Here is a 56320-nt window from a genome sequence, read left to right as displayed (position 1 = left end):
GAAGCATCCGCTGGCGGATTTGGGTAAGCCCCGGTAATCCCGGCAACACAAAACAAAAAAGGCGCTTCGGCGCCTTTTTTGTTTAGGAAGGGGCCGGTTGGGGTAGGTCGAATTAGCCGAAGGCGTAATCCGACACATGGGTAGGCTCCATTGCCAGGTCGGCTGTCGGATTACGCCTTCGGCTAATTCGACCTACGAGAGCGTGTGCGCTCCGTGGGTCTTAATCTTTCCAGGGCAATGTATAGGGCAGGGTGCCGAGCTGGCTGTTTAGCGGTTGCTCGCCCTTGAACAGTACGCCGTCGGTGTCGCGACGCAGTACCACCAGTGCGCTGCGCCCGGCATGATTGCGGGCGCTGCTGACCACTTCACCGGCAGCCTTGCCGTCGCTGTTGCGAAGAGTCTCGCCGGGTGCCAGGTCCACCTCGGCGGTGTAGTCAATGCGCTGCATGCGCTGCTTGAGTTTGCCCTTGAAGTGCATGCGCGCGACGACTTCCTGGCCGGTGTAGCAGCCTTTCTTGAAATTCACCCCGGCGGTGACGTCGTAGTTCAGTACCTGGGGCAGAAACAGGTCTTCAGCGCCGGGATAGACCATGCCTTCACCCGCGTCGATGTCGGCTTGCCGCCAGCCGTTGGCATTGGTGGCGGTACGGTCCTGGGCAAGCACGGTCCAGACGGATTCAGCCTGCTCGGTGTCAGTGATCAGCAGGGCGTGATCCGTATTGGGGTAGCGCAACCAGAGGCCCTGGCCGTTACGTCCGCTCTGGCCGGATTCGGGCGAGGTGGCAGGCAAGGCACCGCTCAGTCCCATCAGCACCGCCTGCTCGTCGACCTGAAATTCCACCTTGGCGCGCAGACGGTACTTCATCAGTGACTTTATCACCGCCTCGCTTTGCCCGGCGGGGCAGAGCATCAGGTAGTCATCACCGTCTTGCACGATGCGTACGCTGACCAGCCCACGGCCTTTCAGGCTCAGGTGCATGCCGGTGAGGTGGCCTCCGTTGTCCACTTCATGGAGGTCACAGGAAAGCTGCCCTTGCAGGTAATGGCCCGCTTCCTCGCCGTAGGCGCGGATGACGGCCAGGTGATCGCAATGGCTTAATGCCGGTGCGGTGCTTGCCTCGGCATGGTCAGCGAGGGGTTGGGCGGCGATAAACTGGGACCAGCTCATGGTGCTCCTGTCGTTTGGGCATGTGTGTCTTGGCGTGTGACGCCGAAGAGTCGAGAAATCATCAGGCATGATAGATAATGCGCGCACAGCCTGAAAGCCATGGTTGGTAATTGGCGCAAGACGCCGGAGTTTCTGATCAGGATAGTGCAGAAATGAGTAATGAAGACCTGAAACGCAAATATCGCTGGCAGTGTCGCCGGGGCGCCTCTGAAGTGGAAGTGGTGCTGTACGGCTATCTGGATGACCATTTTGACGCGGAGCCGGCCGAGCGCCAGGCTCAGTTCGCCACCTTGCTTGCCTGTGAAGACGCCGACATGTTCGAGTGGTTTACCTATCGCAGCGAGCCTGCGGACCCGTTGTTGAACGAGTATGTGCGCCATGTCCTCGGCCTGGTCTCCGCGAAGAAGGGTTAAGCTCGGCGCCTCCCGCTATCCGATGCGCCTGCGCGGGCTGGCGATGTTGGTGGTGGGGCCGGTCATTGTGCTGTCGTCATTGCCGGGCTGGGCCATGCTGGTGTTGCTCGGGGGGTTGCCGGTGATGCTGTTGGGCTGGCGCCTGCCACAGCCGGAGTCGCTGGAATTGCACGCGCAGACGTTGACGGTGACGGGTAAGCATACCCAGGTGATGGAGCAGCCTCTGCGGGTTATCCGCCATGGTCCCTGGCTGGCCATGCAAACGCCAAAGGGCTGGCTGCATGTGTTTGCGGATCAGGCGCCGGTGGCAGAGTTGCAGCCGTTTTATCAGTGGTTATGGACCAACAGGAAGAGCAATTAATAGTTAATAATGACTAATTAATAATTGCGCGAGCAGCGTATGTAGGTTTCAACGCATAGAGACCGCGCCCAGCTCCAGGGCGCGGTCTCTTGCCTTTCAGAACAGAAAGGGGCAGTTCGCGACGTTATTAATTCTTAGCTACTAACTATTCATTGTGTCCGGCGTCAGGATCGTGTCCCTGGTTTCTTCGTTCACGCCGGGGAAGTCACGCATGAAATGCAGGCCACGGCTTTCCTTGCGTTGCATGGCGGAGCGGATGATCAGCTCGGCGATCACCACCAGGTTGCGCAGTTCCAGCAGGTCGTTGCTGATGTGGTAGTTGCTGTAATACTCGGCGATTTCGCTCTTCAGCAGTTCGGCCCGGTGCAGGGCTCGCTCCAGGCGTTTTTCTGTTCTCACAATGCCCACGTAATCCCACATGAAGCGGCGTAGTTCGTCCCAGTTATGGCTGATCACCACGTCCTCGTCTGAGTCGGTGACCTGGGAATCGTCCCATTCATTGTCGTCCCGGGGCGTGGGAAGGTTATGCAGGTGTGCGCCGATATGGTCGGCGGCGGCTTTGCCATAGACGAAGCACTCCAGCAGGGAGTTGCTGGCCATGCGGTTGGCGCCGTGCAGGCCGGTGAAGCTGGTTTCGCCGATGGCGTAGAGGCCGGGTACGTCGGTTTGTCCGTGTTCGTTGATCATCACGCCGCCGCAAGTGTAGTGGGCGGCAGGGACCACAGGAATCGGATCGCGGGTGATATCCAGCCCCAGCTGCAGGCACTTGGCGTACACGGTGGGGAAGTGCTCGATGATGAAGTCCGCTGGCTTGTGGCTGATGTCCAGGTACAAACAGTCCGCCCCCAGCCGCTTCATTTCATGGTCAATGGCGCGTGCTACCACATCCCGGGGCGCCAGCTCGCCGCGTTCATCAAAGCGGTTCATGAAGCGTTCGCCATTGGGTAGCAGCAGATGCCCGCCTTCGCCGCGAATGGCTTCGGTGATCAGGAAGCTTTTCGCCTTGGGGTGGTAGAGGCAGGTGGGGTGGAACTGCATGAATTCCATGTTCGCCACCCGGCAACCGGCTCGCCAGGCCATGGCAATGCCATCGCCGGTGGCCACATCCGGGTTGGAGGTATACAGGTACACCTTGGAGGCGCCGCCGGTGGCCAGTACCACGGAGCGGGCCAGGATAACGTCGGTTTCCCCGGTTTGAATATTGTGTACGTAGGCACCGCAACAGCGTTTTTCTTTGCCTTGTTCCCCGTTGGGGGCGTCGTGTTCCTGCACGATCAGGTCCACGGCCACCCGGTGTTCAAAGCGGGTCACGTTGTGTTTCTGGCAGACCTGTTCAATCAATGTGCCGGAAATGGCTTTGCCGGTGGCGTCGGCGGCATGAATGATGCGCCGGTGGCTGTGGCCGCCTTCGCGGGTCAGGTGGTAGGGCAGCTTGCTGCCGTCACCGCTGTCGAAGCGGGTGAAGTCCACTCCCAGATCAATCAGCCAGCGGATGGCGTCGGGACCGTTTTCCACGGTGAAGCGCACGGCATCGTCGTGGCACAGGCCGGCGCCGGCCACATGAGTATCGGCCACGTGGCTTTCCAGTGAATCTTCCTGATCCAGCACCGCGGCCACGCCACCCTGGGCGTAGTAGGTGCTGGCACTGGTGAGCTCTCCTTTGGAGAGCAGGGCAACCTGACACTCATCCGGCAGGCGCAATGCGGCGGTGAGGCCTGCAGCGCCGGAGCCGATAATGAGTACATCGTGTCGGTAGGTAGCCATGGAGAATCCTGTTGTGAAGAGCCCGGTTGGATGGGATATGCGGTGGCCAGTATAGCGGTGAATTCGGCTCTGGCTAAATGACCAATGCTGATCTATCCCCCAAATGGGGTATGCGGTTTTGTGACAGAGTTGTTATTTTCCTGTGACTTGGGACAGCGCTGCTTTCATTGGGGGGAGTGGCGTACGGAAAATCAGTATCGGGGAACACTATGAGAAGGGTACTAAAAGTGCTGGCAACCAGCGCGATAGCTGTGAGCTTGTTGAGTGGCTGTATGTCTGCAAATTACTACACCGAGCAAGGGACGCCAATCACGCAGGACACTATTGATCTTTTCAACACTAATCCGAATAACCCGATTATTCCCTACGCCAAGGGAAAAGCGACTTATAATGCCTATCCGTGGGCCAGTGAAAAGTTCCAAAAAAGCCTGAATGAGAAGCCCAGAAGTAGCGCCAATGATGAATTGGCCCTGGCAGCGGATTACTGGTTGCATGAGGGGGATATGCCGCCGCTGGATATCACTGTAACGCGCCAGCGTCCGAAAAATAGCATTGCTACGATTGCTACGGTGGTGGTGACTACGGTGGGGTGTTCATTCAGCCTTTGTCTGGTGCCCATGGTGGCACCGCAGCAATTCGATACGACCATTGAAATGCGTTCGGAAGGAGAGCTGGTGTACAGCGCCAACGCTCACTATCGCGGCACGATTTTCATGAGTTGGTTTCCGCTAGGGAAATTGCGAGGTACCCAGAAAGTCACCGATGCGGCCTGGTATGCCTCTTTCTTTTCCCATGAAGAAAAGCTGACGCGAAATATTGTTGCTGAAGAGCCTCTGTATGACTCGCTCAAGAAATCAAAGGATGTGGACAAGCTGGCCGCCGCGCTGGATAACCCGGATCTGAAGTTCTATCGCCCATTGGTGTCTACCCATTTGGCTGAGGTGTTGGCGGGGCGCAAACGTAACGAACGCCTCAAGGCCTATGCGGCGATCGTCGAAAAACACCCCGAATTTGCGGATGACATCCAAGGCAATGAACGCCTGCTGTTTGTGGGGCCGGCAGATTTGCGGGTGATGGATGTGCTGAAGAAGACCTACCGCAAGCGCTCGGCACCGGCCATGGCGGCGAGTATCAAGGCTGCGGGCCAGCCCTATGGCCTGTTTACCCCTGAAGAATCCAGTTGGTTGACCAGGGAGGGGCTGCCTGCTGACGTGGTGGCGGCCATGATCGAGGTCAGTGAACCGAAGGCGGCACCCGGGACCGGACCTGCTGGCTTGATGGCGGCCGCCGCCCCGGGCGGGCAGGCCGGGGCTCAACCGGTGGCCGGCAACACCCTGGAAGCCACAGCCACGGAATGTTCCAAGGCGTATGCGGCCAAGAAGGTCTGCGAAACCCTGCCCGGCGATCCGTTCGGTTTGCTGATGCGTGGCTGTATGGCCCAAGTGAAAAAGAAATTCGGCGGTAGTGGTTGCTCCATTTTCTAGTCTTGATGCCCCCCCCTCGCCAGATTCGTCCTGCCTTGCGAGGGGGCTCGGTTTGCCTGATCTTGAGAATGCGTCTGATTTTCAGCTTTATTGGAACCATCAGCGTTTCTGCCTGTCCGATTCTGTCCTATAAACACGCCATCGCATTGGCAAAGAAATGTTCAAGCAATGTGAAAAGGTGGCGAAATCGCGCTCATGGTGTAGCCGCCACGCCGGCAACTGCTACAATGGCGCGTTTTAGCGGGTCGTCATAATTCGGCCATGGTTACTTCACGCGTTTCGCGATAGATCCGGGGGATCGGTGTCAGACGAAGAGTTGGTCAAGAAAGCCAAAACCGGCGATCAACGTGCCTTTGAGGTGCTGGTGCACAAGTACCAGCAGCGCCTCTTTGCGTTGATTAGCCGTTATGTGCGTGACCAGGACGAGGTCCAGGATGTTGCCCAGGAAGCCTTTATTAAAGCCTGGCGCGCGCTGCCCCGATTCCGTGGAGACAGCGCCTTTTATACCTGGCTTTACCGTATCGCGGTCAATACTGCCAAGAATCACCTGGTGTCTGCCAGCCGGCGGCCGCCGGGCTCTGACCTGGATGCAGCCGAAGCCGAGCAGTACGCCGGTGCAGAAATGCTGCACGAAATTGGAACCCCGGAGTCCCTCGTGTTGTCAGAGGAACTGGAGGCGGTGATCCATGCAGCGATCAACGAGCTGCCTCAGGAGTTGAAGACTGCGGTGACCCTGCGTGAATTCGAGGGCCTCAGCTACGAGGACATTGCGGTCGTCATGGAATGCCCGGTGGGCACAGTTCGGTCCCGGATCTTCCGGGCCAGGGAAGCAATTGACACAGCTGTCCGCCCGCTATTGGGCTCACAGCGCGGCGATAAAGGGTGAGAGTATGAACAGGGATTTGGAAACGTTGTCCGCGTTCCTCGACGGTGAAACCAGCGAGCTGGAAACCCGCCGGGTGATGCGTGATATCGATGATAGCGAGCTGGATACGCTGGCGCGCTGGCAGCTGGCCAGCGACGTGATGCACGGCCAGGCTTCCATGGCGGTGCCGGCGGGTTTTAATGCCAGCCTGTCTGCTGCGTTGGCAGACGAAGCGCTGCCGGCGCGTCGTCCGGCATGGCTGGGTGGCATGGCGCGCCTGGCTGTGGCGGCTTCTGTGGCGGCGGCCACGGTGGTTGGCTGGCAGACCTGGGAAGGCAGCCAGGCGGTGAATGGTTCTGCAGCACCGGCTCTGGCCGCTGCGGCGCCGGATAACCGCATCAGCCGTCCGTTTGGTGAAACCTCCCTGGTTTCCCAGGCGTTCAAGACCAGCAATGTGACGGCGACCCCCGCTACTGCGGTGCCGGTCTCCCAGCCCCGTGTAAACAACATGCTGCTGCGTCATAGCGATTTCGCAGCGCGCCATAGCGGCCAGGGCATGATGCCCTTTGCGCGCCTGGTCAGCATGGATGCCCGTCACGGGGCCCGCTAACGGATGATGCTTCGAGCTCTTGCCTTCTCTCTGACCCTCTGCTCGCCAATGGTGGCGCTGTCTGAAGTGGCGCTGGCGAACCCCTCGCCGGCGCAGGATCAGCTCCAGTCCATGGCACAGGCCAATCGCTCCCTCGATTACACTGGCCGTTTCCTTTATCAATTTGGTGCCGAAGTCAGCACCATGGAAGTGAGCCATGCGGTGATAGGTGGCCGTGAGTTCCAGCGGCTGACCCATCTGGATGGCCGCCTGGTGGAGGTGCTGCGCCGGGGCGACGAGGTGGTGTGCCTGCACCCGAACGGCACCCTGACTCGCATTAACCGTGAGAAGGGCGGCCCCTTGGCCCTGGGCGACCGGATCGCCAATGATGTGCCGGAGCAGTACAACATTCTGGTGGATGGTGATGGCCGCGTTGCCGGCCGTGCGGCCACGCGTATGCGTGTGGCGCCCCTGGATAACCACCGTTACGGTTACCGCCTGTGGCTGGATAACGACAGTAATCTGCTGCTGAAATCGGAAGTGGTTGATGGCAGTGGTGTGGCGCTGGAGCGAGTGGAGTTTGTCACTCTGACGCTGGCGCCGCCGCTCACCGAGCAGGATTTCGCCATCCCGGAAACCGTGAAAGAAAGCGATCTGAAACAACTGGCGGATTCTCACCCGTCTCACCAGTTGTCGGTGGATGCGAAATGGATGCCGGCGGGGTTTACCTCCGTGGATAAAGACTGGCGCCAGGGCGGCTCCGACCGCGAGCCGGTGGCAGCACAAGGCTACAGTGACGGTCTGGCGGCCTTTACCGTGTTTGTGGAAGCGGTGGGTGACAGCACCGTGGAAGAAGGCGTGAGCCGCGTAGGCCCTACGGTCGCCGTTAGCCGCAGGCTCACGGCCCCCAGTGGAGCCTACCTGGTGACGCTGGTGGGCGAGGTGCCGCAAAACACCGCAGAGCGGGTGATTGAAGGCATCAGCGTGCGAGACAGCCAGCCCTAATGTTGCAGGAGCAGGGAGTCGTCGTGGCGGTAGAGCCCGGGGCTATCTGGGTAGAAACCGTGCGTGCGTCCACCTGTGGTGCCTGCAAGGCGAAAGCCGGTTGTGGGCATCACCTTATCAATGAACAGCAGTCCGGGCAGCGCGCCCGCCTGCGGGTTCCTTCTCAAGATTCTCACCAGGTTGGCGATACCGTTAATGTGGCCTTACCCGAAGGCGCGTTGATGCGTGGTGCCCTGTGGGTATATGGGTTGCCACTGGTGTTGCTGTTTACCGGTGCCTTGCTTGGCTCGGCGCTTCCCGTCGAAACCGTTGATACGTCTGCCTTGCTGGGTATGGCGGGGCTGTTTCTCGGTTTTGCGGTCAACCGTGTCATGAGCCGCCGTGCGGGGCATACTCTGGCTTATCAACCACGCTTGGTGCCATCCGGGGACGATAGTTGCCAGGCTGTGGTGATTAAGCCTGCATCGCAATAACAGGCCGCGGACAAGGCCTGACAAAAGGAGACTTCAATGCGACGAGAATTTCGTTTCGCAGCAGTGTGGCTTGTAATCCTGAGTACCGTACTGGCGGCATGCTCCGACCCTGCTTCTGAACCTTCCAGCGAACGCGGTGAACCCCTGGTGACCGGCCTGCCTGATTTTACCCGCCTGGTTGAAAAGGAAGGACCGGCGGTGGTGAATATCAGCACCGTGACGCACCGGGATGAGTCTTCTGCCGCGGATCAGCTCAAGCAGCTGCCGGAGTTTTTTCAGCACTTTTTTGAACAGTTCGGTGGCGAGGGTGACATGCCGTCGTTGCCGGAGCAGGACGATACCCGTTCGTTAGGGTCCGGGTTCATCATTTCCGCTGATGGTTACGTGCTGACCAACAACCATGTGGTGGCGGAAGCGGATGAAATCATGGTGCGCCTGCAGGACCGCCGTGAGTTGCCCGCCGAGTTGGTGGGAGCGGATGAGCAGAGCGATCTGGCTTTGCTGAAGGTGGATGCCGGTGATCTGCCGGTGGTGGACATCGGCTCCTCTGCGGATTTGAAAGTCGGCGAATGGGTATTGGCCATTGGCGCCCCGTTTGGCTTCGACAGCAGTGTGACGGCCGGTATTGTCAGCGCCAAAGGGCGCAGCCTGCCCAGCGACAGCTATGTACCCTTTATCCAGACCGATGTGGCGATCAACCCGGGTAACAGCGGTGGGCCGTTGTTCAATCTGAGCGGTGAAGTGGTCGGGATCAACTCACAGATTTTCAGTCGTTCCGGCGGCTATATGGGGGTGAGCTTTGCCATTCCCATGGACATGGCCATGGATGTGGTCAGTCAGCTCAAGGATGGCGGTAAAGTCAGCCGAGGATGGCTGGGCGTGCTGATTCAGGAGGTTGATCGGGATCTGGCCGAGTCCTTTGGCCTGGATTCGCCCCGCGGTGCGCTGGTTTCCCAGGTGCTGGCGGGCTCCCCAGCCGAGGCGGCCGGGGTGGAGCCGGGCGACGTGATTACCCGGTTCAACGATGAGACTATCTACCGCTCATCGGAGCTGCCGCGTTGGGTTGGCCTGGTGAAGCCCGAATCGGATGTGGACATGGTGGTGATCCGCGATGGCGAGAAAAAGACCTTGTCGGTGACCATCGGCCTGCTACCGGATAACCCGGAAATGGCCCTCAAGGGCGGGGCTGAAACCGATAAGGCGTCACCCGCGGTGAAGCTGGGTCTGGCCGTGCGGGAAGCATCAGCGTCGGAATTGAGCCGTCTGGACCTCAAAGCCGGTGTGGTGGTGACCCAGGTGAGCGAGGGCCCGGCACGCCAGGCGGGTATTCAGGCGGGGGATATTCTGGTGACCCTGCACAATACCCCGATCAACAGCGCGGCGGATCTGGCCGATGCGGCGGCGGCCTTGCCGGAAGACGGCACGGTGGCGGCACTGGTCAACCGTGATGGCACTCCCCGTTTTCTGGCACTGAAGCTGCCATAACCCCTTTTTCAGGGCCTGACACAGGGTTTTTCGGCGCACCGGACGGTGCGCCGTGCAACTCCCCCCCGATATCCGCTAGAATCGCGGCCCATTGTTTGTCGTTTTGAGTATCACGGTGTGTTGTCCGGCGCAGGGCTGGGCAGCAGGACGGTTCTTTCTGATCCTTGGGGTGTGACCACGGGGCGGGGAGTGCCGGTGCGGCAACGACTTTTTGTTCAACAGGCCTTATGACTGACATCAAGAATATTCGCAACTTTTCCATCATTGCCCATATCGACCATGGCAAATCCACGTTGGCAGACCGCTTTATCCAGGTTTGCGGCGGCCTTAGTGACCGTGAGCTGAAGTCTCAGGTGCTGGATTCCATGGAGCTGGAGCGGGAAAGAGGCATTACCATCAAGGCCCAGAGTGTGACCTTGTACTACAAGGCCCGTGATGGCGAAACCTACCAGTTGAATTTTATTGATACGCCGGGCCACGTGGATTTTTCCTACGAGGTCTCCCGCTCCCTGTCGGCCTGTGAAGGGGCGCTGCTGGTGGTGGATGCTGCCCAGGGTGTGGAAGCCCAGTCCGTGGCCAACTGCTACACCGCCATTGAACAGGACCTGGAAGTGCTGCCGGTTCTGAACAAGATCGACCTGCCCCAGGCCGAGCCGGAAATGGTGATCAACGAGATCGAGGAAATTATCGGCCTGGATGCCCATGATGCCTGCCGGGTGTCGGCCAAGACCGGCGTGGGTGTGGATGATCTGCTGGAGCAATTGGTCGAGCGCATTCCCTCCCCGGAAGGCAAACGCGAATCGGACCTGCAGGCTCTGATTATCGATTCCTGGTTCGATAATTACATGGGCGTGATCTCGCTGGTGCGGGTGAAAGAAGGCTGCCTGAAAAAAGGTGACAAGATTCTGGTGAAATCCACCGGGCAGACCCATGTGGTCGACAGCCTGGGGATCTTCACTCCCAAACGCACCGAGACCAAATTGCTGGAAGCCGGCGAAGTGGGCTGGGTGAGCGGCAGCATCAAGGATATTCACGGGGCACCGGTGGGGGACACCCTGACCCTGGCGAAAACCCCCAATGTACCGGCCTTGCCGGGCTTCAAGAACGTCAAGCCGCAGGTCTACGCGGGCATGTTCCCGGTGAGTGCGGATGACTATGAAGATTTCCGTGATGCGCTGGCCAAGCTGACCCTGAATGACGCCTCCCTGTTCTATGAGCCGGAGACGTCCGACGCGTTGGGCTTTGGTTTCCGGGTGGGTTTCCTTGGCATGCTGCACATGGAAATCATCCAGGAACGGCTGGAGCGCGAATACGACCTGGACTTGATTACCACGGCGCCCACCGTGGTGTACGAACTGGCGCTGGTCTCCGGCGACATCCTGCACGTGGATAACCCGTCCAAACTGCCTGAAGGCGGCAAGATCGAGGAGTTCCGTGAGCCTATTGCGCGGGTCAATATCCTGGTGCCACAGGAGTTTGTGGGTAATGTGATCACTCTTTGCGTGGAGCGCCGTGGTTCACAGATCAATATGCAGTATCTGGGTAAACAGGTTGCCCTGACCTACGATATTCCCATGGCGGAAGTGGTGCTGGATTTCTTCGATCGTATCAAGTCCGTGAGCCGGGGCTTTGCCTCCATGGATTATGCCTTCGAGCGATTCGAAGCCACCAAGCTGGTGCGCGTCGATGTGTTGATCAATGGCGATAAGGTGGATGCGCTGGCGATGATCTGTCACCTGGATCAGTCTGCCTACCGGGGCCGTGCCCTGTGTGAAAAAATGAAAGAGCTGGTGCCGCGCCAGATGTTTGATGTGGCCATCCAGGCGGCCATTGGCAGCAAGATTATTGCCCGCCAGACCGTAAAGGCTCTGCGCAAGAACGTGACCGCGAAATGTTATGGCGGTGACGTATCGCGTAAGAAAAAGCTGCTGCAGAAGCAGAAAGAAGGCAAGAAGCGCATGAAGCAGGTGGGGAATGTGGAAATCCCCCAGGAGGCCTTCCTGGCCGTGCTGAAGGTGGATGATTAAAGAGCCGCAGCAGGCCGCACGCATCACGCAACACGCGAGAACCTGCGGTTCTGCCTTTCGGGCTTTTATTGGATCTGGAGTTCTGGCACTTAACTTTTCACATTAGGTGTTTTTGCTTTTGACGTGATGCGTGGGGCGTGCAGCTTGTTGCGTCTTTTAATGGAGATTTCTGTTGGATATTGATATCGGTTTCTGGTTGACCCTGGCGCTGACGATTACGGTTGTCGTCTGGCTGATCGACAAGGCTCTGAAATTGAAGAGCAAGGGCGGCCCGGTGGCCAGTGTAGTGGAAACCTCCAACTCGCTGATTTCAGTGTTCTTCGTGGTGCTGGTGATCCGTTCATTTATTGTTGAACCGTTTACCATTCCCTCCGGCTCCATGCTGCCAACCCTGAAGGTGAATGACTTTATTCTGGTTAACAAGTTTGCCTATGGGCTGCGTTTACCCGTAACCAATACCAAAATCATTGCAACCGGTGAGCCTGAACGCGGTGATGTGATGGTGTTCAAGTTCCCGGAAAACCGGAAGCAGAACTTCATCAAGCGTGTGGTGGGGTTGCCCGGTGACACGGTTCAGGTGAAGGATAACGTGCTGACGGTGAACGGGGAGATCGTTGACCGGGATCTGGTGAATGAATGGGCTGGCCCGGGTGTGTGGCGCAAGCAATACGTTGAGCAGTTGGGTGACGCGACTCACCTGATTTGGCAGGAAGGCAAAAACAACCCCTATACCGGGCGTCAGCTGCCGCAGGCACGTACCCAGGGAGAATGGACGGTGCCGGAAGATGCCTACTTTGTGATGGGCGACAACCGTGATAACAGTAACGACAGCCGATTCTGGGGTATAGTCCCTGAGGGGCTGGTCGTGGGGGAAGCGTTCATGATCTGGATGCACTGGAAACCGGTTTTCTCTCTGCCCAGTTTTTCTCGTAATGGCGCTATTGATAAGGTGGAGGCAAACTAAAATGATGACAACAACGCCCTCACGGCAACGTGGGATGTCGATGATCAGCTGGGCAGTCGTGCTGATTGTTGTGGCTATCCTGGGGACAGCAGCATTCCGTATGGTTCCGGCCTATATGGAGCACAACACGATTTCGACAACCATCCGCTCATTGCTGCAGGACAGCAAAACAGCACTCATGTCCCCGAGTGAAATTCGCGCAGGGATCGACAAGCGTTTCACCATTAACCAGGTCAATGTAATTCGTGTCGATGACTTGGCTATCGCCAAGGAAGGTGGTGTGCTGACCGTGTCCACAGACTATGAAGTGCGCGAACCGATGTTCTACAACGTGAGCATCGTGATGACCTTCAAAGACGAGTTCAAGAAAGACGTTCGCCAGTGAACGGTGACCTTAACCGGCTGATGGCCCGTTTGGGCTATCAGTTTCAGGATATTTCCCTCCTCGAGTTGGCGCTGACACACCGTAGTGTCAGCCGTCACCGTAACTACGAACGGCTGGAGTTTCTCGGTGATGCCCAGCTCGGGCAGATTATCTCCGTTGCCCTGTTTGAACAGTTTCCTGAAGCTGCTGAAGGTCAGCTGACCCGTATGCGTGCGTCTCTGGTGCGTGGCCAAACGTTGGCGTTGGTGGCACGGGAACTGGGCTTGGGGGAATACCTGGTGCTGGGTGGTGGCGAGCTGAAAAGCGGTGGCTTTCGTCGCGATTCCATTCTTGCGGATGCGCTGGAGTCGATAATTGGCGCCATGCTGCTGGATGGTGGCGAGCCCCGTTGCCGGGATGTGGTGTTGTCCTGGTTTGCGCCCCGCCTTGAAGCGGTTTCACCGCAAAGTGCCCAGAAGGATGCCAAAACCCGTTTGCAGGAATGGCTGCAGGCGCGCAAATTTGAATTGCCGACCTATGAAGTGACCCAGGTGGAAGGCCTGGCACCGCAACAGACCTTTGATGTGCAGTGCTCACTGGATCAGGTGCAGCAGATATTTATCGCCCAGGGCGCGAGCCGCCGCAAGGCTGAGCAGGAGGCCGCAAGCCTGGCGCTTGAATGGCTGGAGCAGCAGTATGACTGATACCCCAACGTCCCACCCCGATGATTCCCAAGCGACCCGTTGCGGCATGGTGTCCATCGTCGGGCGTCCCAACGTGGGGAAATCCACGTTGATGAACCACTTGATCGGCCAGAAAGTCAGCATTACTTCACGCAAGCCGCAGACCACCCGTCACCGTATCCACGGAATTCTCAGCCGGGACAACTATCAGATTATCTTTGCCGATACGCCGGGTATTCACACGGGACAGGAAAAGGCGCTTAACCGCGCCATGAATGAAGCCGCAGTGTCCACCCTGTTCGGTGTGGACGTGATCTGCATGATGGTCGATGCCATGAAGTGGACGCCGGCGGACGAGCACGTGCTGTCCCTGTTGCCGGAAAAAGATCAGGTGCCGGTGCTGCTGATCATTAACAAGGTCGATAACGTGGATGACAAGGCCGCCTTGTTGCCGCATATCCAGACCTTGAGTGAACGTTACCCCTTCGATGCGGTGATTCCTGTCTCCGCATTGCGCGAACAAAACCTGGTGGAGCTGGAAAAGGCACTGGTTCAGCGCTTGCCGGAAGGTGAGTTCTGGTACGAGGAGGATCAGCTTACCGACCGCAGCCTGCGTTTTATGGTGGCGGAAATTATTCGTGAAAAAGTGGTCCGCCAGCTCGGGCAGGAAGTGCCCCATCAGGTGAGTGTGGAAGTGGAGATGTGGGAAGATGGCCCCCGCGTCACCGAAATTTCCGCCGCCATTCTGGTGGAGCGTCGCGGCCAGAAGAAAATCCTTATTGGTGACAAGGGCGAGCGAATCAAGCAGATCGGCATTCAGGCCCGTGAAGATATTGAACGCCTGATCGAGCGCAAGGTGATGCTCAACCTGTGGGTGAAGATCAAGGCGGGGTGGTCCGATGATGCCCGCGCGCTGCGTTCGCTCGGCTACGATGAGCCGCGCTGAGCCGTCACTGCAAGCCGCCTGGTTGATTCACCGGCGGCCTTTTCGTAATACCAGCCTGACGGTAGATCTGTTTCTTCCCGCGCTAGGCCGTATCGGCGCGGTGGTGCGCGGTGGCCGCAAAGACCCCTTGCTGGCACCGTTTACGCCCTTGTGGGTAGAGCTGAAACCCTCCGGTGAGATGTATTCCTTGCGGACGTGCGAGCCGCGCGGCAATCGCCTCACGCTGACCGGCAAGGCGTTGTACTGCGGGTTTTACCTGAACGAGCTGCTGACGCGACTGCTGCACCGGGATGATCCCAATCCATCGGTTTGGCCGTTATACGAGCAGGCACTGTCCGACTTGCAGACGCAGACTCCGTTCGATATTACGCTGCGGCAATTCGAATTGGCGGTGTTGGAGCAAATCGGTTACGGCATTGCTCTGGATCAGGATGTTCACGGGCACGGGTTGGATCCCGAGGCGTTATACCAGTTAAATCCTGAGCAGGGTTTGGCGAAGACAGAAACCGGGGGCGGTTATGCTGGCGCAGACTTGCTGGCCATTGCCCAAGGTGATTGGCATCCCGCTTCGCGCAGGGCAGCATTGAGTCTGTGTCGACATTTACTGGCGCCGCATCTGGGCAACCGGCCATTGAAAAGCCGGGAGCTGTTTAGAGAGAAATGAAAGCTAGAATCAAAATACGAGCTACGAGCTACGAGCTAGAAGCTAGAAGCTAGAAGCTAGAATTCTGGCTCGTCCTCTACAGGTCGGCCAGAAAAGAATGCGTTTAAGGTGAGTCTTATGTCCAGAGTACTTCTCGGCGTCAACATCGATCATATCGCCACTCTTCGCCAGGCCCGTGGCACCCGCTACCCTGAGCCGGTACAGGCCGCGTTGGTCGCGGAGCAGGCCGGTGCGGATGGCATTACCGTGCACCTGCGTGAAGACCGCCGGCATATCAATGACCGGGATGTGGAACTGCTGGCGCAGACGCTGCAGACCCGCATGAATCTGGAAATGGCGGCCACTGAAGAAATGGTGGGCATTGCCTGCCGCATTCAGCCGCCGCATTGCTGCCTGGTACCGGAAAAACGTGAAGAGCTCACCACCGAAGGTGGACTGGATGTGGCGGGCAACAAGGCCTGGATTGCCCAGTGTTGCCAGCGACTGGGGCAAGCGGGTATTGAAGTGTCGTTGTTTATTGATGCGGATAAAGCGCAAATTGCGGCTGCCCGCGAATGCGGCGCCCCGGCAATCGAGATTCATACCGGTGGATACGCCGATGCAGAAACGGTGGACGCACAGCAGCAGGAGCTGGCGCGCATCCGTGAAGGCGTGGCGTTTGCGCTGGAGCAGGGGTTGGTGGTTAATGCTGGTCACGGCCTGCACTATCACAACACCTTGCCGATTGCGGAAATCCCGGGCATCAATGAATTGAATATTGGCCACAGCATTATCGCCCGGGCGGCAATCACCGGGCTGGATGAAGCCGTTCGCAGCATGCGGGCCATGCTCGACAAGGTTTAGGCACTGCATCCAGCGAAGCATCGGAATCTAGCCCAGAGTCATGACGTCGCCCTGGTCCTGCCAGAGCTGTTCCAGTGCACAGATTTCGTCGCACAGGGCAGAGACCCGCGGCCCCAGGCTGGCGCGGTCGCTGCCGGTCTTCAGGGCTTCTTCCAGCTGCCGAGCGCTCTGCTCCAGGCGGGGCGTACCGCAGTAGCGGGTGGCGCCGTGGAGCTTGTGCACGCGTTCCAGCAAGTCATCGTTATCGTTCCGGTCGAAGGCGGCTGAGATAGCGGGCCGATCTGTTTCCAGACTATCGAGCAGCATTTTCAGCATTTCGTCGGCAAGATGATCCCGCCCCCCGGCACGACGACGGGCCAATTCAGGATCGAAGACCTGATCGCTGTTGGCGTTACTGTCAGGGGCTTGCGGCAGATCATCCGCGGTGCTTTGCAGCACCCACTTGTCCAGCGTATGGCGTAGTTGCCCTTCGGTGATGGGTTTGCTCAGGTAGTCGTCCAACCCGCTATCCAGTAGTTCCCGGCGTTCGCTTTCCAGGGCGTGGGCGGTTAGCGCGACAATGGGTGTGTGGGCGCCATCGGGTTCGCTGTCGCGCATGCGCTGGGTGGTTTCCTTGCCATCCATGCCGGGCATCTGGATGTCCATGAAGACCAGATCGAACGATTGTTCGCGGAAGCTATCAAGGGCGCTTTGACCACCATCACAGGCGGTGACCGTGACCCCGAGTTCCTCCAGGAAGACCCGGGCCAGTTTCAGGTTACCCGGGTGATCATCCACAAGCAGCACGGAAACCGGTTGGGTAAACGGTCGTGTGGCCAGCTGCTGGCGGGGTGCAGCGGTATCCTGGCCGCTTAATGCGAGCAGGGCGCTATGCAGGCGCTGGCGGGTGGCGGGTTTTCCCTGAACCTGGCAGTGCGGGTAGTCCTCCAGCCAGTGGGAAACACTTTCCGGGTTATTGCACAGCACCAGAATCGGGGTGCCAAGGGCAGCCAGGTCATCCAGAAGTTGCTGCAGGTCGATGCCCGGTGCCTGGCTGGGCAGGCCGACTACCAGAAAATCACTGTGAGACAGCGCACCCTGATCCAGCGTCGCCATGAGATCGTTGAGGTTGTGCTGTTCATGGATGCGAAGCTGCAAGTGGCTGAGCATGTGGTACAGGCCCAGCCGGCCGTATTCATCACTTTCGATCAAGGTGGCGGTGCAGCCTACCAGTGCATGGGGCGGCTGCTGGGGGGGCTGCTTTGGATCCCGCTCGGTGCGCAGGGTGAACCAGAAGGTGGAGCCACGGCCCTCGCTGCTGTCGATACCAATCTCGCCGCCCATGCCCTCCACCAGGCGCTTGCTGATGGCCAGCCCCAGTCCGGTTCCGCCTTCCTGCCGGCGGGCGCTCTGGTCGGCCTGGGTAAAGGCGCTGAACAGGTCTTTCTGGGCTTCCGGATTCAAGCCGGGGCCGGTATCGGTGACGGTAATCTTGATGATTGCTTCTGCCCCCCGGTCTTCCTCCAGCATGGCACGCACTACCACGGAGCCCTGGTCGGTAAACTTGATGGCATTGCTGACCAGATTGGTCAGGACCTGGCGAATGCGCAGCGGATCGCCCAGCAAGGCGACCGGGACGTCTGAGTAGATAATGGCCGCCTGCTCCAGGCCCCGCTCCTGCGCCATGGGGGCGAGCAAGGTCTGCACGTCCTCGATCAGGTCATGGAGGTTGAGAGGGGTGTGATCGAGGGACAGTTTACCGGCCTCGATTTTGGAAAAGTCGAGAACGTCGTTGATGATCGCCAGCAGGGATTCGGCGCTCTTGTGAATGGTGGAGAGGTAATCCTCCTGGCGAGGAGTCATGGGAGAGCGGTCCAACAGTTTGGTGAAGCCGAGAATGCCGTTGAGCGGGGTGCGAATCTCGTGGCTCATGTTGGCCAGGAACTCGGATTTGATATGGCTGGCTTTCAGGGCTTCCTTGCGCGCCATGTCCAGTTCGATGTTCTGGATCTCGATGGTTTCCAGGGTTTCGCGCAGATCCTGGGTGGCCTGATCCACGTTCTGCTGCAGCTCGGTCTGGGCGTCGGCCAATGCCGCGACCATCTGTCGCAGGGCGGTTTCCAGTTCCGATAACTCACCTTTGGCCTGGGTGTGAATGGCCATACTGAGATCGCCATCGCGGATACGTTGCACCGCACTGACCATGTCGCTGATGGGCTGAGTCAGCTGGCGGGAAAAGCGCAGGGCGGGAACCATGGCGATCATGATCAGTGCCAGCATCACCAGAAACAGGGTGAGCAGATTTTCCAGCGTGGACAGATATTGCCCCTGCTGGGAAAACTCCACGGTGAGCTGGGCGGGCAGCACCCCGCTGAGATCCCGATCCAGCTGCCAGCTGGTATCGGTGGTGACCCGCCCCTGTGCATCGGGTGCCGCGCCGTCAGGGGCGGGGCGTAGCCGAGGCCCGGCGTGCAGGGTGGGCCGGCCATCGTTGAATACCAGGGTGGCGGCCCGGACGTCCTGTTCCTCAAGCAACTGGCGTAACAGGTTCTGCTGTTTGCGCTGGCTGTTATGGGGCAGGGTTTCCAGCTGGGCGGCATAGCTATCGGTGACCAGTTGCTGACGTTGCGCATTGGTCTCGCGGACATCCACGATCCGGTTGACCATGGAATAGCCACCAATGACCAGCGCCGCCAGCAGGGCGGGCAGGGCGGCCATGAACATCAGGCGTGAGCGAAGGCTTTGGTTGACCATGAATCCCCGATTGCTGTTGTTTTCCCCATTATGCCTGAAGAGCAGCAACATGCAGCACGCTCCGCGCCACCGCGTTGTTGCGTGAGGCGTGCAGCATAAAGCGGCTTTTTAGGTACAATACGCGCCATGAATCTTAAAACCATTGAACAGACCGTGGGTAATACGCCCCTTGTGCGTCTGCAGCGCATGCCCGGCAAGACCAGCAATACCATTCTGGTCAAGCTGGAGGGCAATAACCCGGCCGGCTCGGTAAAAGATCGCCCGGCATTGAACATGATCCTCAAGGCGGAACAGCGCGGGCAGATACAGCCCGGTGATACCCTGATTGAAGCCACCAGTGGCAACACGGGCATCGCCCTGGCCATGGCCGCTGCCATGCGCGGTTACCGCATGAAGTTGATCATGCCCGCCAACCAGAGTCAGGAGCGCCGTGATGCCATGGCCGCCTATGGCGCCGAGCTGATTTCGGTAAGCAAGGAAGAGGGCATGGAAGGTGCCCGCGACCTGGCCCAGGCCATGCAGGCCCGTGGCGAGGGTACAGTGCTGGATCAGTTCGCCAATCCGGATAACCCGCTGGCCCATTATGAAAGTACCGGCCCGGAAATCTGGCGCGATACGGATGGCGGCATTACCCACTTTGTCAGTTCCATGGGCACCACCGGTACGATCATGGGGTGCAGCATGTATCTGAAGGAGCAGAACCCGGCTATCCAGATTGTCGGCCTGCAGCCCACCGATGGTGCGTCCATTCCCGGCATTCGCCGCTGGCCGAAGGAATACCTGCCCTCAATCTATGATGATTCCCGCGTGGACCGTGTCATGGATATGGATCAGGACCTGGCCGAGCGCACCATGCGCAGGTTGGCCCGCGAAGAAGGCATCAGCTGCGGTGTATCATCCGGCGGCGCCGTGGCCGGTGCGCTACGGTTGAGTGAAGAGCTGGAAAACGCCGTGATCGTGGCCATTATTTGCGACCGGGGCGACCGTTATCTGTCTACCGGGGTCTTTAATGCCGTTGACAGTTGATAGTGGACAATTGACAGCGAAAACAGGGAGAGCATGTGAACGTATTGGTCTTTGATATCGAAACCATCCCCGATCTGGATGGCGGGCGCCGCATCTACGACCTGGATGGGCTTAGCGACAAGGACACTGCCAGCGCCTTGCTCAACCTGCGCCGTCAGGAGAATGGCACCGAGTTTCTGCGCCTGCACCTGCACCGTATTGTCGCTATTTCCGTGGTGCTGCGTTCTGCGCAAGGGGTGAAAGTGTGGTCCCTGGGCGATGAGAACAGCACAGAGAAAGAGCTGATCGAGCGCTTCTACGATGGCATCGATCGCTTTACCCCGAACCTGGTGAGCTGGAATGGCGGCGGTTTCGATCTGCCGGTGTTGCACTATCGCGCGCTCAAGCATGGCGTTGCCGCTCACCGTTACTGGGAAACCGGCAACGAAGACACCAGCTTCAAATGGAACAACTACCTGAGCCGTTACCACCAGCGCCACCTGGACCTGATGGACGTGCTGGCCATGTATAACGGGCGCGCCAATGCGCCGCTGGACCAGATCGCCACGTTGCTGGGCTTCCCGGGCAAGATGGGCATGAGCGGTGGCAAAGTCTTCGAGGCCTTCCAGGACGGTGACCTCAAGGGGATTCGTGATTATTGCGAAACCGACGTACTCAACACCTGGCTGGTGTATCTGCGTTTTCAGTTGATGCGCGGTGAGTTGGACGCTACCGGTTACGATCAGGAGCTGGCGTTGCTGCAGGACTACCTGAAGGAAGAAGGGCATCCGCACTTCCTGGCGTTCCTGGAGACCTGGCAGAAGGCATCGGCGAGCTGAGCTGATGCCGCTGGCGTCACAAATCTGACGCCAGCGGCCTGAAACGCTACAATCCGCACCACATTGGCAGCCTGCGTTGCATGGCTGCCCACTCCCGGATTTACCCCCAGAGTATTGAGATCTTCCATGGCACGACGTCGCAAGCAGTTACCGGAAACCCCGGAGCCCGCCAGCATTGAAACCCTGAGTCACGATGGCCGGGGCATCGCCCGCCGCGATGGCAAGACCACCTTCATTGATAATGCGCTGCCCGGTGAAGAGGTGATGTTCAAATTCACCTACATGCGCCGCAAGTTTGATGAAGGCAAAGCCGTGGAAATCGTCACCGCGTCCCCGGACCGGGTAACCCCACCTTGCGAGCACAGTACTCTGTGCGGTGGCTGCAGCCTGCAGCATATGAGTCCGGCAGTGCAGGTGGCGCGCAAGGAAGCGGTGCTGCGTGAACAGCTGCAGCATTTTGGTGGCCTGGAGCCGGAAGAGTGGCTGGCACCGCTGACCGGCCCGGTGACGGGGTACCGCAGCAAGGCTCGTCTGGGTGTGAAGTACGTGGAAGCCAAAGGGGAAACGCTGGTGGGCTTCCGGGAAAAGCGCAACAGCTTCATTGCCCAGCTCCGCACCTGTGAAGTGCTGATCCCGGACGTGGGGCACCGCCTCTCTGAACTGCGTACCCTGATGCACAGCCTGGAAAGCCGCAGCCGCATTCCGCAGATTGAGCTGGCCGCCGGGGATGACGATGTGGCCCTCATTATCCGCCATCTGGACCCATTGCCTGAGGCAGATCAACAGGCCCTGGTGGGCTTCTGCCAGAATCTGGGCTGGCACTGTTATCTGCAACCGGGCAACGAAAGTACCGTGCATCGGGTCTGGCCGGAAGACGGTGAGCAGCGTCTGTATTACTCACACCCGTCTGCCGGGGTGGAGTTGGCCTTCCATCCCACCGATTTCACCCAGGTGAATGCAGAGATTAATCGCAAGATGGTGCCTTTGGCACTGGACTTGCTGGACATCTCACCAGAACACACGGTGCTGGACCTGTTCTGTGGCCTGGGGAATTTCACCATTCCCGCCGCCAAGCGGGCTGGCAAGGTGGTGGGTGTGGAAGTCAGCCAGGCCATGGTGGAGCGGGGTTACGAGAATGCTCGCCGCAACGGCCTGGAAAACCTGGAGTTTCACGCCTGGGACCTGAGCCAGGACATTAGCGGCCAGGCCTGGGCCAGACAGGCGTATGATCGTATTCTGATCGACCCGCCACGCACCGGCGCACTGGAAATGGTGAAGTTGATGCCCCGTCTCGGTGCATCAAGGATTGTTTATGTGTCATGCAACCCCGCCACACTGGCCCGTGATGCCGGGGAACTGATGGCGCTGGGCTACCGTCTTAAAGCGGCAGGTGTGATGGATATGTTCCCTCACACCACCCACGTCGAGTCCATCGCTGTATTCGAAAAAGCGAAGAAGAAGTAGCAGGTTCTGCCATGGTAACGGTAAGGCGACAGCCCTCAGAAGGTTCCATAGTTCACTGGCGCGACTGGATGACGCAGTTGGAAGATCGCGCCCCGGTCCGTGACCGTGCCTTGCTGGAACAGGCCTGTGAGCGCGCCGAACAATGCCAGCAGGCCGGTGAGGCCGCGGGCCGGGTGTGGCCCTATGGCAAAGGCTGTCTGGATATCGGCCTGGAAATGGGCGAAGTGTTGGTGGATCTGGGAGCCGACAGTGACATTCTTCCCGCCGCTATCCTTTACCGGGCCGTGCGCGAAGGGCAGATCACGCTACTGGAAGTGGAAAAGGAATTCGGGCCGGATGTGGCCAACCTGATCGAAGGCGTGCTGCGCATGGCGGCGATCAGTACTTCGCTCAACCCCACCCGCAAGGCCGTGCTGGGCCAGCAGGATGGGCAGCTGGATAACATGCGCAAGATGCTGGTGGCCATGGTCGACGACGTGCGCGTCGCCCTGGTCAAGCTTGCGGAACGAACGGTGATCATCCGTGCGGTCAAGGAGTCGGAGCCGGAGCGCCAGCGCAAGGTGGCCCAGGAAATCTTCGATATCTACGCGCCGCTGGCCCACCGGCTGGGCGTTGGCCAGTTGAAATGGGAGCTGGAGGATCTGTCCTTCCGTTACCTGCAGCCGGGCGCCTACAAGAAAATTGCCAAGCTGCTGGATGAGAAGCGTCTGGTACGTGAAGAGTACATTGATAACGTGCTGGAGCACTTACGCGGCTATCTGGAAAAGAACGGCATCAGTGGCGCCGAGGTCAACGGGCGCGCCAAGCACATTTACAGCATCTGGCGGAAAATGCAGAAAAAGCACCTGGACTTCGGTGAAGTCTATGACGTGCGTGCGGTGCGTATTCTGGTACCGCAAGTACGCGACTGCTATGCGGCGCTGGGTGTTGTGCATTCCCTGTGGCAACACGTGCCCAAGGAATTCGACGATTACATCGCCAGCCCCAAAGGCAATGGTTACCAGAGCCTGCATACGGCGGTGGTCGGCCCGGAACGCAAGATGCTGGAGGTGCAGATTCGTACCTTCGATATGCATGAAGAGGCGGAGCTGGGTGTCTGTGCCCATTGGCGCTACAAGGAAGGCGCCAAGAAAGGCAAAAGTGGAGTTACCGATTACGAGCAACGGATTACCTGGCTGCGTCAGGTGCTCGAATGGCACGAAGAGCTGGGTGACGACAGCCCTGATGCCATGGTGGACGAGCTGCGCCACGGGCTGGTCAGCGACCGGGTGTATGTTTTCACCCCGGAAGGCCATGTGGTGGACCTGGAAGCGGGGGCCACGCCGGTGGATTTCGCCTATCACATCCATACCGAAGTAGGGCATCGCTGCCGGGGCGCCAAGGTGAACGGTCAAATCGTGCCGTTGAACTACAGCCTGAATACCGGTGAGCAGGTCACTATCCTCACCACCAAAGAAGGCGGCCCCAGCCGTGACTGGCTGACCCCGTCACTGGGCTATGTGGCGACGTCATCTGCCCGGGCGAGAATCCAGCAATGGTTCAAGCGTCAGGACCGTGATGTGCATATCGTTCAGGGTCGCACCATCCTGGAAAAGGAAATGTCGCGGCTGGCGCTGGAAAAAGTGGATCTGGATACCCTGGCGCCGCACCTCAATCTGAAAACCGGTGACGACGTATTGGCGTCGCTGGGTGCGGGCGATCTGCGCCCGGGGCATGTGGTCAATCAGGTGCAGGCCCTGCAGCCGGACCATAACCAGCAGGAAATGGAGTTTGTTCCGGCCAAGCCGAAAGCGTCCACCAGTGGTGATATCACCATTCATGGGGTGGGGAATCTGCTTACCCATATGGCCGGCTGCTGCCAGCCGGTGCCTGGTGATCAGGTCATGGGCTTTATTACCCAGGGGCGGGGCGTTACCGTTCACCGCGCCGACTGTGAGAAGTTGCTGGCCATGCAGGGTGATGACCCTAACCGGGTAATCGAAGTGACCTGGGGCGAAGCCGACCGAATTACCTACCCGGTGGATGTGTTTCTGCGCGCCTGGGATCGTCAGGGCCTGCTCAAGGACGTGATTGCCGTGCTGGCCAATGAAAAGGTCAACGTGACGGCCGTGCATACCCAGTCCCATCAGGATGACAACACCGCCACCATGCTGCTCACCCTGGAAATCGCCACCCTGGGGAACCTGGGCAAGGTGCTTGCCAAGATGGATCAGCTTAAAGGCGTGCTGGAAGTTCGGCGCTACAAGAAATAGCAATTAATAATTGATAATGAATAGTTAATAACGAAAACCGAAGGGCATGCCCGCGCCAAGGGTTTTGCCTTTCGTTATTAATTATGCATTCCGGTTCTGCATGATTCGCAAGCCATGCCACTATCAGCAGGGGAAAGCATGTCTACTACTCCCATCGACTCCCTCCTCTCCATCATGTCCCGCCTGCGCGACCCGGAAACCGGCTGCCCGTGGGATATCAAGCAGGACTTCGATTCCATTGCGCCTTATACCATTGAAGAAGCCTTCGAAGTGGCCGAGGCGATTGCCCAGCGGGACTATCCGGAATTGAAGGAAGAGTTGGGCGACCTGTTGCTGCAAGTGGTTTTCCATTCGCAAATGGCGCGCGAGCAGGGGCTGTTCGATTTCAATGAAGTGGTTCAGGTGCTGTGTGACAAGATGGTACGGCGCCACCCTCATGTCTTTGCGGATACCGAAGCGGGTGATGAGCAGGCGGTAAAGGCTAACTGGGAACAGATCAAGCAACAGGAACGCGCCGGCAAGGGGCGCGAACACTCCAGCGCCATTGATGGTGTGCCGGAAGGTCTGCCCGCACTGCAACGGGCCGGCAAGGTTCAGAAGAAAGCCGCGAAGGTTGGCTTTGACTGGCACGCACCGGGCCCCGTACGTGAACAGGTTGACCGGGAGTTGGCGGAGCTGGACGAAGCCCTCTCAAACGGTCACAAAGAGGCCATAGAAGATGAGTTCGGCGATGTGCTTTTTACCCTTGTAAACCTGTCCCGCCATCTGAAAATCGACCCGGAGCAGGCACTTCGCCGGGCAACCAACAAGTTTGAGCGGCGCTTTCGCACCATGGAGTGCGAGCAATCTAACCCTTTGAAATCATTAGATGAAAATGCGTTGGAAGCCGCCTGGAAACAAGCGAAAAAATCTGCAGATTGACCCCTCCGATCCCCTTCTTGTTCCTGTGAAATAAAAACTTCACATAAGAGAAACTTTTCAGTCATCCACTCTCCCCATACTGCGCCACCAAGCAGTAAACGTTACCTCGCTTGGTTGGGGTTTCAGTCACGCTGTTACTTTGCATACAAAATATTGCCTGATTGAAGGAGTGTTGGAATGAAGAAGAATTTGCTTGCGATCGCTGTGGGGGCTGCCGTAGCTATGCCTGGCCTGGCCCTGGCCGATGGCCCGACTGTTTACGGTAAAGTTAACGTTTCCCTGGAAAACGCAGAGTTTGATGATGGCGTAAACCCCAGCGAAGATGCTTGGGAGCTGAACAGCAACGCTTCACGCCTGGGTGTTAAAGGTGATTTCGATCTGGACGTGGCTGGCCTGAAAGCTATCTACCAGGCTGAGTTCGAAATCAGCGTTGACGATGGTGATAAAAGCGGCCAGACCTTCACCCAGCGTAACATCTACGGTGGTTTGAAAGGTGGCTTCGGTACCCTGAAGGCGGGTAAATTCGATACCCCCACCAAGAAAGCCCAGGGCAAAATCGACCAGTTCAACGATATCGGCGGTGATATCAAGAACGTCCTGTCCGGCGAAAACCGGGTTTCCAACATCATCCAGTACAGCACGCCTGCTCTGGGTGACCTCGTAACCCTGAACGCTGCATTCATTCCTGCAGAAAACAACGACATCGACGGCGACGGCGATCCGGAAACCGGCCTGGCTGACACCATCTCTGTGTCTCTGGTTGCTGAAAAAGACATGTTCTACGGTGCCATCTCTCACGATGCGGACATGACCGACGAGCTGATCACCGATGAAACCGGTACCAGTCCAGCCATCGATATCACTCGTGTAGCTCTTGGCCTGAAGCCGGGTAACTTTGAAGTTGGCGCGCTGTTCCAGACTGCTGAAGAAACTGAAGCGGACGGCGAAGAAACCTCCTACATCCTGAGCGGTGCTTTCAAGATTGATCGTGTGAAGCTGAAAGCCCAGTACGGCATGACCGAAGGTGATGTGTCCGACGAAGAAGCGACTCAGGTAAGCCTGGGTGCAGACTACAAACTGGCCAAAGCCAGCAAAGTCTACGCTTACGGTACACAGCTTGAGTTCGACTTGGCTGACACTGAAGAAACCATCTTCGGTATCGGTATGGAACACAAGTTCTAAATAAAAAAAGCTCAGGCAGCTCCGACTGCCTGAGCAGACTTTCCTCGACGCAAGTAACAGTTGCCCGCCTTTTGGCGGGCTTTTTTTTGAGTTATTCAGAGGTTCCCTGGCCTTTTAACAGGCTTACCGTGAACCTCCCGCGCGTTGCATGACGCTCAATGCCGAATGCCAGACGCGAAAACCACACAAACAGTAAACAAAACCCTGCTACCGCGGCGTTGTAGGAACGTAGTTCCGTGCTGCCCAAAGGGGGAGCGAAGCGAATAATTCCTCTTGAGGGACGAACCTCGGCAAGCGAGGGAATTCCCCGCAGGCTGGCTTTAAAGTCGGACGCCTGCCTGATAACCGCTGCCTGACGATTAAAACAACGGGGGAAAGTGTCCTCATTGGTCACAGTGAAAGGGGGGTCGGTTATTCCAACGGGCATCGGGTTTCAGGCGCCAGCAACCTCACGCTGGGTAAATGATGATTTCTGGAAAGCTTGCAATTAGATAGTGCACTATTTAATATGGCGCTATGAGTAAAGACGCTGAATCTGACACTACACTGCTCGACTTGGATATGCAGGTCTGCTTTGCCCTGTATTCCGCCCAGCTGGCGATGAACAAGGTCTACCGCAAGCTGCTGAAGACGCTTGGGCTCACGTACCCCCAATACCTGGTGATGATGGTGCTGTGGGAGAAAGATGGTCAGTCCGTGTCGGAAATCGGTGAGCGGCTGTATCTGGATTCCGCCACGTTGACACCCCTGTTGAAGCGTTTGGAGACCGCCGAGCTGGTGCAGCGCGCTCGCTCCCGGGCGGATGAAAGGCAGGTAGAAATTCGGCTGACCGGGCAAGGAAAAAAACTGCGGAAATCTGCAGAAGCGGTTCCCGAAGCCATACTTTGTTCAACCCAGTGTGAACCGGACCAGTTATTGCAGCTTCGCAATGACCTGCATTCGCTGCGTCGCCGGCTGGCGAGCAACAAAGACCATTGAGCAATGATTTTTGTCCTTTTTTACGGGCAAATAAATAGTGCGCTATTAAGTAGCGTGATAAAACTGCAAGGAGAATGATGATGAGCTTGGAAAAAGTACTGTACGAAGCGAAGGCAACGGCCACCGGCGGTCGAGATGGCAAGGCGACCAGCGATGATGGCCAGTTGAATGTAAAGCTGGCCACGCCGAAAGCGTTGGGCGGTTCGGGTGGCGAAGGCACGAACCCGGAGCAGCTGTTTGCGGCAGGGTATTCCGCCTGTTTTCTTGGTGCCTTGAAACTGGTTGCCGGGAAAGCCAAGGTGGCACTGCCAGATGAGACGTCGATTACCGGGCAGGTCGGCATTGGCCCGCTGGGTGGAGGCTTCGGCATTCAGGCCACACTGAATGTCCATATTCCAGGCCTGGAGAAAAGCGAAGCGCAAACGCTGGTGGAAAATGCACATCAGGTTTGCCCGTACTCCAATGCCACTCGTGGCAATATCGACGTGGAACTGGTGGTGACGGTCTAGGAAGCCTCTGAAAACGCCCCCTTGCGGAGGTGTTTTCAATAAAGCGTAAAAGAAGCAGCCTGAGGGCTGCTTTTTTGTGCTCGCTTCGTTTTACTGGTGTGAAAAGCGGTGGAACCGGGCTTCTGCCGTTGAGTCTGATGATAAAGCCCAACTTGAGGATACGCCCATGATGACCAGAACCCATGCCCTCCTTTCTTCACTATTGCTGGGGGCTGCTTTGGCCCTTGCCGGTTGTGATCAGCCAGAACCTGATGCGCAAGGTTTGCCGGATGATCGGGCGAAACAGGAAAACGCCCAGCAACGCGTGCTCGCCGGGAAAGTCATGTATCGCGAGCGCATGGCGATGCCGCCGGAAGCAACCGTAACGGTAACGTTGGCAGATGTATCCCGGATGGATGTACCGGCCAGAATGATCGCTGAACAACATATTGATAACCCTGGAAATGTGCCGGTGCCTTTCGCGTTACGCTATGACAAGTCTTTCGCCGATAACGACCATCCGATGGCGTATGCGGTGCGCGCGGAGATTCGTGATGGTGATGGGCGTTTGCTCTGGACGACGACTCAGCGGCACACGGTGGAACTGGGCGACAAGGAAGCGAACCAGAACATGACAGTCATGCTGGAGCGCGTCGATGCAGAAGCCCAGGCCCAGCCCGCTAGCAGTAAAGCGCAGGCCAAAGCGGATGGGGCCAGTTTCTGGGCGGCCGGTAACGAACCGGGGTGGCACCTGGCTGTTTACCCGGAGAAACGGCTGGTCTTTGTGTGGGACTACGGCAATAGCAGCATGACGACGCCGAATCCGGGGGCCAAAACCGAAGGGACGGAAACCATTTACATGGCGAGTACGGAGACCGGCGCCTTGAAAGTGGAAATCAGCGAGCAGCCGTGTGAAGACGTGATGAGTGGAGAGGCCTTCCCTTATCAGGTGAAAGTCACGCGCAATGGCACGCTGTACAGTGGCTGCGGGCAGGATCTTTAATCCGATATCGCGCAGGTTTCTGCTAGCATTGATGCTGGCGGCCGGAAGGGGCCGCGGTTAATAACGAAAAAGGACGGCCGGAATGTTGAGTTACGTGGCCCTTGGCCTGTTGGTTTTTGTGGGGCTGGTGCTGTTTTACGGCATCATCGCTATTCACGATATCCCATACGAAATTTCGAAAAGCCGGAATCATCCACATCAGGACGCGATTCATGTGGCGGGTTGGGTGAGCTTGTTTACGCTGCATGTGCTGTGGCCGTTCCTGTGGATCTGGGCCACCCTGTATCGGCCTGAGCGTGGCTGGGGCTTTCAACAGGTTCAGGCGCAGCAGCGAACCGACGAGACGCTAATCACTGCGCTCCAGAAAAAACTGGATGCGCAGTCCGAACGGTTGACCTTGCTGGAGCAGGCATTGGCAGAGAAGAAAGAACATAACGACGGGGGCTCTCTCTAATGGAAACCCTGTTACTGCTGACGTATGCCGCTATCTGTATTTTTATCTTCAAAGTATTCAAAGTGCCGCTGAATAAATGGACCGTCCCCACTGCGGTACTGGGTGGCATTGTGCTGGTGGGGGGGCTGGTGCTGTTGATGAATTATAATCACCCGTTCACCAACAAGGTCCGCCAGGTGTATGTGGTGACGCCGCTTGTATCGGAAGTGCGGGCACGGGTGCTTGAGGTGCCGGTGAAGGCCAACACCCGGGTGAAGCAGGGTGAGCCACTGGTGGTGCTGGACAGTACGCGCTTTGAGGCAAGAGTGGCGCAGCTGGAAGCGCAATTGGCGGACATGGGCCAACTGGCTCAGGGTAATGTGGCCGCAGTGGCACAGGCGCGGGCCAAAGTTGCCCAGGCAACCGCGAAACGGGACCAGGCCGTGCGTACTCTGAGGCGCTACGAGGGAGCGGCCTCCGCATTCAGCAAGCAACAGATCGATACCCAGCGTGAACGTGTCGTTGCCACCAATGCCGATCTTGATGCGACGAAAGCGGCGCTAGCCAAAGCTGAGACAGAACTGAGCGGTGAAGTGGATGGTGATGATCCCTCTGTGGCTGCGGTTAAAGCGCAGCTTGAAGAGGCCAGATTCAATCTGGAAAACACTATCATTAGGGCACCGACCGATGGTTTTGTCACGCAATTGGCCGTATTGCCGGGGATGATGGCGGTGCCATTGCCCCTGAAACCACTGGCCAACTTCGTTAGTGATCAGGAGCGCCGTTTTGTTGCGGCGTTTCGACAGCAATCCCTGTTGCGGCTGCAGCCGGGGTATGAGGCTGAACTAACGTTTACTTCCCTGCCTGGGCAGGTCTTTAGTGCCAAGCTGATCGAAGTGCTGCCTACTATTGCCGAATCTCAACTGGCAGCGGGACAAGCGCTGGTTGGTGGGGAAGCCTTTCAGCGCATGGATAATGAAACACTGACGGTGATTGAAATCGAGAAAAGCGATGCGGTGGATTCACTTCCATTGGGTGTCAGTGCCCAGGCTGCGGTTTATTCAGATCATGTTCATCATGTGGCGGTTATGCGTCAGATTCTGCTGAGAATGATGAGCTGGCAGCATTATCTCTATCTGGATCACTGACGCTGGTCGTCACAGTCCTCTGATGTTTCAGCGCGGGCGGCCTTTGGGTCGCCCGTTTTTGTTGCGGGGGCGAGTAAATGGTAGATAAACCGGCCCACGCCTAACCAGAGCAGCAAACTGAGTGACAGAAAGAACACGCTGCCATCGTTGTAGAGCGCGCCGGCGAGTGGCCCGAACACAACGCCACTGACCAGCAGGGCCATGAAAATGGCCAAGTGTCGGCGGCGGCGCAGGCTGTCAGGTCGGCTGTCTGATTGATTGTGTGGGGGAGTGGACATGGTAATGAACGGTTCGGTCACAGAAGGAATTACCTTACCATAACGGCCTGTGTTCTATCTGTCCCGGAGGCCACCCATCGACGGTTATCCTGTCCCCGCATCGCCGATTGACCGCGAAATCATCATCAATAAAAGCCGTTTCATTACCTGGCTGAGACCGGTTTCTGAGCGCGAAGAGGCCATGGCGTTTGTCGATGAGGCCCGGCAACGCTACCCGGATGCGTCCCACCATTGTTATGCCTATTTGCTGGGAAATCCTGCCTCTGCTCAAGCCGCCATGAATGATGATGGCGAACCATCCGGCACCGCAGGCAAGCCCATCTTCAATGTTATCCAGCACAAGGGCATGAGTGATGTGCTGGTGGTGGTGATCCGTTATTTCGGTGGGGTAAAGCTGGGGGCAGGGGGATTGGTTCGTGCTTATGCCGCCGCGGCGGAATCGGTGCTGTCGGCAGTGGAACGTGTAGAACACACACCGCAGACGTCCTTGCGGCTTGATGTACCCTTTGCGCTGGAGCAGCGCGTTCGGCTCTGGGCGGAGCAACATGCTGCGCAAATAGGGGAGGTGTCCTATGGGCAACACGTCAGCATGGACGTGCTGTGTCAGACCGCAGATTGTGACAACCTGCTAGAACTGTGTGCGGCAGAGCAGATAACGGTGGTCCACCCCGGATCATGACCGCTTTGTACGCGGCCATGTCGTAATCCGCCCTTTTCCCGGGCAGGCTGAGTCGGCAGGGTAACAAGAAAAGGAGCGTTATTATGAGTGATAAGCCTGTGATTGATCCTAACCCCAAAAAACTACCGGACATTCTGGCCTCTCTCCCGGCCGGGACGCCCATTGTGATGCTTAATTTACTGCGTTTTAAGGACAAGGCCATCTACAAGGATGGCGAGGCGGACTACAGTGGCCGCGAGGCGTACCAGAAATATTCCGACGTGGCGTTCGGCAAGGTCCGTGGTGTGGGCGGTGAAATGGTGTGGAAGGGCAAGGCCCTGGCCGGGGTGATTGCACCGGAGAATGAACAGTGGGATGAGGTTCTGCTGGTTCGCTACCCTTCCAAAGAGGCCTTTGCCAGCATGCTGGCAGACCCGGAATACCGTGAAGCGACCAGGCATCGTACTGCCGCGCTGCACGAAGCACGGTTGGTGGCGATGGAGGAAAACTGAAAGGGCATTAATAATGAATAATTAATAACGAAACTGGAGTGGCCTCGATGGACAGGGTTAATAATCACGCTTGATAGTAGCCTTATGGTTTCGTTATTGATTATTCACTATTAATTATTCATTGGCGTTCTCATGACAAACCAACCTGTAGGCATTCCCATCCCCGGCGGCCACACCATGCGTGCCCGCTGGCTACGCCCTGACAACCCTCATCCGCACAAGGCGGCGGTGATCGCCATCCACGATATTTTTGGTTATACCGACGATATTGAGCGTATCGCCCAGCGGCTGGCGGATAACGGCTACCCGGTGTTGGTGCCGGATCTCTATGATTTGCCCGGCAGCAAGGCGTTATGTGTGGTAAAGACCCTGAAAGCCCATGAAACCGGCAAAGGCCCGGCGTTTGCCCAGTTGGAAGCCTGTCGTGAATGGTTGCTGGCACAAAGCGAAGAGCCGGTGACCCAGGTGGGGGTGATGGGTTTTTGTATGGGTGGGCGATTTGCTGTGCTGTATGCCAGCCAGGCCCCGGTGCAGGTGGTTGCGCCTTTTTATGGCGGGATTCCCAAAAAGGTCGAGACCTTGCGCGGCATTTGTCCTGCCGTAGGAGGCTGGGGCAAACAGGATATGCTCTACGGTGACCATGGCGAGCGTTTGGCGAGCCATCTGGAAACCCTTGGGGTGCCCCACGATATCCGCAGTTATGACGATGTGGGCCATTCCTTCATGAATGACCACCAGACCTTCACGTTCAAGAAGCTGGGCCCCTTGCCGCCGCTACGATCAAAATTCGACGCAGGCGCCTCAGAGGACAGCTGGCAACGTGTGCTGGCGTTCTTCGAGAAAGTCTTCAGCGGTGAGCTGACTGCTACGCCTGCGGCATGATGCCTACGCCAAAAGCCCCTCAAGTTGCCCGGCCGGTTTTGTTTGGTCGGGCGTCAGGCATTCGGCACCAGGCGACTTCGTCTCCCTGCCCCTCAATACCGCGATGAGCTCTTACTTATCGCAGGCACCGAGCCATTTGGCTTCGCTGTGGGTGGTCATGGACTGTTTGTTGCCGGTGACCGTGGTACTGGTGGTGTAGTGTTTGGGATTGTGCAGCACCATTTCGCCGCGAATTTTGGTGGGGGTGTTGCTCCCGGGCATCTTGCAGCTGGTGCTCCAGTGCAGGGTATTACCGCTGCGATTCACTTCGCCAGCCCCGCAGCCTCCCTGTTTCCAGCTATCGCGCATGGCGATTTCCGGGTTCGCGGCCTGGGCCTGGGTCAGGCATTCCTTGCGAACCTGGTTGCGCATGGCATCGGGGACTGCAGGTGAATTCAGTTTGGCGGTGATCTCCCAGAGCCCGGGGGTGAGTTCATTGGCCTGGGTTGCCAGCGAGGCAAGGCTCAGGGGGAGGGCAGTCAGCAAGCACAGGCCAAATCGGGTAGCAGTATTCATAACGATTCCCTTCGCGAGTACAGGTTAAGGCTGATCCCCGAGCTCGCGCCAGCGCCGGTTCAGGCGGGGCGCTGGCTGAGGGGGAATTCGCACAGATCCGCGATCAGGCAATCACCGCATTTGGGCTTGCGGGCGATGCAGACATAGCGGCCATGCAGAATCAGCCAGTGATGAGCATCGCGCAGAAATTCCTCCGGCACCAGTCGTACCAGCCGTTTTTCGACCTCCAGCACGTTTTTGCCCGGGGCAATACGGGTGCGGTTGGATACCCGAAAGATGTGGGTATCCACCGCCATGGTGGGGTAGCCATAGGCGGTATTCAGTACCACATTGGCGGTTTTCCGCCCCACACCGGGTAGCGCTTCCAGTTCCTCACGGGTGCGCGGGACCTGGCTGTCGTGCTGTTCGATCAAAATACGGCACAACTGGATGATGTTTTCGGCCTTGGAGTTAAACAGGCCGATGGTCTTGATGTACTCTTTAAGCCCGTCGACGCCCAGCGCAAAGATAGCCTCTGGCGTATTGGCGACCGGATACAGGCGCGCGGTGGCCTTGTTGACCCCCACATCCGTGGCCTGGGCCGAGAGCACTACGGCAACCAGCAGCTCAAAGTCCGACTGGTATTCCAGTTCAGTGGTCGGGTGCGGGTTCTGGGCGCGCAGACGGGAAAAAATTTCGGTACGTTTCTCGCGGTTCATAGCATCATCCTGTGTTCGCGGGGCAGTATAGCGGATGAAGCGGCGGCTGTGAGGGGGAGGATTCTTCATCGCAGTGGCCTGTCGGGCCTGCAAGAGCGGGTCGAAGAAGGAGAGTTAGATGCAGTTTTCCGCCATGGAAACCCTGATGATTGCCCTGTTAGTACTGGGCACAGGTCAGTGGCTGGTACACCGGATTTCCATTCTGTCACGGCTGAATATGCCGGAGCCGGTGGTGGGGGGCTTGTTGGCTACCATCATCGTGACGGGCCTCCAGATCGGTGGTGTTTCCCTGACATTCGATGAAAGCATGAAAGTGCCCTCCATGCTGTTTTTCTTCGGGGCCGTCGGCTTGGCTGCCGATTTCCGCCTGCTCAAGCAGGGTGGCTGGGCCATGTTGCTGTTTGCGGTGCTGGTGATTGTGCTGGTCGCCTTGCAGGACCTGGCCGGGGTTGGCATGGCCAAGTTAATGGGGCTTGAACCCTACTATGGGCTGATTGGCGGCTCGGTCACCATGACCGGGGGCCATGGAACCGGGGCGGCCTGGGCCAGTGTATTCGAGAAGGATTTTGGGCTCACCGGTGTGTCCGAACTGGCAGCGGCATCCGCCACGTTTGGTCTGGTGTTTGGTGCTCTGCTGGGTGGCCCGTTGGCCATGTTCCTGATTCGCCGCTACCGCATTGCCGCACCGGCCCACGGGGCCGCAGACGATGATGCGGCTTACGACAAGGCTGAACGGCCACACCCGATTTCGGCGGGCAGCGTGATCCGCATTCTGATGCTGCTTTCCGTGGGCGTTGTGGTGGGCAAGGTGGCGGCCGAGGAGTTTGCTTCCGTGTTCCGCTTGCCGACTTTTGTGTGGGTGTTGTTCGTGTGTATTTTGCTGGGCAATACCGCACGCCGCTTGTGGCGCGTTAACGACGCCACCATCGATGTGGTGGGGAATACGGCGCTGGGGATCTTTCTGGCGATTACGCTGATGAGCCTGCAGCTACTGCAGTTGGTGGACCTGGCGTTGCCCATGTTGGCCATGCTGGTCGGTCAGGTGCTGCTGGCGCTGGCGTTTATTACCTTTGTGACTTTCCGTTTGATGGGGCGCAACTATGATTCGGCGGTGCTGTGTGCCGGCCATTGTGGCTTTGCCATGGGCGCGACCCCAACCGCGGTCGCGAACATCCAGGCGGTAACGCAGCACCATGGGCCGTCGCCGTTGGCGTTCATTATCGTCCCGGTGGTGGGGGGCTTTATCGTGGATATTGCCAATGCCACGATTATCCAGACGTTCGTGTCTGTGCTATCGGGCTAGGGGCAATGCGAACGTTGGTTGCTATGAGCTGCGTGCGCGACGGTAGAAAGAACTCAAGCGAGTGACGAGGAGCGAGTTTCGAAGAGCAAACCGGTTTGGTCTTTCGCTCCTCGCTCCTCGAAACTTGCTTCCGGTTACTGAATCACCACGTCACCGTCTTCAATGCGCAGGCGTTCGCCGGGTTTCTTGTCCATGCGAATCGTCTCTTCATTGTCATTGAAGGCGTAGGTCACGTCATAGCCTTCGGTGCGGCTTTTGTCTTCCATCACCGTGTTACAACGCTGTTCCGTGGTGGTGTAGGTATTTTTTTCCTGCATCCCTTTCTGGATCTGGTTACCGGCGACACCACCGGCAATCGCACCGCCGGCTGTTGCGGCATCCTTACCGCTACCACCACCAAACTGATGACCAACCACGCCACCGATAACCGCACCGACCACGCTACCGGTGACCCGGTGTTGGTCTTTCACGGGTTTTTTGCGCTCAACATTAACCTGCTGACACACCTCACGCGGTTCCTGCCAGGTCTTCACAATGGGGTCCACATTGACCACTTTGGCATAGCCTGATTTTTGCGGGGTTACTGCCTGATAAGCACCATAACCCACGCCTGCGACGGCCACGGCACCCACAATACTCAGGGTGGCAATTGCTGCGCTTTTCATGGCTCACTCCTTATTCCGTTATTTCCCTGTTAGAGCCAGTCTGGCACAGAGAGTTCGCCGTGAAAGGGGGCTCAATTGCAAAAGAGTGTGAAGGTAAAAGGCAGGTAAAAAATCACCGCAGCGTTATGCTATTGTCCGCCTGTGCAGCGGTTTGCAGTGCCAGGATCGGGAACAATCCTGGCGCACGGGTCAGTGCTCTCATTGGGTTATTTTACCGCCACGATTCATGATTATTCACCGTCACAAAGGTGCATACAGGGGGACGTATGGAACAGAGTGTGGGGACAACAGCCGCTGCTGCTGCGCAACTGGATGGGCAGTTGCAGGCAGAATATTTCCACCTCACCAGCTTAATTGATTCGTTTGATCAGAAGTCGCTGACCATCAAGGCCTGGAGTGTGACGCTGGCTGGAATTCTGGCGGGGTCAGGGGCGTTTTTTGATCGTCCGGCGCTGCTGTGGGTCGGGGTAGTGGGAAGCTTGTTGTTCTGGTTGGTGGAAGGGCACTGGAAGGCCTTTCAGTCCGCGCATTATGCGCGTATCGAAAAAATTGAAGCGCATTTTCGTGGTGAAGTGGACGAAATTGCCCCCTTCCAGAGCGCCGATAGCTGGGAACGCAGCCGCCGCGCCGGCGGCATGAAAGAACTGCTGCGTATCCTGCGTTGGCGGCACGTGTTTCTTCCACACGGGTTGGTGGCGGTGGCGCTATTGGTGGCAGCGTTGGTGCTGTAGGAGCGGCGCTCGAGCCGCGAAAACGGTTGCCGTAGGAGTGTCGCTGGCGGCGCGATAACAACAGCGGCGAGTTGCGAGAAGCGAGTTTCGAAAAGCAGAATTTCAAAGAGTAGACGTTTCAGGCTTTCGCAACGCAACCCGGAACGACTTTATCGCGCCGCCAGCGACGCTCCTACGCAGGTGCAGTGGGTTAACTGACTTTCCCGGTGGTGCGTACCCGGCGGCTGATTTTGGGTTCGTCGCTGGCGTTGCGCTTCTGGGCTTCCTTGAGATGTTTGTCGATGACGTTCTTGCCGGCGATGATCAGGCCCAGGCCCAGGAAGGCGCCGGGAGGCAGGACGGCCAGCAGGAAGCCGCCGTAGTTGTCGATGACAGTGAGTTCCCAGTTGGCCGCCATGGGGCCGAACAGCAGCTGCATGTTGGTGAACAGGGTGCCCTGGCCCACCAGTTCACGCATGCCGCCGAGAATCAACAGGATTACCAGGAAACCCAGGCCCATCATAAAGCCGTCCACCATGGAGGGCAGCACGGCATTCTTGCTGGCGAACGCGTCGGCGCGGCCGAGCACGGCGCAGTTGGTCACGATCAGCGGAATGAAGATGCCGAGGATTTCGTACAGCTCGAACGTGTAGGCCTGCATCAGCATTTCGATCACCGTCACCATGGCGGCGATAATCATCACGAAGGCGGGCAGACGCACCGCATCGGTGACGTAATTGCGGATCAGCGACACACAGGCATTGGAGCCCATCAGCACTACCAGGGTTGCCAGGCCCAGTCCCATGGCGTTGACCACGGAACCGGTCACCGCGAGCAAAGGGCACAGGCCGAGAATTTGTACGGTGGCCGGGTTGTTATTCCACAGGCCATCCATGCTGATCTTTTTGTAGTTCACATCACTCATCACAGGTCTCCACCGGGGTGGTGTCCGCAGGGGCACTGAAGAGATTGTTCTGGTTGGCGTCGAAATACTGCAGGGCGCGGTGCACCGCACCGACAACGGCGCGGGGGGTAATGGTGGCGCCGGTAAAGCTGTCGAAGTCGCCGCCGTCTTTTTTCACGGCCCAGCCGGACGTACCGGGGCTCTCCAGAGAATGGCCGTTGAAACCCAGAATCCAGTCGGATTTTTTGGTTTCGATACTGTCACCCAGGCCCGGGGTTTCATTATGCGGCGGAACCACACGCACGCCCTGTATCTCCCCGGCAGTATCCACCCCGACAATCAAGGCAATGGCCCCACCGTAACCGTCCGGTGCGGTGGCTTCCAGCACGGCGCCGTTGTCCTCGCCATTAAGGCGGGCCCGATAGAGGTGGTGTTCGTTGCGGCCCAGTAGCGGGTCGCTCACGGTAATACGGTCGGTGAGCAAATCGTTGTCGTGCTGGTCGTGGGGCATGACCTGGTTCAGCGATGTCATTAGCGCTTGTTGTCTATTGCAACGGACCTGGTCCAGCGTGGCTTCGTTGGTAATGGCCAGGGTGGCGGCGGTACCGATGGCAAACAGCCCGAGGATGACCGCGTTCCTGGTGATGGCATGGCGCATCATCAGCTGACCCCTCGATTGGATGACTTGTGCCCGTAGGTCCGAGGCTGGGTGTAGTAATCAATAAAGGGCGCAGACAGGTTCAACAGCAATACCGAAAACGCCACCGCGTCCGGGTAGCCGCCAAAGCTGCGAATCACCCAGACCAGCAGGCCGATCAACAGGGCGTAAATCAGGCGGCCCATGCGGCTGGTGGCGGCGCTGACCGGGTCGGTGGCGATAAAGAACGCGCCTAGCATGGCGCCGCCGGAAAACAGCTGGAAGAGGGGATCCGCAAAGCGCACCGGATCAATCAGCCAGGCCAGCAGGGCAGGCAGGCCGAGGCCGGCGAGAAAGCCCAGCGGAATGTGCCAGGTGATGATCTTGCGACTGATCAGATACAGGCCACCCAGCAGAAACGCCAGATTGACCCATTCCCAGCCCAGCCCGGCAAACTGGCCATGCAGAATGCCCTGGTTAGCCAGCTCGTTCGCGGTGTCAGTGGCAGAACTCTGGACCGTGCGGAAGGTGTCCAGGGGAGTGGCGCCGCTAAGGCCATCCACCGGAAGCTGCCCGGTGAACAGCTGCCAGCTTTGCACAAACGATAGTGGCTCACCGGGCGCCAGCCACTGGGTCATGGCCACCGGGAAGGAAATCAGCAGCAACACATAACCGACCATGGCCGGGTTGAAGGGATTCATCCCCAGCCCGCCATAGAGCTGCTTGGCCACGATGATCGCAAAGCTCACCCCGATCAGGGTCAGCCACCAGGGGGCGGTGGGCGGCAGGGCGAGCCCGAGTAGAACCGCGGTGACCACGGCGCTGTAGTCTTTCAGGTAGAAGGCGATGCTGCGGCCACGGGCTTTCAGGAACAGCGCCTCGCTGACCAGCGCCACGATGACCGCCCACAGCACATTGATCACCGAGCCCCAACCGAACTGCCAGGTGAGGACAGCAAGGCCGGGCAGGGTGGCGTAGATCACCTGGCGCATGAAGGCCCCGGTGTTGTTTTTCACCGTGGCATGGGGTGAGGTGGACGTAATCAGGCTCATGCCGGTTCAGCCCTTGCCGTTCTGGCGGCGGAGAATTTTCGCCCTAGCGCTTTTCCCCGTGAAGCGTGTTGCGTGATGGCGTGCCAGCGTTGTGTCATTCTGCCAATCCTTGTTCTTCTACCGCCTGCTTGAGCGCCTTGCGGGCAATCTGGGTTTCGCTTTCCAGGGCCTGGAGTTCCGAGCTAAGGGCTTCCAGAGTGTCTTCCGAAGCGCTGCTGCGTTGTTGTTCCAGTTCCTGCTGCTTGTCGGCCAGGGCGCTTTCTGCGCGGGCGGCTTCCAGCTTCAGGGTTTTCAAATCCTTGCCGGTGTGGGCGCGAATGTCGGCCTTGGCTTCTTCGACCAGGGCATCCAGCGCATCGCGGGCGTTGTCCGCCTTGGCCTTGAGCTTGTCGATCTTCACCTGCATGGCCTGGAGTTCGTCGGCGCTGGCAGTCTCATTACGCTCGGCCCGCTCGTAGGCGGCGTGGGCTTCCTTGTACTGCTTGTGCGCCATGTTGTAGGCGGTTTTCAGGCCCTTGAGGCGCTTCTGGCGTTTGGCAGCCTGCTCCGGGTCCACCTCGGCCAATGATTGCGGTGCCTGTTCTTCCGGCACGGCGGGGCTATCCGTGGTGGCGGTTGCTGCCGGCGCTGCTTTCGGCGTGGGCGGTGCTGCGGCCTTGGCATCGCGCAGCTCTGCCTTCAGCTGATCCGCGATGGCTTTCAACTCACCGGCTTCGCTGTGCAAGTCTGCCGCGTTGTCGGCGCCGTCTTCGTCGGCCTGCTTGGCGGCTTTCACCGCTGCCTTGTAGGCCAGCGACGCATCGCCAACCTGCTTCTTCAACGCCGCCACCGGGTCGGGTTGTTCCACCACTGTAGCGGTAGAGGGTGAGGGGGCGGTGGGCGCGGGGGAGGCGGGTGCGTTTGCCTTGGCGTCACGCAGATCGGCTTTCAATTGATCCGCCACTGCTTTCAGGCGATCCGCTTCGGCGCGCAGGTCCGCCGCGTTGTCAGCCCCGTTTTCGTCCGCTTGTCTGGCGGCTTTGACAGCGGCCTTGTAAGCGGAGGAAGCGTCACCGACCTGTTTCTTCAATTCGGCAACCGGGTCTGCTTGAGCAACCGGCGCGGTAGCGGCGGGCGCGTTGGCCTTGGCCTCGCGCAGTTCCGCCTTGAGCGCATCCGCGCTGGCTTTCAGGGTGTCCGCCTGGGCTTTCAATTCGGCCACATTGTCAGCGCCTTCCGCTTCGGCGGCCTTGGCCGCTTTTACTGCCGCCTTGTAGGCGCAGGAAGCATCGCCGACCTGCTTCTTGAGCTTGGCCACCGTATCTTCTGCCGGAGCTGCCGCAACGGGGGCGTCGTCTTTGGCGTCACGCACAGCCGCTTTGGCCTTGTCGGCCACGGCTTTCAGGCGGTCCGCCTCGGCTTTCAGTTCAGCCAGATTATCGGCGCCTTCCGCCTCGGCGGCCTTGGCCGCTTTCACCGCCGCTTTGTAGGCTTTGGAGGCGTCCAGTGAGGCTTGCTTCAGCGCGGCCACATCAACGGTACTGGCGGCGGCCGGGCCGGCTTCCTTCTTCTTGCGGTTGGCTTCCAGGCGCGCCTGTCGGCGGGCTTCTTTTTCCGCCTGTTCCTGTTCAATGCGTGCCTGGCGGGCTTCGAAGCGCTGGCGGGCCTTGTCGGCTTTTACCTGGTCCGCCGCCTGCTGGCGTACTTCGCCCTTGGCGTAGCGGTAATACTGCACCAGCGGAATATGGCTGGGACACACATACGCGCAGGCGCCGCATTCGATGCAGTCCATCAGGTTGTGGTGCTGGGCCTTTTCCAAATCGTCGTTCTTGGCGTGCCAGTACAGTTGCTGGGGCAGCAGGTTGGCCGGGCACACTTCCGCGCAGGAACCGCAGCGGATGCAGGGCTGTTCCGGCGGCGGTTCCGGCAGCTCTTCCGGGCTGGCGGCGATGATGCAGTTAGTGGTTTTCACCACGGGCACGCCCGGGTTGTGTAGGGTGAAGCCCATCATTGGCCCACCCATGACCAGCCGGCCGATGTCCAGGCCGGCCAGATTGCCGTGGGCCAGTAAGTCACGCACCGGGGTGCCCAGCAGCACCTCGTAGTTACCGGGCTGGCTGACGCCATCACCGGTAAGCGTGGTGACCCGCGAGACCAGCGGTTCGCCATCGCACACGGCCCGCTTGATGGCATAGGCGGTGCCCACGTTCTGGCAGACCACGCCCACCTGGGCGGGCAGCTGGCCACTGGCCACTTCCTTGCCGGTGAGCAACTGGATCAGCTGTTTCTCGCCGCCGGAGGGGTATTTGGTGGGCACCACGCGCACTTCGATATCGCAGCCTTTGCAGGCCCGCTTGATCGCGGAAATGGCCTCGGGCTTATTGTCTTCGATACCGATCAGGGTGCGGCGGGGGTTGAGCAGGTACTGGAGAATATGAATGCCGGTGACGATTTGCTCGGCACGCTCACGCATCAGGCGGTCATCGGCGGTGATGTAGGGCTCGCATTCCACCGCATTGATCAGTAGCTGTTCCACGCGCTGATGGTCGCCCAGGTTTACCTTGATGCTGGTGGGGAAACCCGCGCCGCCCATGCCGGCAATGCCCGCGTGGCGGATCAGGTCTACCAGCTCGGCCGGGCTTTTTTCGGTGTAGTCGGCAATACCCTGATGCTCAAGCCACTGGTCTTCGCCATCCGTGTCGATGACGATACACACCGCATCCATGCCCGATGGGTGCTGGATGGGGCGCGGGCCAATGGCGCTGACCGTGCCGGAGGTCGGCGCATGGATAGCTGCACTGACAGCGCCAATGGGCTCGGCAATCATCTGCCCCTTGAGGACCTTGTCACCGGGCGCCACCAACGGCTTGGCCGGCGCGCCGATGTGCATGTTCAGCGGTAGCACCAGCTGTTGCGGCAGCGGGCCGGGCACGATAGGCGTGCCGTTGGACAGGTGCTTCATTTCCGGCGGGTGGATGCCGCCGTGGAAGTCATGAATGGACGCTGGACGCCGGATGCCCGATGCCAGACGGGCAAAAACGGAGCGTGTTTTTCGGGTTTTGTTTGTTTGCGCTTGGCTCATGGCAACAATCTCCGGCCATGCACAAGCGAATCCGAGTGGCACTGCACAAGCGTCATGCGTCCGGCGTGTGGCGTGAAGCGTTTCATAAATTCACCACCTCAATGCGGCTGTCCGGGCGCTCACCGATACCCGCCGGGCGTTGCCAGCCCCAGGTTTGCAAGGTCGGCTCCACTTCCAACATATCGATACAGTCCACCGGGCAAGGCTCTACACAGAGGTCGCAGCCGGTGCACTCATCAACGATGACCGTGTGCATCAACTTGGCGGCACCGACGATGGCATCCACCGGGCAGGCCTGGATGCATTTGGTGCACCCAATGCACTCGTCTTCGCGGATGTAGGCGACCTTGGCCACGTTGGCGTCTTCCGCGCCTTCATTATCCAGCGTCAGTTCTTCACGGCCGAGCAACTCGGACAGCGCCACCACGGTGTCCTGCCCGCCGGGTGGGCAGCGGTTGTGGTCTTCGCCCTCGGCAATGGCTTCCGCATAAGGCCGGCAACCCGGGTGGCCACACTGGCCGCACTGGGTCTGCGGCAGCAGCGAATCAATCTGCTCGACAATGGGGTCGCCTTCGACCTTGAACTTTTCCGAGGCAAAACCGAGCACGGCACCGAACACCGCCGCCAACGCCAGCAGCGCCGCCACAGCAATTAGAACAGCCGTCATGAGCACACTCCATGAATCTGCGTGCTGGCCTGATGGGGGGTTGTATGCGCGCGGCTTCTCATAACTTGATCAACCCGGAAAAGCCCATGAATGCCAGTGACATGAGACCGGCGGTGATCAGGCCGATGCTGGGGCCGCGAAAGGCTTCGGGTACATCGGCCACGGCAATGCGTTCGCGCATGGCGGCAAACAGGATCAGCACCAGGGAAAAACCCAACGCCGCCCCGAAACCGTAGGTCAGCGAAGACATAAAGGTGGCGTCTTCCTGGCGCACATTCAGCAGGGCCACGCCCAGTACCGCACAGTTGGATGTGATCAACGGCAGGAATACCCCCAGCACCCGGTAGAGCAGCGGGCTGGCTTTCTTTACGAACATTTCGGTGAACTGCACGGCCACCGCAATCACCAGAATAAAGCTGATGGTGCGCAGGTATTCCAGCTCGAAGGGCACCAGAATGTAGGCCCAGGTCAGGTAGGCAAGCACGGAGGACAGCGTCAGCACAAAAGTGGTGGCCAGGGACATGCCCATGGCGGTTTCCACTTTATTGGAGACCCCCATAAACGGACACAGCCCGAGGAACTGCACCAGCACGAAATTGTTTACCAGCACAGCGCTGATCAGAATCAGGACGTACTCAGTCATGTGATCGCAGGCTCGCTTGCCGAAAAATAGGAGTAGACGCCATGTTTACATGGCATCAAGGGCGCATAGTATGAGGCAGCGCCTGTATACGCTCAAGAATGATAGCGAATAAGCTTAATAGACAGGGGAGTACAGGTCATTGGCCGTCTTTTGAACAGTTGACCCGGCTTTTGCCACTATTTTGCGGTTGAAGGCGGGCAAACGGTTGCGGTGGGCCGGTCAATCCAGTATCCAAGACAGACGAAAAACCCCGTACCCGTAACCTGTCTGATTGGGAGAGACCCGTGCCCGCTTTACCCCGCGATTTTGACCGTGACGGTCTGCTCGAATACTCCGTGGTTTTCACCGACCGTTCCCTGAACCATATGTCACAACGCTTCCAGCAGGTGATGCGGGATATTTCATCGACCCTGAAACAGGTCTATAACGCGCATTCCGTGGCGGTGGTGCCCGGTGGCGGCAGCTTCGGCATGGAAGCCGTGGCCCGTCAGTTCGCCACCGACCAGTCCTGCCTGGTGATTCGCAACGGCTTCTTCAGCTTCCGCTGGAGCCAGATCTTCGAGATGGGCAAGATTCCGTCCAAAGAAACCGTCCTCAAAGCCTCCCCGGTTAACGACCAGCCCCAGGCCGCGTTCGCCCCGGCGCCCATTGAAGAGGTGGTCGCGGCCATCAAGGCGGAAAAACCGGCCATGGTGTTCGCCCCCCATGTGGAAACGGCCTCCGGCATTATTCTGCCCGATGACTACATCAAGCAGGTGGCCGAGGCAGTGCATAGCGTCGGCGGCTTGTTCGTCCTCGACTGTATTGCTTCCGGCACCATCTGGGTGGATATGCAGGCGTGCGGTGTCGACGTGCTGATCAGTGCGCCGCAAAAAGGCTGGAGCAGCTCGCCCTGCAGCGCCCTGGTGATGCTCAGCGAAGCGGCGGACAAGCGCCTGCACGAAACCACCAGCACCAGTTTCGCCTGCGATCTGCGTAAATGGCGCGACATCATGATCGCCTATGAAAACGGTGGCCACGCCTACCACGCCACCATGCCCACCGATGCGTTGACCGGTTTCCGCGACACCATGATGGAAACTGTGGAGCGCGGCCTGGAGACCGTTAAAGCCGAACAGTGGCAGCTGGGCAAGGCGGTACGCGCCCTGATGGCCGAGCATGGCTTTGCCAGTGTGGCGGCACCGGGTTTTGAAGCCCCGGGTGTGGTGGTGTCCTACACCGGTGACGATGGCATCAAAAGCGGTGCGGCGTTTATCGCGCAAGGCCTGCAGACCGCTGGCGGTGTGCCGCTCATGTGTGACGAACCGGCGGACTTCAAGACCTTCCGCGTGGGCCTGTTCGGCCTGGACAAGCTCGGTGATGTGGATGCGGCAGTGGCCCGCCTCAAAACTGCGCTGGAACAGCTTGGCTAGACCCGTGACTGGCAGGGCAGGGGCGCTGGCGTTATTGCTGGCGTGCCTGCTGGCCTGGCCCGCAGCACAGGCGGAGAAAAACATGGAAAAACCGCAATGCGTTGTGCTGCTGCATGGCCTGGCCAGAACCGCCCACGCCATGAAGAAAATGGAAACCGCCCTGGAGAAAACCGGTTATACGGTGGTGAACCAGGGTTACCCCTCTACCAAACTCCCTATTCAAACCCTCGCGGCGGAGACCCTTCCCGCTGCTTTAGCGCAATGCCCCGACGAAGGCAGCATCCATTTCGTTACCCACTCCATGGGTGGCATTCTGCTGCGCCAGTACCTCAGTGAACACACCATCCCCCGCCTTGGCCGAACCGTCATGCTCGGCCCGCCCAATCAGGGCAGCGAAGTGGTGGACCGCCTTGGGGCCTGGGCGCCATTCCAATGGTTCAACGGTCCCGCCGGCAGCCAGATGGGCACCGGCCCGGACAGTATTCCCAACCAGCTCGGTCCGGTGGATTTCCCTGTTGGGGTTATTGCTGGCAATCAGACCATCAACTTCCTGCTCTCCACGCAATTACCCGGCCCCAATGATGGCAAGGTCACGGTGGAAAGAACTAAAGTTGAAGGCATGCAGGACCATCTGGTGCTGCCGGTGACGCATCCGTTCATGATGCGTAATGGCGCGGTGATCGAGCAGGTAAAAGTGTTTTTGGCGACGGGGGCGTTCAGCAAGTAGGGATTGCGATTCCCCTTTTCAGCGGAAGCTTCCGTTGAGCCCGGAAAGGGAAATGCCAACATGTTGATTTAGTGGATCTTTGATTTTTCTGTCTCCGAGTTCAAAGGAAAAGAGTTATAAGGAACGTTCCGCATAACTCCGTGTAGGAGATTGGCTATAGCATCTTAACCTATTGTGATGGCAGGATTTTCCTCGGGGTGGCGCTCCTTGGTTTCAGAGTTATGAGGAACCGAGTTATGCGGAACGTTCTAACTAATACGCTGTTATGCCGTTGAATAAAGGGATTTTTTGAACATGGAAGTGAAAGTGGCAGTTTTTGGTTATCTTCGTTTTCCGCCTGGCTCTATAGGTTCTGTCAGGCCTCATCTCATCACGTTTGTCGAAGCCACAAGAGAGCATGACGGCTGTATCGCATATGACGTTGCAGAGGATTTAGCTGACCCTGGCCTGATCCGGTTTTCTGAACTTTGGCCAAGCGAAGAAAGCCTTGATGCACATTTAGTAGCTCCTCATATTGCTCCATGGAGAGAAGCCGCGAAGAAGTTAGGGCTTCAGGAACGGGTCTTCACGGCCTATACAACGAACTCATCAAGAGCTGTCTAGCGTGAAAGCTAGGCATAACAAGTCGCTGCTGCCGACAAGCGGCAGAGCTAGGCGTTATGCGCTATAGGTTTCGAGGTGGGAAATGAATAAGGAGCAGCTTCTGAGACTGCTGGGTTCTCTGATTCGGGCCTCTGATGGTGAACTGGTAGAGAACAAGTCTTGCTTTCCTTGTCCTGAGCGTGATCGAGCAAAGTACATTGTTGTGCGAGATTGCATCCAGAAAATGGTTGCTGAGGCAGACATTAGCAGATCTGATTCTTTCCAAGATGAATCAGCAGGAAAGTCGGAGGAGTATTCTGCAATGAAAGCTAGGATCCTAGGCGCTCCCACTAAAAGAGCGGAGCATAGGAGTATGCTTCTAAATAAGTTAACTGACATTGGGACGGTGGATGAGGCAGGCTATTTCATTAATGCCGAGCATCGCGGTTTGCATAATGAACTGATTCGTGCGCTTTCTGAGTGTCATGACGCATAACAAGCGGCGCCAGTCGGATCAAATTTACACTCCTCCGTCGCTCCAATTTGCCCGCTGCGCCGGGCGTTAGGCAATCTGTAAGGTCTAGAAGGGATAACTAAATGAAGGTAAATGAGTTAGTTAAAAAACTTAAGGAGTTAGACCCCGATAGTGAAGTGCTGTTTTATGCTGAAGACGAAGAAATTGCACCAGAGGGTTATGCACACAGGGTCTTAGATATCGTGGACGTTTCCCAGAAAGAGCTTAGAACCAATAGGGTTGAGAACGGAGTGGTTACTATACGTTTCGGTGATCAGCCGCACTCAACCACCTGGGCGTGCATTGAACTTACCTCAGATGTCTAGATTACACCTATCGCATAACAAGCCGCTCAAAACCGACGCCAAAAAGCGGCGCGGTTTAGCGTGGCGTTACATTCAAAGGAGAGATCTGTGCCTGAACTGAATTCGAGCTTTCTTAAGGAAATAGTGTCCGCCCTGAACAGTACACGTTTTTCAGAAGGCGATTTTGATTTGGGTGACGAGGAGTATGGAGAGCTTCTCAGAATCGAGTTTAAGTACGATGATCGTTATTCATTTGTACTTAAAGAAGAGGAGGTTACAGAGGAAGTAACTACAGGGATGAGTTTCAGTCTTACGTCTGAAAGTTACTCTAAATCTGTTACAAAGCTGTTCACATATGAATCACCGGGTGAGTATAAAGCGGAGGACAAAAAACAGGTTTCGAGTTTCTCGGATGTACCTAAACGGATTGCCTCCTGGTGCCATAATATTCACAGAGAAATTAGCAATGAAACTTCGGTAGACCAGGATATTGAAAGAGCTAAGGAAGCTTTCAAGGAAAGTATATCGATTGAGCCAGATGATCCGGATTCAAAGTTTTCAAAAGAGGAAGTTGAGGAATTAACCTCTAAGCTGGAAACGCTATATTCTAAAGTTAGCGAGCTGAGCGAAAAGTATCATATTTCAGAGTCAGAATTAGAGAAGTTGAAAGGTGAACTGGAGTCGATCAAAGATAACGCAAAGGTCTACAAAAAAGGAATTTGGGCAAAAATGACAGAAAACAAGATGACGAATTTCGTCTTCGAATTTCTTAAATCAAAAGAGGGCAGGAAGCTGATCGTAGAGTCAATTAAAAAGCTTGGCAGTGGAATGTAACAAGTAGCGCAAGCGGACCGGTTTTCCGGCGCGGTTGCGCCTCCAAATCGGCCGCTTCGCATGGCGTTAGGTGGGAGAGGAACATGCAATTTAATACTATCGACGAAGCAAAAGAATATGTTGTTTCTCTCACGAATAAGGCGAGAACCATCGAGAATATTGATTCAGCCATAAGCTACTATCAAGAAATGGTGGATAGCTCCCATGGTGAAGATTCGAAGAATTTGTGGCTTTCAGAACTCGACAAATTGAATGAATGGAAAAATACCGATGATTTTAAGAATGGCAACTATCCTCAAGGAATTGATGACCTTATTCTTGAGTTAGTTGAGTGGCGTTCAATTATTTACGCCTTCCAGAATGTTGATACTCAGCGTGAGCCATTTAAAGAGAGCGGGTTTTATGCGCAATGGTATCTTGGAGGCATCTATGGGGTATTTTCCATATTTGGAAAGCTACTGAGTAAAGATAAACGTAACAATTCGCTAAGAAAGCTGTGGGAAACAATTTCACCAATTATGCTTGGTGAAGGTGCGTGCACTAAGCCAGAGGTTGATCGTATCAACACAGCTCTTGATGTTAAGTCTGGTCGTTTCACAAATGAAAACTCACAGGCGCTATTATTTAGAAATAAGCTAATTTCTCATAATGAGGCTATGCCGGTTGTAAAGTGGGATGAAGTTGACAAGGATTTTGCATTTCTGATTCGGATGTGGTCATTGTTAGTCTCTTGGAGCTCATTCGGACTGTTTCAACCATTTAGAACTGATGACCAAGCATTTCTTGGCGTTGAATCCATGTTCGATCGTTCAGAAATATCGAACTTAAAAGCAAAAAGACAGGAATACCTAAAAATGGTTGAAAAGTGGTCTAAAAGCTTTGTTCATACTGGTGAAGTTGACCCTGGTAGAGGAGCTTTTTCTACTTTATCTGTCAAAGTCTCCATTGTTTCTGAAAATGAAAAAGCCTAACAATCGCCAACACGGGGACAAAGTTTACGCTGCGCTTCAACTTTGCCCGTGTGGCGGGTGTTATGCGGGGGAAGTGTGAGAAGAAAAGGTCCACCTTATAAAATAGAGTCGGGCGCTCTAGGGCAGCAACCACCAGCGTATGTTCAATCCATCCAGAACGGAAAGGTAACGTTAGGTGGAGATGTAGGTTCGCTTGGCTTAAGTAACGAAACCAGTTTTGAAGGTTGCGCAGTAGTTGATGGAAATGAAGAGCTTGCTGCTCTTATGTGTGATCTAAATGAGAAGGGTGCTGTTTTCGCATATGACTATAAGGCGTCCATTTCACCAAGCCAATTCATGGCTATCCTTCAAGATAAGGGAATTGTTGTGGGTTCTTATAAAGAGATATCTTGGAGCGGGCCGCAGAGCTGGCATTTGACGGTTTATGAAATGGAAGAGGGCGCATAACAAGGCGCTGCTGCCGACGAGCGGCAGAGCGCGGCGTTATACATAAGAGGGGAACGATGAAGAAAATATTTGTTCTGGTATTTGCTGCTTCACTTTTTGGCTGCGGAGCTGCCCCCACCGTTAAGGAGGAGCTCGGGTATGAAGGTCACAATTCGGATGGGTTGGCTGTCTCAGAGCTTTTGGAGCAATTAAAATCGAATCCTGATGTGCAAGTGAGAGTTGAGCGTGGTTGGAAAATCGCAGAAGTTAAGTCAGAAAGGGCTCTGTATTCATTTACGCCAGAAACGCATCCGGCTCACCCTTCGTATGTAAAACGTGAAGTAGTACAGAAGGAAGGTTCTATTTTTATTGAAACTAGTGCTCGTTGCGGTGCTGCAAAAGACGTTTGCGACCAGCTCGTAAGAGACTTTATTGAACTAAACAATAGGGTCCAAAAAAGTGTCGGCGACAAGTAATGCATAACAAGCGGCGCCAGGCGGATCAAATTCCCGCTCCTCCGTCGCTCCAATTTGCCCGCTGCGCCGGGCGTTATAGGGATCGCAAATGAGAGCTTGGTTAGCAGTGTCTGTGGCATTGGTCAGCTGCACCGTTACAAGGGGAGCTCAACTTACGGAGGGACAGGTCAGGGAATTCCTACAACAAACATACGGCGCAGACGTTGAGCAAATGCCCATTGAGTACGACCAATCTTCTGATCAATGGATCTTCATATACCCTGAACAAGAGAATTGTATCGATTGTGGCTATAGAGGGGCTGTTGAAGACTCAGAAACCCCTCGGATAGTAGGTGCCATGATGCATGGCTAATTTCTATAACAATCGCGTCAAAGACGACGCTCGTACCTCGCGCGCTTTAAGCGGGCGTTATCCTCACAAAGGAGACATTTAGTGGGTGCGTGGAGTGAAGATAATTTCGGGAATGACGATGCAGGTGATTGGGTTTGTGAGCTCGAGAAGTCCAAAGGTTTGGATGTGCTAATGAACCCGATAAATCGAGTGCTGAGTGAAGAGGAGTATTTGGAGTTTCCCGATTGTGCTGAGACTCTTGCCGCTGCGGAAGTTATCGCTGCATCAGTGTCAGGCGACACATCCTTCATCCCCAAAGAGCTTGGGGTTTTGCTCGAAAAGAAGCAGGGCATTCTGTTTGGAAAGAGGCCTCAAATAGACGCAACTCACGCCATGCAGGCGCTAGCGGCGGTCAAGAAAATCCTCGCTGGCTCTGAACTGCAGGAGCTCTGGGAGGAAGACGGAGAGAATGGCACGTGGCGCGCGGTACAAAGCAAGCTGATTTCAAGGCTCGAAAATGCATAACAAGGCGGAGCACGCGACAAGCGCGTGTCCGCGGCGTTGGGCGGCAAGAGAGGAGCATTGATTCGGTGCGAGGAAGGAGTATGATAATGTCATACCTCTGCCATGTTAGGAGCACCAGCCATGAGCATGCACCGGAAAACCATCACGCTGACTGAACAGCAAGACGGCTGGGTGAAAGCCCAGATTGAAAGCGGCCATTTTGGCAATGATAGTGAGTACATCCGCGATCTCATCCGAAGGGACCAGCAGACTAAAGAACGTCTTGCCATGCTGAGGCAAGCCCTCGCTGAGGGTGAGTCCAGCGGGGAACCGAAACCGTTGGATATATCGGCTATCAAGGCGGCTGGCCGTAAGCGGATTAAGGCTGCCGATTAGTGCTTACGTTGAACGTCACGCCGAGGGCGGAATCCGATTTTATCGGGATTTGGGTGTATGCCTGTGAGGAATGGGGCGTTGATCAGGCGGATAATTACGTGGATCGGCTTGAGGCCGGCATGAAACGGCTGATTGATCATCCATCGCTTGGCGCGAACTACGACCATGTTTTTTCTGGGTATCGCAAATTACAGGTCGAGCATCACGTTGTTTTTTATCGACTACTTGAGTCGGAAGTGCTCGTTGTTCGTGTGTTGCACGAGGTCATGGATGCACCGGAAAGGCTTCTGGAGTAGTCGGAGTTATATTTTCGGCGCGGCTTAAAGGTTTCCATCCAGCACCGTGCTGTTGTCTCCCAATAAGTAGCTGTACTCGGAAAATTACTCGCTGCGCTCCTGATTTTCCAGAATCAATAGGGCCAGATCTCCCATTTCCCATTGGCTCTTCGGTTTTCGGGAATAAAGATGTTGAGCGTCCCTGCGTTTTTCCCTGACCTTTCGGTTAGCGATCAACGTTGTCGGATTACGCCTTTCAGGCTCTCTGTGCCCTTGGGTGAATTCGACCTACCTGAATATTCGATGATGTGGGGTTGCTGGCTGTGCCGCTGCGAATGAAACGCTGCCTTGTTGTGGTACAGTGGCCACAAAATCCCAACCCGGACCCTCCCTATGCTCGTCTACCTTCTGGTCGCCTGTGATCGCCTTGATGAAAAGCAGGAAAAGAAGCTCAAGCGGAACCTGGCTGATCTGCAAGCTGCGTTGCAGGCGTATGCCGAAACAAATGAAGCGGCCACGCTGATGGATGACTGCGAGAGTGAGGATTGTGAGGACTGGGTGCTGGGTATTAGCCTGCCGGTGAAGAAAAAGATCCAGCTCAAAGACCCGGTGAATCTGTTTAATGACCTGGCCAAGCAATACCACATTGATTGTGAGGTGGGTTCCATTGAGGACGATCAGCGGGACCCGGTGAGTTACTTTGGCAAGCGGGAAGGCATTGGGGATGCGTTTCTGATTGCGGAGTATTTGGGGGTGTAGGTTGCCTTGTCGGATTACGGAAGTTTGTGTGATTTGTCGGATTACGCCTTTCAGGCTAATTTGACCTACTGGGATTTCGTGTAGGTCTCAGTTCGTGTAGGTCGGGTTAGGCGTAGCCGTAACCCGACACCAGCGCCGCCTTCAGGCGGCGTTTTCCTGTTTACTTTCCTGTGTTGTCGGGGCGTACTGATTGGCGTCGGTGGTGTATTCCGCGTGGCCATAGTCCACCAGTAGTTCCTTGATTCTCTTCACCAGTATCTTGTCGGCGATTTTGTTGGCCACGGGGATATCCTGCAGTGTTCGGAAGGCGATCAGTCGCGGCAGAACGAACAGGTTGCCCACGGTGAACAGGGCATAGTCGATCAGGTGTGGTTCCACACCCATTTCCTGTGCTTTCGATTTGTCCTTGCTGCCCAGGAATGCCTGGGTGAAGAAGACCTTGGAAAAGCTGCGCTCCACCAGATTGTGCGCCTGGCTGAGCAGTTTTTTGTTCTTGGCCCGGTACACAGACATGGTGGCGCGGGTGAGTTCGCCGCAGGTCTCGTCGTCGTAGCCTTCGCGCAGGGTGCCGGAGTAGGTGAGCATGGTGTCGATAATGTCCGGTGCCTCGGCGGGTAGCAGTTCTTCGGGCAGCCCGAGTAAAAAGCACTGATAGCGTGACAGTTCGACGATGGCACGCTCGTTGGCGGTGAAATGTTTACGTCCCTTGCGTAGCGCCTTAAAGGCGGCGAGATAGGCGGGCATGGTGCCGGCGGGCATCTGGTCTACCTGGGGAATGGGGATGCCGTAAACCGTCGGGTCCCAGGGGCCGCCTTTGTCAGTGGTAGCGCGCTTGATGATGTTGAAGCGCACCATGGAGTGCATCAGGCGCACCATGGCGGCGGCCTTGAAGCCCGGGCCAAAGCGTTCCAGCGAGCCGGGCAGGGTGGCGGTGGTGAAGAAACTGGCGGTTTCGTTGATGCGCTGGTTCACCGAATCGTTGGCCAGGGTGCCGGTAATGGCCATGGGCAGCCCGGAATACTTGTTCATGAAAGTGGCCACAAAGGCGCCACGAATCACATAGGGTGCCAGATTGGCCATCTGGTTACGGCTCAGGCGCGCGCCTTCGCGGACCAGCTCCATGTCTACCCAGTCCGGTGTTGTTTCCATGGCGGTGATGAAATCGACCAATTCCTTGGGCGCATTAGCCACGGCTTCCAGGCCTTCATCGCAGGCCTTCTTGAGCATGCTGATCAGGTTGCGAAAGCCGTATTCCGGCATTAGCGCGGCATAGGCATCGGAGACGGTATCGCCGAGCAGGGTGTAGGCCCGGGCCCGTTCCACTTTTTCCTTGTCGGCAAGAATGTCTGCACGGTATTTGCGCGCGAAATGTCCCGGTAGCGAACTGCGCGTGTTGATGTCATCGGTAAAGCGTTCCGGGGTGACATCGAAATCGATATCGCCGTACAGGGAGGGAATGCGGGTTTTCTGCGCCCGCACTTTTTCCCAAAGTGCATCCAGTGACTGTGCCATCACTAACCTCTAAAACGACATTCAATGTATGTATACATTGGGTTTACTTCGTGCCGGTGACAATGGCAGGAAACCACAAATGTGAGAACTTGCTGGTTTTTGGCCTGAATGGACAGAGAGAAATGAGGGGGAGGGGAAACACGCGGCAGGGCTTTGTTTTTTCTGGGGAAACGGTTGTCTGGTTGGTGTTTATTATTGGGTGTGCCCCTCTGCCGCTATCGGCAGAGGGGCACTTCCGGGTGGGTGATAAGGCGGGTTATTCCTGCTCCGCCATGGCCTCTTTGTAGAGTGATTTGCGCGGCTCAGCGAAGACCTTGCGCAGCATGGGTTCGAAGTAATCCAGCGGCAGGATTTCTCCGTCTGGATCGAAGGCGGGGGAATCGTATTTGCTGACGAACTCAAGGGTCTGCCGGTAATGCGGGTGATCCTTGAAGTTCTCGCGCATGTCGCGATCCATGCCCAGGTAATGGAAGAAGTAGTAACCCTGGAAGATGGCGTGATGTTTCACCATCCAGTGGTTGGCATCGCTGACGAACGGTTCCAGCAGCACGGCGGCCACGTCGGCGTGGTTGAACGTGCCCAGGGTGTCGCCGATGTCGTGCAGCAGCGCGCAGACCACATATTCGTCATCCTTTCCATCACGGTGGGCCAGGGTGGCGGTTTGCAGGCAGTGCTGGAACCGGTCGATCTTGAAACCACCGAAGTCGCCTTCCAGCAGGCGCAGGTGCGTCATGATGCGATCGGACAGGCCCTTGCTGAAGTCACCGAAGGACTTGGCGATGATCTGCCAGTCCTCGCCGGTGCCGTCCTTCATGTGGGTGAACTGGGCGCGGGGTGCGGTCATGTCATTCATGGTGCGCTCCTTATTCTGCGTAGCCGGGGTTGTTGCGATCCAGCTTGCGTAGCAGGCCGGGCCACGCCAGGTTGCCGCCCATGCCTTTGGTCACCTGCGATGCCTGTTGCTTGATGGTGTCGACGATGCCAGCGGGGATCGGGGTCAGTGGGCGGTTGCCGGACAAGGCTTGCAGCTGGATTTCGCAGGCCCGTTGCAGGATGTACATGCCCAGGAAGGTATCAGCGATGGTGCTGCCGACGGTGAGCAGGCCGTGGTTACGCAGGATCATGAAGTTGGCATTACCCAGGTCGGCTTGCAGGCGTGCTTTTTCGTCATCGCGCAGGGCGACGCCTTCGTAGTCGTGATAGGCCAGGCTGGCCAGCGGGAACAGGCTCTGTTGCGACAGGGCCAGCAAACCTTCCTGCTGGGCGGAGACGGCGACGCCGGCGGTGGTGTGGGTGTGCATGACACAGACGGCATCGTCGCGCACGGCGTGGATGGCGCTGTGGATGGTGAACCCGGCCGGGTTGATGTCGTAGTCGCTGTCGTCTAGCTTGTTACCTTCCTGATCCACGCGCACCAGGCTGGAGGCGGTGATCTCGTCGAACATCATGCCGTAGGGGTTGATCAGGAAGTGATGCTCGTCGCCGGGGATGCGGGCGGACAGGTGGGTAAAGATAAGATCATCCCAGCCGTGCAGGGCGATGAGCCGGTAGGCGGCGGCGAGATCCACGCGCAGCTGCCATTCTTCGGCGCTGACGCTGCCTTTCTTGGAGGGGACGGTGGCTGGGTTAATGGTGACCTGGCTGTTCATGTAGCGCTCTCCCGTTATGTGGGTCTTATTTGGGTCAGGGACCCTTATTTAAGGTAATCGATTTTCCAATCCCTTGAGTGTAGGCCCGGGGTTAGGGAGAAAACTGTCAACTGGTTTACAATTGCTCCATGACGGATGCCTATACGGTGCTGCGGCACTGCCCCTTACTGGCCGGATTTCCCGATGCTGCCCTGCATGAAGCGGCGCGGCACGCCCGGGTGCGTTCGTTTCAGGCCAACCAGCCGATTTATGAGAAGGGCGAACCCCAGTCCAACCTGTGTGTGATTGCCGAGGGCCTGGTGCGGATCAGTTCGGTGAATGCCCAGGGTCAGGAAGCCGTGCTGATCATTTTTGACAGCGGTACCTGGTTTGGCGATGCGGTGTTTTCCCCCGGTACCGGGCGGGTCTATGGCGCCACGGCCCATGAGGCGGCGGTGTTGGTGGAAGTGCCGGGCCCCTTTTTCCGCGACTTGCTGCAACGTTACCCGCAGAGCTACCCGGTGGTGCTGGATCTGATCAGCCAGCGGCTGTGGTCCGCCATCTCCATGATTGAAGAAGACGCGCTGCGGGGGACTCAGGCGCGGATCGGGCAGCGCTTGCTGTTCCTGTCGCAAATGCAGCGGGGTGGCAAGCCGGAAAGTGGACCGGTGACGGTGCGCCTGACCCGTGAACATATTGCCAACATGATGGGGATGACCCGCCAGGGCGTGCACCGGACGCTCAAGGCGTTTGAGGCACAGGGGCTGATCACGCTGGGCTATGGGCGCATTACTATTGAAGATGAGGCGGCGCTGCGGGAGCACTTGGCGACGTTGAATTGATGCTAAGTGCAGAATGTCGGATTACGCCTTTCAGGCTAATTCGACCTACTTACTAAC

Annotated in this window: 62 protein-coding genes (1 of these 62 running past the window's edge); 46 read left to right on the top strand and 16 right to left on the bottom strand. The window is 57.4% G+C overall.

Features of this window, described 5'->3' with window-relative positions; translation table 11 throughout:
• Window positions 1-37, top strand: the end of a protein-coding gene (locus F1529_RS14700) for an enoyl-CoA hydratase/isomerase family protein (RefSeq protein WP_370457039.1). 1082 nt of this gene lie to the left of the window's left edge; only the last 37 of its 1119 coding nucleotides appear in the window; the start codon falls outside the window, past its left edge; its stop codon occupies window positions 35-37.
• A gap of 183 nt (window positions 38-220) precedes the next feature.
• Here the strand turns inward: F1529_RS14700 and F1529_RS14695 are convergent, their stop codons facing one another.
• Window positions 221-1168 (bottom strand): folate-binding protein YgfZ, encoded by a 948-nt coding sequence (locus tag F1529_RS14695; protein ID WP_155135793.1) that lies wholly within the window; start codon window positions 1166-1168, stop codon window positions 221-223.
• A gap of 152 nt (window positions 1169-1320) precedes the next feature.
• Here F1529_RS14695 and F1529_RS14690 point away from each other — a divergent pair, with 152 nt between their 5' ends.
• A complete protein-coding gene (locus tag F1529_RS14690) occupies window positions 1321-1581 on the top strand; it encodes a succinate dehydrogenase assembly factor 2 (RefSeq protein ID WP_155135790.1) in 261 nt (86 codons plus the stop codon).
• Window positions 1547-1942: a hypothetical protein gene (locus F1529_RS14685; protein WP_230457806.1), complete on the top strand. Its 396-nt coding sequence runs from the start codon at window positions 1547-1549 to the stop codon at window positions 1940-1942. Before F1529_RS14690 ends, F1529_RS14685 begins: the two co-directional genes overlap by 35 nt.
• 141 nt (window positions 1943-2083) lie before the next feature.
• On the opposite strand, the gene nadB is transcribed toward F1529_RS14685, so the two are convergent.
• Complete coding sequence (nadB, locus tag F1529_RS14680; protein ID WP_007150586.1) at window positions 2084-3706, bottom strand: L-aspartate oxidase; 1623 nt, start codon at window positions 3704-3706, stop codon at window positions 2084-2086.
• A gap of 272 nt (window positions 3707-3978) precedes the next feature.
• Between nadB and F1529_RS14675 the strand changes: the two genes are divergently transcribed.
• The 13 genes from F1529_RS14675 to pdxJ all read left to right on the top strand — a co-directional run bounded on the left by F1529_RS14675 (window position 3979) and on the right by pdxJ (window position 16098).
• Window positions 3979-5190, top strand: a complete 1212-nt coding sequence (locus F1529_RS14675; protein ID WP_155135787.1) for a hypothetical protein — start codon at window positions 3979-3981, stop codon at window positions 5188-5190.
• A 301-nt stretch (window positions 5191-5491) separates the two neighbouring features.
• Complete coding sequence (gene rpoE / locus F1529_RS14670) at window positions 5492-6076, top strand: RNA polymerase sigma factor RpoE (RefSeq protein WP_007150383.1); 585 nt, start codon at window positions 5492-5494, stop codon at window positions 6074-6076.
• A gap of 4 nt (window positions 6077-6080) precedes the next feature.
• On the top strand, window positions 6081-6665 hold the full coding sequence (locus F1529_RS14665; protein WP_155135784.1) for a sigma-E factor negative regulatory protein: 585 nt from the start codon (window positions 6081-6083) through the stop codon (window positions 6663-6665).
• Window positions 6666-6668: 3 nt separating this feature from the next.
• Window positions 6669-7649, top strand: a complete 981-nt coding sequence (locus tag F1529_RS14660) for a MucB/RseB C-terminal domain-containing protein (protein ID WP_155135781.1) — start codon at window positions 6669-6671, stop codon at window positions 7647-7649.
• A gap of 23 nt (window positions 7650-7672) precedes the next feature.
• On the top strand, window positions 7673-8122 hold the full coding sequence (locus F1529_RS14655; RefSeq protein ID WP_232211681.1) for a SoxR reducing system RseC family protein: 450 nt from the start codon (window positions 7673-7675) through the stop codon (window positions 8120-8122).
• A gap of 36 nt (window positions 8123-8158) precedes the next feature.
• Window positions 8159-9607: a DegQ family serine endoprotease gene (locus F1529_RS14650; RefSeq protein WP_155135778.1), complete on the top strand. Its 1449-nt coding sequence runs from the start codon at window positions 8159-8161 to the stop codon at window positions 9605-9607.
• A gap of 227 nt (window positions 9608-9834) precedes the next feature.
• Window positions 9835-11634: a translation elongation factor 4 gene (lepA, locus tag F1529_RS14645; protein WP_007151197.1), complete on the top strand. Its 1800-nt coding sequence runs from the start codon at window positions 9835-9837 to the stop codon at window positions 11632-11634.
• Window positions 11635-11806: 172 nt separating this feature from the next.
• On the top strand, window positions 11807-12598 hold the full coding sequence (gene lepB / locus F1529_RS14640) for a signal peptidase I (protein ID WP_155135775.1): 792 nt from the start codon (window positions 11807-11809) through the stop codon (window positions 12596-12598).
• 1 nt (window position 12599) lies between these two features.
• Window positions 12600-12983, top strand: a complete 384-nt coding sequence (locus F1529_RS14635) for a DUF4845 domain-containing protein (RefSeq protein WP_155135772.1) — start codon at window positions 12600-12602, stop codon at window positions 12981-12983.
• Window positions 12980-13666, top strand: coding sequence for a ribonuclease III (gene rnc / locus F1529_RS14630; RefSeq protein WP_339344213.1), 687 nt, complete (start codon window positions 12980-12982; stop codon window positions 13664-13666). The genes F1529_RS14635 and rnc overlap by 4 nt, the downstream gene beginning before the upstream one ends.
• The gene (gene era / locus F1529_RS14625) at window positions 13659-14591 is read left to right on the top strand and encodes a GTPase Era (protein ID WP_155135769.1); all 933 of its coding nucleotides are present in this window, start codon (window positions 13659-13661) and stop codon (window positions 14589-14591) included. The genes rnc and era overlap by 8 nt, the downstream gene beginning before the upstream one ends.
• Complete coding sequence (recO, locus tag F1529_RS14620; protein ID WP_155135766.1) at window positions 14578-15255, top strand: DNA repair protein RecO; 678 nt, start codon at window positions 14578-14580, stop codon at window positions 15253-15255. The genes era and recO overlap by 14 nt, the downstream gene beginning before the upstream one ends.
• 117 nt (window positions 15256-15372) lie before the next feature.
• The gene (gene pdxJ, locus F1529_RS14615) at window positions 15373-16098 is read left to right on the top strand and encodes a pyridoxine 5'-phosphate synthase (RefSeq protein WP_155135763.1); all 726 of its coding nucleotides are present in this window, start codon (window positions 15373-15375) and stop codon (window positions 16096-16098) included.
• A 27-nt stretch (window positions 16099-16125) separates the two neighbouring features.
• Here pdxJ and F1529_RS14610 read toward each other — a convergent pair whose 3' ends face one another.
• On the bottom strand, window positions 16126-18831 hold the full coding sequence (locus F1529_RS14610; RefSeq protein WP_230457805.1) for a response regulator: 2706 nt from the start codon (window positions 18829-18831) through the stop codon (window positions 16126-16128).
• 126 nt (window positions 18832-18957) lie between these two features.
• On the opposite strand from F1529_RS14610, the gene cysM reads away from it, so the two are divergent.
• From cysM to F1529_RS14555, 11 genes are all read left to right on the top strand, one after another.
• Window positions 18958-19857, top strand: coding sequence for a cysteine synthase CysM (cysM, locus tag F1529_RS14605; protein ID WP_155135757.1), 900 nt, complete (start codon window positions 18958-18960; stop codon window positions 19855-19857).
• 35 nt (window positions 19858-19892) lie between these two features.
• Window positions 19893-20675, top strand: a complete 783-nt coding sequence (locus tag F1529_RS14600; protein ID WP_007148584.1) for a 3'-5' exonuclease — start codon at window positions 19893-19895, stop codon at window positions 20673-20675.
• Between the two features lie 126 nt (window positions 20676-20801).
• Window positions 20802-22139: a 23S rRNA (uracil(1939)-C(5))-methyltransferase RlmD gene (gene rlmD / locus F1529_RS14595; protein WP_155135754.1), complete on the top strand. Its 1338-nt coding sequence runs from the start codon at window positions 20802-20804 to the stop codon at window positions 22137-22139.
• Window positions 22140-22150: 11 nt separating this feature from the next.
• On the top strand, window positions 22151-24391 hold the full coding sequence (relA, locus tag F1529_RS14590; protein ID WP_155135751.1) for a GTP diphosphokinase: 2241 nt from the start codon (window positions 22151-22153) through the stop codon (window positions 24389-24391).
• 138 nt (window positions 24392-24529) lie between these two features.
• Entirely contained in the window at window positions 24530-25312 is a 783-nt protein-coding gene (gene mazG, locus F1529_RS14585) for a nucleoside triphosphate pyrophosphohydrolase (RefSeq protein ID WP_155135748.1), read from the top strand.
• Between the two features lie 177 nt (window positions 25313-25489).
• Window positions 25490-26494 (top strand): porin, encoded by a 1005-nt coding sequence (locus F1529_RS14580; protein ID WP_155135745.1) that lies wholly within the window; start codon window positions 25490-25492, stop codon window positions 26492-26494.
• A 516-nt stretch (window positions 26495-27010) separates the two neighbouring features.
• A complete protein-coding gene (locus tag F1529_RS14575; RefSeq protein ID WP_155135742.1) occupies window positions 27011-27472 on the top strand; it encodes a MarR family winged helix-turn-helix transcriptional regulator in 462 nt (153 codons plus the stop codon).
• A gap of 80 nt (window positions 27473-27552) precedes the next feature.
• A complete protein-coding gene (locus F1529_RS14570; RefSeq protein ID WP_039926077.1) occupies window positions 27553-27981 on the top strand; it encodes an organic hydroperoxide resistance protein in 429 nt (142 codons plus the stop codon).
• Between the two features lie 166 nt (window positions 27982-28147).
• Window positions 28148-28963 (top strand): YbaY family lipoprotein, encoded by an 816-nt coding sequence (locus F1529_RS14565; protein WP_050760115.1) that lies wholly within the window; start codon window positions 28148-28150, stop codon window positions 28961-28963.
• 82 nt (window positions 28964-29045) lie between these two features.
• Complete coding sequence (locus F1529_RS17790; RefSeq protein WP_155135739.1) at window positions 29046-29417, top strand: DUF3302 domain-containing protein; 372 nt, start codon at window positions 29046-29048, stop codon at window positions 29415-29417.
• Window positions 29417-30544, top strand: a complete 1128-nt coding sequence (locus F1529_RS14555) for an HlyD family secretion protein (protein WP_155135736.1) — start codon at window positions 29417-29419, stop codon at window positions 30542-30544. Before F1529_RS17790 ends, F1529_RS14555 begins: the two co-directional genes overlap by 1 nt.
• Here the strand turns inward: F1529_RS14555 and F1529_RS14550 are convergent.
• Complete coding sequence (locus tag F1529_RS14550; RefSeq protein WP_230457804.1) at window positions 30538-30747, bottom strand: hypothetical protein; 210 nt, start codon at window positions 30745-30747, stop codon at window positions 30538-30540. The two genes, F1529_RS14555 and F1529_RS14550, sit on opposite strands and share 7 nt — an antisense overlap.
• A 124-nt stretch (window positions 30748-30871) precedes the next feature.
• Between F1529_RS14550 and F1529_RS14545 the strand changes: the two genes are divergently transcribed.
• The 3 genes from F1529_RS14545 to F1529_RS14535 all read left to right on the top strand — a co-directional run bounded on the left by F1529_RS14545 (window position 30872) and on the right by F1529_RS14535 (window position 32874).
• The gene (locus F1529_RS14545; protein WP_370457038.1) at window positions 30872-31501 is read left to right on the top strand and encodes a YigZ family protein; all 630 of its coding nucleotides are present in this window, start codon (window positions 30872-30874) and stop codon (window positions 31499-31501) included.
• Between the two features lie 83 nt (window positions 31502-31584).
• Window positions 31585-31992 carry a DUF1330 domain-containing protein gene (locus tag F1529_RS14540; RefSeq protein WP_155135730.1) on the top strand — a complete coding sequence of 136 codons (408 nt, stop codon included), beginning with the start codon at window positions 31585-31587 and terminating at the stop codon, window positions 31990-31992.
• A gap of 132 nt (window positions 31993-32124) precedes the next feature.
• On the top strand, window positions 32125-32874 hold the full coding sequence (locus tag F1529_RS14535; RefSeq protein WP_155135728.1) for a dienelactone hydrolase family protein: 750 nt from the start codon (window positions 32125-32127) through the stop codon (window positions 32872-32874).
• Window positions 32875-32985: 111 nt separating this feature from the next.
• On the opposite strand, the gene F1529_RS14530 is transcribed toward F1529_RS14535, so the two are convergent.
• On the bottom strand, window positions 32986-33429 hold the full coding sequence (locus tag F1529_RS14530) for a DUF3617 domain-containing protein (protein ID WP_155135725.1): 444 nt from the start codon (window positions 33427-33429) through the stop codon (window positions 32986-32988).
• Window positions 33430-33488: 59 nt separating this feature from the next.
• Window positions 33489-34127, bottom strand: coding sequence for an endonuclease III (gene nth, locus F1529_RS14525; protein ID WP_007149505.1), 639 nt, complete (start codon window positions 34125-34127; stop codon window positions 33489-33491).
• 118 nt (window positions 34128-34245) lie between these two features.
• Between nth and gltS the strand changes: the two genes are divergently transcribed.
• The gene (gene gltS, locus F1529_RS14520) at window positions 34246-35430 is read left to right on the top strand and encodes a sodium/glutamate symporter (protein ID WP_007151053.1); all 1185 of its coding nucleotides are present in this window, start codon (window positions 34246-34248) and stop codon (window positions 35428-35430) included.
• A 134-nt stretch (window positions 35431-35564) separates the two neighbouring features.
• Here the strand turns inward: gltS and F1529_RS14515 are convergent, their stop codons facing one another.
• Window positions 35565-36095, bottom strand: coding sequence for a glycine zipper 2TM domain-containing protein (locus tag F1529_RS14515; RefSeq protein WP_155135722.1), 531 nt, complete (start codon window positions 36093-36095; stop codon window positions 35565-35567).
• Window positions 36096-36361: 266 nt separating this feature from the next.
• Between F1529_RS14515 and F1529_RS14510 the strand changes: the two genes are divergently transcribed.
• The gene (locus F1529_RS14510; protein WP_155135719.1) at window positions 36362-36826 is read left to right on the top strand and encodes a hypothetical protein; all 465 of its coding nucleotides are present in this window, start codon (window positions 36362-36364) and stop codon (window positions 36824-36826) included.
• A gap of 190 nt (window positions 36827-37016) precedes the next feature.
• Here the strand turns inward: F1529_RS14510 and F1529_RS14505 are convergent, their stop codons facing one another.
• The 6 genes from F1529_RS14505 to rsxA all read right to left on the bottom strand — a co-directional run bounded on the left by F1529_RS14505 (window position 37017) and on the right by rsxA (window position 43769).
• Entirely contained in the window at window positions 37017-37730 is a 714-nt protein-coding gene (locus F1529_RS14505) for an electron transport complex subunit E (RefSeq protein ID WP_155135716.1), read from the bottom strand.
• Window positions 37723-38370: an electron transport complex subunit RsxG gene (gene rsxG, locus F1529_RS14500; protein WP_155135713.1), complete on the bottom strand. Its 648-nt coding sequence runs from the start codon at window positions 38368-38370 to the stop codon at window positions 37723-37725. The genes F1529_RS14505 and rsxG overlap by 8 nt, the downstream gene beginning before the upstream one ends.
• Window positions 38370-39398 carry an electron transport complex subunit RsxD gene (gene rsxD / locus F1529_RS14495; RefSeq protein WP_155135710.1) on the bottom strand — a complete coding sequence of 343 codons (1029 nt, stop codon included), beginning with the start codon at window positions 39396-39398 and terminating at the stop codon, window positions 38370-38372. Before rsxD ends, rsxG begins: the two co-directional genes overlap by 1 nt.
• Window positions 39399-39492: 94 nt before the next feature.
• Complete coding sequence (gene rsxC, locus F1529_RS14490) at window positions 39493-42459, bottom strand: electron transport complex subunit RsxC (RefSeq protein ID WP_155135707.1); 2967 nt, start codon at window positions 42457-42459, stop codon at window positions 39493-39495.
• Window positions 42460-42541: 82 nt separating this feature from the next.
• The gene (gene rsxB / locus F1529_RS14485; RefSeq protein WP_155135704.1) at window positions 42542-43126 is read right to left on the bottom strand and encodes an electron transport complex subunit RsxB; all 585 of its coding nucleotides are present in this window, start codon (window positions 43124-43126) and stop codon (window positions 42542-42544) included.
• 58 nt (window positions 43127-43184) lie between these two features.
• The gene (gene rsxA / locus F1529_RS14480) at window positions 43185-43769 is read right to left on the bottom strand and encodes an electron transport complex subunit RsxA (protein WP_007150071.1); all 585 of its coding nucleotides are present in this window, start codon (window positions 43767-43769) and stop codon (window positions 43185-43187) included.
• Window positions 43770-44053: 284 nt separating this feature from the next.
• Here rsxA and F1529_RS14475 point away from each other — a divergent pair, with 284 nt between their 5' ends.
• The 13 genes from F1529_RS14475 to F1529_RS14415 all read left to right on the top strand — a co-directional run bounded on the left by F1529_RS14475 (window position 44054) and on the right by F1529_RS14415 (window position 52281).
• Window positions 44054-45181: an aminotransferase class V-fold PLP-dependent enzyme gene (locus F1529_RS14475; protein ID WP_339345501.1), complete on the top strand. Its 1128-nt coding sequence runs from the start codon at window positions 44054-44056 to the stop codon at window positions 45179-45181.
• Window positions 45182-45185: 4 nt separating this feature from the next.
• Window positions 45186-45908 (top strand): alpha/beta fold hydrolase, encoded by a 723-nt coding sequence (locus tag F1529_RS14470; RefSeq protein ID WP_339345502.1) that lies wholly within the window; start codon window positions 45186-45188, stop codon window positions 45906-45908.
• Window positions 45909-46202: 294 nt separating this feature from the next.
• Complete coding sequence (locus F1529_RS14465; RefSeq protein WP_155135695.1) at window positions 46203-46511, top strand: putative quinol monooxygenase; 309 nt, start codon at window positions 46203-46205, stop codon at window positions 46509-46511.
• A gap of 82 nt (window positions 46512-46593) precedes the next feature.
• Window positions 46594-46986: a hypothetical protein gene (locus F1529_RS14460; RefSeq protein WP_155135692.1), complete on the top strand. Its 393-nt coding sequence runs from the start codon at window positions 46594-46596 to the stop codon at window positions 46984-46986.
• Window positions 46987-47087: 101 nt separating this feature from the next.
• A complete protein-coding gene (locus tag F1529_RS14455) occupies window positions 47088-47330 on the top strand; it encodes a hypothetical protein (protein WP_155135689.1) in 243 nt (80 codons plus the stop codon).
• A gap of 87 nt (window positions 47331-47417) precedes the next feature.
• The gene (locus tag F1529_RS14450) at window positions 47418-48143 is read left to right on the top strand and encodes a hypothetical protein (protein WP_155135686.1); all 726 of its coding nucleotides are present in this window, start codon (window positions 47418-47420) and stop codon (window positions 48141-48143) included.
• A gap of 83 nt (window positions 48144-48226) precedes the next feature.
• Window positions 48227-49114, top strand: coding sequence for a hypothetical protein (locus tag F1529_RS14445; protein ID WP_155135683.1), 888 nt, complete (start codon window positions 48227-48229; stop codon window positions 49112-49114).
• A 75-nt stretch (window positions 49115-49189) separates the two neighbouring features.
• Window positions 49190-49561, top strand: a complete 372-nt coding sequence (locus F1529_RS14440) for a hypothetical protein (protein ID WP_155135680.1) — start codon at window positions 49190-49192, stop codon at window positions 49559-49561.
• Window positions 49562-49617: 56 nt separating this feature from the next.
• Complete coding sequence (locus tag F1529_RS14435; RefSeq protein ID WP_155135677.1) at window positions 49618-50016, top strand: molecular chaperone DnaJ; 399 nt, start codon at window positions 49618-49620, stop codon at window positions 50014-50016.
• 433 nt (window positions 50017-50449) lie between these two features.
• Entirely contained in the window at window positions 50450-50872 is a 423-nt protein-coding gene (locus F1529_RS14430; protein ID WP_155135674.1) for a DUF4259 domain-containing protein, read from the top strand.
• Window positions 50873-50992: 120 nt separating this feature from the next.
• Complete coding sequence (locus tag F1529_RS14425; RefSeq protein ID WP_007148396.1) at window positions 50993-51247, top strand: type II toxin-antitoxin system ParD family antitoxin; 255 nt, start codon at window positions 50993-50995, stop codon at window positions 51245-51247.
• Window positions 51247-51543: a type II toxin-antitoxin system RelE/ParE family toxin gene (locus tag F1529_RS14420; RefSeq protein WP_370457037.1), complete on the top strand. Its 297-nt coding sequence runs from the start codon at window positions 51247-51249 to the stop codon at window positions 51541-51543. The genes F1529_RS14425 and F1529_RS14420 overlap by 1 nt, the downstream gene beginning before the upstream one ends.
• Before the next feature lie 372 nt (window positions 51544-51915).
• Complete coding sequence (locus F1529_RS14415) at window positions 51916-52281, top strand: hypothetical protein (protein ID WP_155135671.1); 366 nt, start codon at window positions 51916-51918, stop codon at window positions 52279-52281.
• A gap of 141 nt (window positions 52282-52422) precedes the next feature.
• Here the strand turns inward: F1529_RS14415 and F1529_RS14410 are convergent, their stop codons facing one another.
• The 3 genes from F1529_RS14410 to F1529_RS14400 form a co-directional block, all read right to left on the bottom strand.
• The gene (locus tag F1529_RS14410) at window positions 52423-53793 is read right to left on the bottom strand and encodes an oxygenase MpaB family protein (RefSeq protein WP_155135668.1); all 1371 of its coding nucleotides are present in this window, start codon (window positions 53791-53793) and stop codon (window positions 52423-52425) included.
• Between the two features lie 256 nt (window positions 53794-54049).
• Window positions 54050-54646, bottom strand: coding sequence for an HD domain-containing protein (locus F1529_RS14405; RefSeq protein ID WP_155135665.1), 597 nt, complete (start codon window positions 54644-54646; stop codon window positions 54050-54052).
• Window positions 54647-54656: 10 nt separating this feature from the next.
• Window positions 54657-55442, bottom strand: coding sequence for a class II aldolase/adducin family protein (locus F1529_RS14400; protein ID WP_155135662.1), 786 nt, complete (start codon window positions 55440-55442; stop codon window positions 54657-54659).
• Window positions 55443-55570: 128 nt separating this feature from the next.
• On the opposite strand from F1529_RS14400, the gene F1529_RS14395 reads away from it, so the two are divergent.
• Entirely contained in the window at window positions 55571-56263 is a 693-nt protein-coding gene (locus F1529_RS14395) for a Crp/Fnr family transcriptional regulator (RefSeq protein WP_007149074.1), read from the top strand.
• The last annotated feature ends 57 nt before the right edge of the window (window positions 56264-56320 follow it).

The sequence above is a fragment of the Alcanivorax sp. VBW004 genome (genome assembly GCF_009718865.1).
Classification (GTDB): Bacteria; Pseudomonadota; Gammaproteobacteria; order Pseudomonadales; family Alcanivoracaceae; genus Alcanivorax.
Note: the sequence above shows the minus strand (reverse complement) of the source record. Positions and strands in the feature narration are given on the sequence as shown.

Coding starts and splice junctions, on each gene's coding strand:
- rsxC (WP_155135707.1), bottom strand. CDS start 42,459: ATGAGCCAAGCGCAAACAAACAAAACCCGAAAAACACGCTCCGTTTTT.
- pdxJ (WP_155135763.1), top strand. CDS start 15,373: ATGTCCAGAGTACTTCTCGGCGTCAACATCGATCATATCGCCACTCTT.
- F1529_RS14690 (WP_155135790.1), top strand. CDS start 1,321: ATGAGTAATGAAGACCTGAAACGCAAATATCGCTGGCAGTGTCGCCGG.
- F1529_RS14505 (WP_155135716.1), bottom strand. CDS start 37,730: ATGAGTGATGTGAACTACAAAAAGATCAGCATGGATGGCCTGTGGAAT.
- rsxA (WP_007150071.1), bottom strand. CDS start 43,769: ATGACTGAGTACGTCCTGATTCTGATCAGCGCTGTGCTGGTAAACAAT.
- nth (WP_007149505.1), bottom strand. CDS start 34,127: ATGAACCGCGAGAAACGTACCGAAATTTTTTCCCGTCTGCGCGCCCAG.
- F1529_RS14635 (WP_155135772.1), top strand. CDS start 12,600: ATGATGACAACAACGCCCTCACGGCAACGTGGGATGTCGATGATCAGC.
- F1529_RS14570 (WP_039926077.1), top strand. CDS start 27,553: ATGAGCTTGGAAAAAGTACTGTACGAAGCGAAGGCAACGGCCACCGGC.
- F1529_RS14460 (WP_155135692.1), top strand. CDS start 46,594: ATGAATAAGGAGCAGCTTCTGAGACTGCTGGGTTCTCTGATTCGGGCC.
- F1529_RS14660 (WP_155135781.1), top strand. CDS start 6,669: ATGATGCTTCGAGCTCTTGCCTTCTCTCTGACCCTCTGCTCGCCAATG.
- F1529_RS14435 (WP_155135677.1), top strand. CDS start 49,618: ATGAAGAAAATATTTGTTCTGGTATTTGCTGCTTCACTTTTTGGCTGC.
- F1529_RS14425 (WP_007148396.1), top strand. CDS start 50,993: ATGAGCATGCACCGGAAAACCATCACGCTGACTGAACAGCAAGACGGC.
- rlmD (WP_155135754.1), top strand. CDS start 20,802: ATGGCACGACGTCGCAAGCAGTTACCGGAAACCCCGGAGCCCGCCAGC.
- F1529_RS14575 (WP_155135742.1), top strand. CDS start 27,011: ATGAGTAAAGACGCTGAATCTGACACTACACTGCTCGACTTGGATATG.
- F1529_RS14510 (WP_155135719.1), top strand. CDS start 36,362: ATGGAACAGAGTGTGGGGACAACAGCCGCTGCTGCTGCGCAACTGGAT.
- F1529_RS14395 (WP_007149074.1), top strand. CDS start 55,571: ATGACGGATGCCTATACGGTGCTGCGGCACTGCCCCTTACTGGCCGGA.
- F1529_RS14610 (WP_230457805.1), bottom strand. CDS start 18,831: ATGGTCAACCAAAGCCTTCGCTCACGCCTGATGTTCATGGCCGCCCTG.
- F1529_RS14515 (WP_155135722.1), bottom strand. CDS start 36,095: ATGAAAAGCGCAGCAATTGCCACCCTGAGTATTGTGGGTGCCGTGGCC.
- F1529_RS14530 (WP_155135725.1), bottom strand. CDS start 33,429: ATGAATACTGCTACCCGATTTGGCCTGTGCTTGCTGACTGCCCTCCCC.
- recO (WP_155135766.1), top strand. CDS start 14,578: ATGAGCCGCGCTGAGCCGTCACTGCAAGCCGCCTGGTTGATTCACCGG.
- rsxB (WP_155135704.1), bottom strand. CDS start 43,126: ATGACGGCTGTTCTAATTGCTGTGGCGGCGCTGCTGGCGTTGGCGGCG.
- F1529_RS14400 (WP_155135662.1), bottom strand. CDS start 55,442: ATGAACAGCCAGGTCACCATTAACCCAGCCACCGTCCCCTCCAAGAAA.
- relA (WP_155135751.1), top strand. CDS start 22,151: ATGGTAACGGTAAGGCGACAGCCCTCAGAAGGTTCCATAGTTCACTGG.
- F1529_RS14565 (WP_050760115.1), top strand. CDS start 28,148: ATGATGACCAGAACCCATGCCCTCCTTTCTTCACTATTGCTGGGGGCT.
- F1529_RS14695 (WP_155135793.1), bottom strand. CDS start 1,168: ATGAGCTGGTCCCAGTTTATCGCCGCCCAACCCCTCGCTGACCATGCC.
- F1529_RS17790 (WP_155135739.1), top strand. CDS start 29,046: ATGTTGAGTTACGTGGCCCTTGGCCTGTTGGTTTTTGTGGGGCTGGTG.
- F1529_RS14445 (WP_155135683.1), top strand. CDS start 48,227: ATGCAATTTAATACTATCGACGAAGCAAAAGAATATGTTGTTTCTCTC.
- F1529_RS14405 (WP_155135665.1), bottom strand. CDS start 54,646: ATGAATGACATGACCGCACCCCGCGCCCAGTTCACCCACATGAAGGAC.
- F1529_RS14650 (WP_155135778.1), top strand. CDS start 8,159: ATGCGACGAGAATTTCGTTTCGCAGCAGTGTGGCTTGTAATCCTGAGT.
- F1529_RS14465 (WP_155135695.1), top strand. CDS start 46,203: ATGGAAGTGAAAGTGGCAGTTTTTGGTTATCTTCGTTTTCCGCCTGGC.
- cysM (WP_155135757.1), top strand. CDS start 18,958: ATGAATCTTAAAACCATTGAACAGACCGTGGGTAATACGCCCCTTGTG.
- F1529_RS14665 (WP_155135784.1), top strand. CDS start 6,081: ATGAACAGGGATTTGGAAACGTTGTCCGCGTTCCTCGACGGTGAAACC.
- F1529_RS14550 (WP_230457804.1), bottom strand. CDS start 30,747: ATGGCCCTGCTGGTCAGTGGCGTTGTGTTCGGGCCACTCGCCGGCGCG.
- F1529_RS14555 (WP_155135736.1), top strand. CDS start 29,417: ATGGAAACCCTGTTACTGCTGACGTATGCCGCTATCTGTATTTTTATC.
- nadB (WP_007150586.1), bottom strand. CDS start 3,706: ATGGCTACCTACCGACACGATGTACTCATTATCGGCTCCGGCGCTGCA.
- gltS (WP_007151053.1), top strand. CDS start 34,246: ATGCAGTTTTCCGCCATGGAAACCCTGATGATTGCCCTGTTAGTACTG.
- F1529_RS14685 (WP_230457806.1), top strand. CDS start 1,547: ATGTCCTCGGCCTGGTCTCCGCGAAGAAGGGTTAAGCTCGGCGCCTCC.
- F1529_RS14580 (WP_155135745.1), top strand. CDS start 25,490: ATGAAGAAGAATTTGCTTGCGATCGCTGTGGGGGCTGCCGTAGCTATG.
- mazG (WP_155135748.1), top strand. CDS start 24,530: ATGTCTACTACTCCCATCGACTCCCTCCTCTCCATCATGTCCCGCCTG.
- F1529_RS14535 (WP_155135728.1), top strand. CDS start 32,125: ATGACAAACCAACCTGTAGGCATTCCCATCCCCGGCGGCCACACCATG.
- era (WP_155135769.1), top strand. CDS start 13,659: ATGACTGATACCCCAACGTCCCACCCCGATGATTCCCAAGCGACCCGT.
- rsxG (WP_155135713.1), bottom strand. CDS start 38,370: ATGATGCGCCATGCCATCACCAGGAACGCGGTCATCCTCGGGCTGTTT.
- rsxD (WP_155135710.1), bottom strand. CDS start 39,398: ATGAGCCTGATTACGTCCACCTCACCCCATGCCACGGTGAAAAACAAC.
- F1529_RS14455 (WP_155135689.1), top strand. CDS start 47,088: ATGAAGGTAAATGAGTTAGTTAAAAAACTTAAGGAGTTAGACCCCGAT.
- F1529_RS14410 (WP_155135668.1), bottom strand. CDS start 53,793: ATGGCACAGTCACTGGATGCACTTTGGGAAAAAGTGCGGGCGCAGAAA.
- F1529_RS14540 (WP_155135730.1), top strand. CDS start 31,585: ATGAGTGATAAGCCTGTGATTGATCCTAACCCCAAAAAACTACCGGAC.
- F1529_RS14415 (WP_155135671.1), top strand. CDS start 51,916: ATGCTCGTCTACCTTCTGGTCGCCTGTGATCGCCTTGATGAAAAGCAG.
- lepA (WP_007151197.1), top strand. CDS start 9,835: ATGACTGACATCAAGAATATTCGCAACTTTTCCATCATTGCCCATATC.
- F1529_RS14675 (WP_155135787.1), top strand. CDS start 3,979: ATGTCTGCAAATTACTACACCGAGCAAGGGACGCCAATCACGCAGGAC.